The sequence below is a fragment of the Curtobacterium sp. MCLR17_045 genome (assembly GCF_003234405.1).
GTDB classification, from domain to species: domain Bacteria; phylum Actinomycetota; class Actinomycetes; order Actinomycetales; family Microbacteriaceae; genus Curtobacterium; species Curtobacterium flaccumfaciens.
The window spans coordinates 227,469-281,535 of record NZ_QKTB01000002.1; the positions used below are offsets into that span (position 1 = coordinate 227,469).

General features: G+C 71.0%; 56 protein-coding genes and 3 tRNA genes (2 of these 59 only partly in view). 22 read left to right on the forward strand and 37 right to left on the reverse strand.

Annotation, left to right across the window (positions count from 1 at the left end; genetic code table 11):
• Positions 1–120 carry the 5' end (the start) of an ATP-dependent Clp protease ATP-binding subunit ClpX gene (clpX, locus tag DEJ05_RS03225; RefSeq protein WP_017886000.1) on the reverse strand. Its footprint begins 1,161 nt before the window's first position, so 120 of the gene's 1,281 nt are visible here — the first part of the coding sequence; its start codon is at positions 118–120; the stop codon falls past the left edge of the window.
• A gap of 236 nt (positions 121–356) precedes the next feature.
• Between clpX and DEJ05_RS03230 the strand changes: the two genes are divergently transcribed.
• Together DEJ05_RS03230 and DEJ05_RS03235 are read left to right on the forward strand one after the other, a co-directional pair.
• Positions 357–1,085, forward strand: coding sequence for a YcnI family protein (locus DEJ05_RS03230; protein WP_181433090.1), 729 nt, complete (start codon positions 357–359; stop codon positions 1,083–1,085).
• 50 nt (positions 1,086–1,135) lie between these two features.
• The gene (locus tag DEJ05_RS03235) at positions 1,136–1,744 is read left to right on the forward strand and encodes a copper resistance CopC family protein (RefSeq protein WP_181440636.1); all 609 of its coding nucleotides are present in this window, start codon (positions 1,136–1,138) and stop codon (positions 1,742–1,744) included.
• A gap of 63 nt (positions 1,745–1,807) precedes the next feature.
• Here DEJ05_RS03235 and DEJ05_RS03240 read toward each other — a convergent pair whose 3' ends face one another.
• From DEJ05_RS03240 to DEJ05_RS03260, 5 genes are all read right to left on the reverse strand, one after another.
• Positions 1,808–2,467, reverse strand: coding sequence for an ATP-dependent Clp protease proteolytic subunit (locus DEJ05_RS03240; protein WP_027464696.1), 660 nt, complete (start codon positions 2,465–2,467; stop codon positions 1,808–1,810).
• A 26-nt stretch (positions 2,468–2,493) separates the two neighbouring features.
• Positions 2,494–3,123: an ATP-dependent Clp protease proteolytic subunit gene (locus DEJ05_RS03245; RefSeq protein WP_111109721.1), complete on the reverse strand. Its 630-nt coding sequence runs from the start codon at positions 3,121–3,123 to the stop codon at positions 2,494–2,496.
• 167 nt (positions 3,124–3,290) lie between these two features.
• A complete protein-coding gene (gene tig, locus DEJ05_RS03250) occupies positions 3,291–4,598 on the reverse strand; it encodes a trigger factor (RefSeq protein ID WP_111109722.1) in 1,308 nt (435 codons plus the stop codon).
• Between the two features lie 53 nt (positions 4,599–4,651).
• Positions 4,652–4,728: transfer RNA gene (locus DEJ05_RS03255), tRNA-Pro, on the reverse strand.
• Between the two features lie 94 nt (positions 4,729–4,822).
• On the reverse strand, positions 4,823–5,098 hold the full coding sequence (locus DEJ05_RS03260) for a hypothetical protein (RefSeq protein ID WP_111109723.1): 276 nt from the start codon (positions 5,096–5,098) through the stop codon (positions 4,823–4,825).
• A 54-nt stretch (positions 5,099–5,152) separates the two neighbouring features.
• On the opposite strand from DEJ05_RS03260, the gene DEJ05_RS03265 reads away from it, so the two are divergent.
• Positions 5,153–5,226: transfer RNA gene (locus tag DEJ05_RS03265), tRNA-Gly, on the forward strand.
• A 104-nt stretch (positions 5,227–5,330) separates the two neighbouring features.
• Here the strand turns inward: DEJ05_RS03265 and DEJ05_RS03270 are convergent.
• From DEJ05_RS03270 to DEJ05_RS03300, 7 genes are all read right to left on the reverse strand, one after another.
• Positions 5,331–5,621 (reverse strand): DUF1905 domain-containing protein, encoded by a 291-nt coding sequence (locus DEJ05_RS03270; protein ID WP_111109724.1) that lies wholly within the window; start codon positions 5,619–5,621, stop codon positions 5,331–5,333.
• Positions 5,622–5,857: 236 nt separating this feature from the next.
• Complete coding sequence (locus tag DEJ05_RS03275; protein WP_111109725.1) at positions 5,858–6,835, reverse strand: endo-beta-N-acetylglucosaminidase H; 978 nt, start codon at positions 6,833–6,835, stop codon at positions 5,858–5,860.
• 52 nt (positions 6,836–6,887) lie between these two features.
• Positions 6,888–9,914, reverse strand: coding sequence for a glycoside hydrolase family 38 C-terminal domain-containing protein (locus tag DEJ05_RS03280; RefSeq protein WP_111109726.1), 3,027 nt, complete (start codon positions 9,912–9,914; stop codon positions 6,888–6,890).
• Between the two features lie 14 nt (positions 9,915–9,928).
• Entirely contained in the window at positions 9,929–11,326 is a 1,398-nt protein-coding gene (locus DEJ05_RS03285; protein ID WP_111109727.1) for a cellulase family glycosylhydrolase, read from the reverse strand.
• Entirely contained in the window at positions 11,326–12,312 is a 987-nt protein-coding gene (locus DEJ05_RS03290; RefSeq protein WP_204166197.1) for a carbohydrate ABC transporter permease, read from the reverse strand. The genes DEJ05_RS03285 and DEJ05_RS03290 overlap by 1 nt, the downstream gene beginning before the upstream one ends.
• Complete coding sequence (locus DEJ05_RS03295) at positions 12,309–13,187, reverse strand: carbohydrate ABC transporter permease (RefSeq protein WP_027464687.1); 879 nt, start codon at positions 13,185–13,187, stop codon at positions 12,309–12,311. The genes DEJ05_RS03290 and DEJ05_RS03295 overlap by 4 nt, the downstream gene beginning before the upstream one ends.
• Positions 13,187–14,461 carry a sugar ABC transporter substrate-binding protein gene (locus DEJ05_RS03300; protein WP_111109728.1) on the reverse strand — a complete coding sequence of 425 codons (1,275 nt, stop codon included), beginning with the start codon at positions 14,459–14,461 and terminating at the stop codon, positions 13,187–13,189. Before DEJ05_RS03300 ends, DEJ05_RS03295 begins: the two co-directional genes overlap by 1 nt.
• A gap of 118 nt (positions 14,462–14,579) precedes the next feature.
• Here DEJ05_RS03300 and DEJ05_RS03305 point away from each other — a divergent pair, with 118 nt between their 5' ends.
• The gene (locus DEJ05_RS03305) at positions 14,580–15,611 is read left to right on the forward strand and encodes a LacI family DNA-binding transcriptional regulator (protein ID WP_111109729.1); all 1,032 of its coding nucleotides are present in this window, start codon (positions 14,580–14,582) and stop codon (positions 15,609–15,611) included.
• Positions 15,612–15,844: 233 nt separating this feature from the next.
• On the opposite strand, the gene DEJ05_RS03310 is transcribed toward DEJ05_RS03305, so the two are convergent.
• Positions 15,845–16,675: a helix-turn-helix domain-containing protein gene (locus DEJ05_RS03310; protein WP_111109730.1), complete on the reverse strand. Its 831-nt coding sequence runs from the start codon at positions 16,673–16,675 to the stop codon at positions 15,845–15,847.
• Between the two features lie 132 nt (positions 16,676–16,807).
• Between DEJ05_RS03310 and DEJ05_RS03315 the strand changes: the two genes are divergently transcribed.
• The 3 genes from DEJ05_RS03315 to DEJ05_RS03325 are packed head-to-tail and all read left to right on the forward strand — an operon-like array spanning position 16,808 to position 19,966.
• Entirely contained in the window at positions 16,808–18,376 is a 1,569-nt protein-coding gene (locus DEJ05_RS03315) for a sensor histidine kinase (protein WP_111109731.1), read from the forward strand.
• Positions 18,377–18,415: 39 nt separating this feature from the next.
• Positions 18,416–19,078, forward strand: a complete 663-nt coding sequence (locus DEJ05_RS03320; RefSeq protein WP_027464682.1) for a response regulator transcription factor — start codon at positions 18,416–18,418, stop codon at positions 19,076–19,078.
• A 30-nt stretch (positions 19,079–19,108) separates the two neighbouring features.
• Positions 19,109–19,966, forward strand: a complete 858-nt coding sequence (locus tag DEJ05_RS03325) for a DMT family transporter (protein ID WP_111109732.1) — start codon at positions 19,109–19,111, stop codon at positions 19,964–19,966.
• A 67-nt stretch (positions 19,967–20,033) separates the two neighbouring features.
• Here the strand turns inward: DEJ05_RS03325 and DEJ05_RS17965 are convergent, their stop codons facing one another.
• Together DEJ05_RS17965 and DEJ05_RS03330 are read right to left on the reverse strand one after the other, a co-directional pair.
• Positions 20,034–20,186, reverse strand: coding sequence for a hypothetical protein (locus DEJ05_RS17965; protein ID WP_163343414.1), 153 nt, complete (start codon positions 20,184–20,186; stop codon positions 20,034–20,036).
• A 101-nt stretch (positions 20,187–20,287) separates the two neighbouring features.
• Positions 20,288–20,617 (reverse strand): hypothetical protein, encoded by a 330-nt coding sequence (locus tag DEJ05_RS03330; RefSeq protein WP_035807629.1) that lies wholly within the window; start codon positions 20,615–20,617, stop codon positions 20,288–20,290.
• A gap of 257 nt (positions 20,618–20,874) precedes the next feature.
• Between DEJ05_RS03330 and DEJ05_RS03335 the strand changes: the two genes are divergently transcribed.
• Positions 20,875–21,456 (forward strand): hypothetical protein, encoded by a 582-nt coding sequence (locus tag DEJ05_RS03335; protein WP_146245005.1) that lies wholly within the window; start codon positions 20,875–20,877, stop codon positions 21,454–21,456.
• Between the two features lie 18 nt (positions 21,457–21,474).
• Here the strand turns inward: DEJ05_RS03335 and DEJ05_RS03340 are convergent, their stop codons facing one another.
• The 7 genes from DEJ05_RS03340 to DEJ05_RS03370 all read right to left on the reverse strand — a co-directional run bounded on the left by DEJ05_RS03340 (position 21,475) and on the right by DEJ05_RS03370 (position 30,013).
• Positions 21,475–23,136, reverse strand: coding sequence for an ABC transporter ATP-binding protein (locus tag DEJ05_RS03340; protein ID WP_111109734.1), 1,662 nt, complete (start codon positions 23,134–23,136; stop codon positions 21,475–21,477).
• The gene (locus tag DEJ05_RS03345) at positions 23,133–23,699 is read right to left on the reverse strand and encodes a GbsR/MarR family transcriptional regulator (RefSeq protein WP_111109735.1); all 567 of its coding nucleotides are present in this window, start codon (positions 23,697–23,699) and stop codon (positions 23,133–23,135) included. Before DEJ05_RS03345 ends, DEJ05_RS03340 begins: the two co-directional genes overlap by 4 nt.
• Positions 23,696–25,105 carry a serine hydrolase gene (locus DEJ05_RS03350; protein WP_258376075.1) on the reverse strand — a complete coding sequence of 470 codons (1,410 nt, stop codon included), beginning with the start codon at positions 25,103–25,105 and terminating at the stop codon, positions 23,696–23,698. The genes DEJ05_RS03345 and DEJ05_RS03350 overlap by 4 nt, the downstream gene beginning before the upstream one ends.
• 84 nt (positions 25,106–25,189) lie before the next feature.
• Positions 25,190–26,080: an ABC transporter permease gene (locus DEJ05_RS03355; RefSeq protein WP_111109736.1), complete on the reverse strand. Its 891-nt coding sequence runs from the start codon at positions 26,078–26,080 to the stop codon at positions 25,190–25,192.
• A complete protein-coding gene (locus DEJ05_RS03360) occupies positions 26,077–27,018 on the reverse strand; it encodes an ABC transporter permease (protein ID WP_027464675.1) in 942 nt (313 codons plus the stop codon). The genes DEJ05_RS03355 and DEJ05_RS03360 overlap by 4 nt, the downstream gene beginning before the upstream one ends.
• Positions 27,018–28,418 carry a M14 family zinc carboxypeptidase gene (locus tag DEJ05_RS03365; RefSeq protein ID WP_111109737.1) on the reverse strand — a complete coding sequence of 467 codons (1,401 nt, stop codon included), beginning with the start codon at positions 28,416–28,418 and terminating at the stop codon, positions 27,018–27,020. The genes DEJ05_RS03360 and DEJ05_RS03365 overlap by 1 nt, the downstream gene beginning before the upstream one ends.
• A gap of 8 nt (positions 28,419–28,426) precedes the next feature.
• Positions 28,427–30,013 (reverse strand): ABC transporter substrate-binding protein, encoded by a 1,587-nt coding sequence (locus DEJ05_RS03370; RefSeq protein ID WP_258370557.1) that lies wholly within the window; start codon positions 30,011–30,013, stop codon positions 28,427–28,429.
• A 179-nt stretch (positions 30,014–30,192) separates the two neighbouring features.
• Here DEJ05_RS03370 and DEJ05_RS03375 point away from each other — a divergent pair, with 179 nt between their 5' ends.
• Together DEJ05_RS03375 and DEJ05_RS03380 are read left to right on the forward strand one after the other, a co-directional pair.
• Positions 30,193–30,852 (forward strand): FMN-binding negative transcriptional regulator, encoded by a 660-nt coding sequence (locus tag DEJ05_RS03375; RefSeq protein ID WP_111109738.1) that lies wholly within the window; start codon positions 30,193–30,195, stop codon positions 30,850–30,852.
• Positions 30,849–32,321, forward strand: a complete 1,473-nt coding sequence (locus DEJ05_RS03380) for an amidohydrolase (RefSeq protein ID WP_111087604.1) — start codon at positions 30,849–30,851, stop codon at positions 32,319–32,321. The genes DEJ05_RS03375 and DEJ05_RS03380 overlap by 4 nt, the downstream gene beginning before the upstream one ends.
• A gap of 82 nt (positions 32,322–32,403) precedes the next feature.
• Here the strand turns inward: DEJ05_RS03380 and DEJ05_RS03385 are convergent, their stop codons facing one another.
• The 3 genes from DEJ05_RS03385 to DEJ05_RS03395 are packed head-to-tail and all read right to left on the reverse strand — an operon-like array spanning position 32,404 to position 34,546.
• A complete protein-coding gene (locus DEJ05_RS03385) occupies positions 32,404–33,333 on the reverse strand; it encodes an Fpg/Nei family DNA glycosylase (RefSeq protein WP_071246661.1) in 930 nt (309 codons plus the stop codon).
• A 36-nt stretch (positions 33,334–33,369) separates the two neighbouring features.
• On the reverse strand, positions 33,370–33,858 hold the full coding sequence (locus tag DEJ05_RS03390; RefSeq protein ID WP_027464669.1) for a ribose-5-phosphate isomerase: 489 nt from the start codon (positions 33,856–33,858) through the stop codon (positions 33,370–33,372).
• Between the two features lie 46 nt (positions 33,859–33,904).
• Positions 33,905–34,546, reverse strand: a complete 642-nt coding sequence (locus DEJ05_RS03395; RefSeq protein ID WP_111054847.1) for a helix-turn-helix domain-containing protein — start codon at positions 34,544–34,546, stop codon at positions 33,905–33,907.
• Between DEJ05_RS03395 and DEJ05_RS03400 the strand changes: the two genes are divergently transcribed.
• Positions 34,545–35,063 carry a GNAT family N-acetyltransferase gene (locus DEJ05_RS03400; protein ID WP_111030558.1) on the forward strand — a complete coding sequence of 173 codons (519 nt, stop codon included), beginning with the start codon at positions 34,545–34,547 and terminating at the stop codon, positions 35,061–35,063. The genes DEJ05_RS03395 and DEJ05_RS03400 overlap by 2 nt on opposite strands.
• Positions 35,064–35,135: 72 nt before the next feature.
• Here the strand turns inward: DEJ05_RS03400 and DEJ05_RS03405 are convergent, their stop codons facing one another.
• Entirely contained in the window at positions 35,136–35,696 is a 561-nt protein-coding gene (locus DEJ05_RS03405) for a disulfide bond formation protein DsbA (RefSeq protein ID WP_245164596.1), read from the reverse strand.
• A gap of 213 nt (positions 35,697–35,909) precedes the next feature.
• Between DEJ05_RS03405 and pepN the strand changes: the two genes are divergently transcribed.
• The 3 genes from pepN to DEJ05_RS03420 all read left to right on the forward strand — a co-directional run bounded on the left by pepN (position 35,910) and on the right by DEJ05_RS03420 (position 40,150).
• On the forward strand, positions 35,910–38,489 hold the full coding sequence (gene pepN / locus DEJ05_RS03410) for an aminopeptidase N (RefSeq protein WP_111109739.1): 2,580 nt from the start codon (positions 35,910–35,912) through the stop codon (positions 38,487–38,489).
• 75 nt (positions 38,490–38,564) lie between these two features.
• Complete coding sequence (locus tag DEJ05_RS03415) at positions 38,565–39,632, forward strand: mechanosensitive ion channel family protein (RefSeq protein WP_111109740.1); 1,068 nt, start codon at positions 38,565–38,567, stop codon at positions 39,630–39,632.
• Between the two features lie 56 nt (positions 39,633–39,688).
• The gene (locus DEJ05_RS03420; RefSeq protein WP_258370564.1) at positions 39,689–40,150 is read left to right on the forward strand and encodes a globin; all 462 of its coding nucleotides are present in this window, start codon (positions 39,689–39,691) and stop codon (positions 40,148–40,150) included.
• A 298-nt stretch (positions 40,151–40,448) separates the two neighbouring features.
• Here DEJ05_RS03420 and DEJ05_RS03425 read toward each other — a convergent pair whose 3' ends face one another.
• Together DEJ05_RS03425 and DEJ05_RS03430 are read right to left on the reverse strand one after the other, a co-directional pair.
• Positions 40,449–41,291, reverse strand: coding sequence for an NAD-dependent epimerase/dehydratase family protein (locus tag DEJ05_RS03425; protein ID WP_111109741.1), 843 nt, complete (start codon positions 41,289–41,291; stop codon positions 40,449–40,451).
• A 55-nt stretch (positions 41,292–41,346) separates the two neighbouring features.
• The gene (locus tag DEJ05_RS03430; protein WP_111057864.1) at positions 41,347–42,048 is read right to left on the reverse strand and encodes a hypothetical protein; all 702 of its coding nucleotides are present in this window, start codon (positions 42,046–42,048) and stop codon (positions 41,347–41,349) included.
• A gap of 91 nt (positions 42,049–42,139) precedes the next feature.
• Here DEJ05_RS03430 and DEJ05_RS03435 point away from each other — a divergent pair, with 91 nt between their 5' ends.
• On the forward strand, positions 42,140–43,003 hold the full coding sequence (locus DEJ05_RS03435) for an acyl-CoA thioesterase II (RefSeq protein WP_111030580.1): 864 nt from the start codon (positions 42,140–42,142) through the stop codon (positions 43,001–43,003).
• Here DEJ05_RS03435 and DEJ05_RS03440 read toward each other — a convergent pair.
• Both DEJ05_RS03440 and ettA read right to left on the reverse strand, forming a co-directional pair.
• Positions 42,990–43,442 (reverse strand): thioesterase family protein, encoded by a 453-nt coding sequence (locus DEJ05_RS03440; protein ID WP_071405517.1) that lies wholly within the window; start codon positions 43,440–43,442, stop codon positions 42,990–42,992. The two genes, DEJ05_RS03435 and DEJ05_RS03440, sit on opposite strands and share 14 nt — an antisense overlap.
• A gap of 32 nt (positions 43,443–43,474) precedes the next feature.
• Complete coding sequence (ettA, locus tag DEJ05_RS03445) at positions 43,475–45,160, reverse strand: energy-dependent translational throttle protein EttA (protein WP_111030561.1); 1,686 nt, start codon at positions 45,158–45,160, stop codon at positions 43,475–43,477.
• 189 nt (positions 45,161–45,349) lie between these two features.
• On the opposite strand from ettA, the gene DEJ05_RS03450 reads away from it, so the two are divergent.
• Positions 45,350–46,087, forward strand: a complete 738-nt coding sequence (locus DEJ05_RS03450) for a hypothetical protein (RefSeq protein ID WP_111109742.1) — start codon at positions 45,350–45,352, stop codon at positions 46,085–46,087.
• Between the two features lie 72 nt (positions 46,088–46,159).
• Here the strand turns inward: DEJ05_RS03450 and DEJ05_RS03455 are convergent, their stop codons facing one another.
• The 3 genes from DEJ05_RS03455 to msrA all read right to left on the reverse strand — a co-directional run bounded on the left by DEJ05_RS03455 (position 46,160) and on the right by msrA (position 47,731).
• Positions 46,160–46,843, reverse strand: a complete 684-nt coding sequence (locus tag DEJ05_RS03455) for a single-stranded DNA-binding protein (protein ID WP_111030563.1) — start codon at positions 46,841–46,843, stop codon at positions 46,160–46,162.
• A 119-nt stretch (positions 46,844–46,962) separates the two neighbouring features.
• Positions 46,963–47,166, reverse strand: coding sequence for a hypothetical protein (locus DEJ05_RS03460; RefSeq protein ID WP_027464651.1), 204 nt, complete (start codon positions 47,164–47,166; stop codon positions 46,963–46,965).
• A 37-nt stretch (positions 47,167–47,203) separates the two neighbouring features.
• Positions 47,204–47,731, reverse strand: coding sequence for a peptide-methionine (S)-S-oxide reductase MsrA (gene msrA, locus DEJ05_RS03465; RefSeq protein ID WP_111030581.1), 528 nt, complete (start codon positions 47,729–47,731; stop codon positions 47,204–47,206).
• A 150-nt stretch (positions 47,732–47,881) separates the two neighbouring features.
• Here msrA and DEJ05_RS03470 point away from each other — a divergent pair, with 150 nt between their 5' ends.
• Positions 47,882–48,148, forward strand: a complete 267-nt coding sequence (locus DEJ05_RS03470) for a hypothetical protein (RefSeq protein WP_017886047.1) — start codon at positions 47,882–47,884, stop codon at positions 48,146–48,148.
• 89 nt (positions 48,149–48,237) lie between these two features.
• On the forward strand, positions 48,238–49,572 hold the full coding sequence (locus DEJ05_RS03475) for a hypothetical protein (RefSeq protein WP_111109743.1): 1,335 nt from the start codon (positions 48,238–48,240) through the stop codon (positions 49,570–49,572).
• Between the two features lie 62 nt (positions 49,573–49,634).
• Here the strand turns inward: DEJ05_RS03475 and DEJ05_RS03480 are convergent.
• A tRNA-Arg gene (locus DEJ05_RS03480) sits at positions 49,635–49,707 on the reverse strand.
• Positions 49,708–49,859: 152 nt separating this feature from the next.
• Here DEJ05_RS03480 and DEJ05_RS03485 point away from each other — a divergent pair.
• The 3 genes from DEJ05_RS03485 to DEJ05_RS03495 all read left to right on the forward strand — a co-directional run bounded on the left by DEJ05_RS03485 (position 49,860) and on the right by DEJ05_RS03495 (position 53,141).
• Positions 49,860–50,651, forward strand: coding sequence for a cytidylyltransferase domain-containing protein (locus DEJ05_RS03485; protein ID WP_111109744.1), 792 nt, complete (start codon positions 49,860–49,862; stop codon positions 50,649–50,651).
• The gene (locus DEJ05_RS03490) at positions 50,648–51,520 is read left to right on the forward strand and encodes an N-acetylneuraminate synthase family protein (protein WP_071405510.1); all 873 of its coding nucleotides are present in this window, start codon (positions 50,648–50,650) and stop codon (positions 51,518–51,520) included. Before DEJ05_RS03485 ends, DEJ05_RS03490 begins: the two co-directional genes overlap by 4 nt.
• A 67-nt stretch (positions 51,521–51,587) precedes the next feature.
• Complete coding sequence (locus DEJ05_RS03495) at positions 51,588–53,141, forward strand: DUF6716 putative glycosyltransferase (RefSeq protein WP_111109745.1); 1,554 nt, start codon at positions 51,588–51,590, stop codon at positions 53,139–53,141.
• On the opposite strand, the gene DEJ05_RS03500 is transcribed toward DEJ05_RS03495, so the two are convergent.
• Both DEJ05_RS03500 and DEJ05_RS03505 read right to left on the reverse strand, forming a co-directional pair.
• On the reverse strand, positions 53,085–53,345 hold the full coding sequence (locus tag DEJ05_RS03500; protein WP_027464648.1) for a thioredoxin family protein: 261 nt from the start codon (positions 53,343–53,345) through the stop codon (positions 53,085–53,087). The genes DEJ05_RS03495 and DEJ05_RS03500 overlap by 57 nt on opposite strands.
• A 29-nt stretch (positions 53,346–53,374) precedes the next feature.
• The gene (locus tag DEJ05_RS03505; RefSeq protein WP_071405508.1) at positions 53,375–53,665 is read right to left on the reverse strand and encodes a hypothetical protein; all 291 of its coding nucleotides are present in this window, start codon (positions 53,663–53,665) and stop codon (positions 53,375–53,377) included.
• An 83-nt stretch (positions 53,666–53,748) separates the two neighbouring features.
• Here DEJ05_RS03505 and DEJ05_RS03510 point away from each other — a divergent pair, with 83 nt between their 5' ends.
• A protein-coding gene (locus tag DEJ05_RS03510; RefSeq protein ID WP_111024208.1) for a MarR family winged helix-turn-helix transcriptional regulator crosses the window boundary here: on the forward strand, positions 53,749–54,067 show its 5' portion. Its footprint extends 131 nt past the window's final position; 319 of the gene's 450 nt are visible here — the first part of the coding sequence; its start codon is at positions 53,749–53,751; its stop codon lies off the right edge, out of view.

Consider the following 54,067-nt stretch of genomic DNA (forward strand, 5'->3'; position numbering starts at 1 on the left):
TTCGACGCACTCGTCGCAGATGTAGACGCCCGGTCCGGCGATGAGCTGCTGGACCTGCTTCTGGCTCTTGCCGCAGAACGAGCACTTGAGGAGATCGCCGCTCTCTCCGATGCGTGCCATTCCCGTGCCTCCCTGATTGGACATGCCGGCCGCGCTGTCGCACCACCGCTGGTGCACCGCTGCTGGTGGGCACCTCGTCGTGGACACGAGCCTAACCGCAACCGGTGACACCGACCGCGATGCCCCTCCGGAATCCGCCCGCGCGTTCGCCCAGGGCGTGCGAGCCTGCTACGGTGATCCGGACTTCTCTACATCTTGTAGAACAGCAGGTGCAGAACCACCCCGGAAGGAACCCCATGCAGAAGCGTCTCGCCGCCGGCGGCGCCGTCACCCTCGGTGTCGCAGCCGTCATCGTCCTCGGCAGCGCCACGGCGGCCAGCGCGCACGTGTCCGCCACGGCCACGTCGACCGCAGCGAACTCGTACACCACGGCGACCTTCTCGGTCCCGCACGGCTGCGACGGCTCCCCCACGACGAAGATCCAGTTCCAGGTGCCGGAGTCCGTCATCGAGGTCACGCCCACCGTGAACCCGAACTGGACGATCACGAAGGCGACCGAGCCCTACACCGACCCGTCGGCCTCGGCATCCGACGAGGACCACGCCGAGACGGCCGCCGAGCGCGTCACCAGCGTCACGTACACCGCGAAGACCCCCCTGCCCGCCGACGAGCGCGACACCTTCGCGCTCTCGTTCTCGCTGCCGGACGGCAAGGCCGGCGACCTGGTCGAGTTCCCCGCGATCCAGACCTGCGAGAAGGGCAGCGTCGAGTGGAACCAGGAGCAGAAGGCCGGCGAAGCCGAGCCCGAGCACCCGGCACCCTCGATCACGCTGACCGCCGCCGAGGCGACGGACGACGACGGTGACCCGATCGCCGCGACCCCGACGGCCGAGGCCGCCGGCTCGACCGCCTCGAGCGACCCCGACCTGGTCGGCCGCTTCCTCGGCCTCGGCGGCCTGGTGCTCGGCGCCGTCGCCCTTGTCGTCGCCGTCGCCGGCACGCGTCGTCGGAGCTCCGCCAAGTGACGCAGCGCGGCTCGCGTCGGTCCCGGCCTCGGTCCTCTGCCTGGAGGCTCGTGGCCGGGACCGCCGCGGCCGTCGCGATCGCCGGTGGTGCGATCCTCGGGCTCGCGGGTCCGGCCAGCGCGCACAACTACCTGATCTCGTCCGACCCGGAGGTCGGCGGCACCCTGACCGAGCTGCCGAAGACGTTCGACATCACGACGAACGACAAGCTGCTCGACATCGGCGACTCGGGGTCCGGGTTCGCGTTCCGCATCGTCGGCCCGGACGGCAAGTACTACGAGGACGGCTGCGTCGACGTCGAGGGGCCGTCGATGACCACGGCCGCCGCACTCGGCGGCTCCGGCAAGTACACCGTCGAGTGGCAGATCGTCTCCGCCGACGGGCACACCGTGTCCGACGAGTACCCCTTCACGTGGAAGGCGCCGTCGGGCTTCACCCCGGCCTCGGGTGCGGCGAAGCCCCCGACCTGCGCCACCGCCGGTGACGACGACGCCGGCTCGGACACCACCACCGGCACCGCCTCGGGATCGAGCGACTCGGCGGCGTCCGACGCGATCTGGATCGGCGCCGGTGGCGTCGTACTGGTCGGGGTGGTCGTCGCGGTGCTGCTGCTCCTGCGCCGCAGGCCGGCCCCGGAGTCCGACGACACCGAGGACTGACCACCGCGCAACGACGAAGGCCCCGCACCGATCGGTGCGGGGCCTTCGTCGTTCCTGCTGGTGCTACTTGACGAGCGCCGGCAGGTTCTTGCGGCTGGTGAGGACCTGGTCGATCAGGCCGTACTCCACGGCTTCCTGCGCGGACATGATCTTGTCGCGCTCGATGTCGTGGTTGATCTCCTCCGGCGTCTTGTTGGAGTGCTTCGACAGCGTCTCCTCGAGCCAGGTGCGCATGCGGAGGATCTCCGCCGCCTGGATCTCGATGTCGGACGCCTGACCGCCACCCTGCTGGGTCGCGGGCTGGTGGATCAGCACACGGGCGTTCGGCAGCGCGAGACGCTTGCCGGGGGTGCCACCGGCGAGGAGCACCGACGCGGCCGAGGCAGCCTGACCGAGGCAGACCGTCTGGATCTGCGGACGGATGTACTGCATCGTGTCGTAGATCGCCGTCATCGCGGTGAACGAGCCACCGGGCGAGTTGATGTACATCACGATGTCGCGGTCGGGGTCCATCGACTCGAGCACGAGCAGCTGGGCCATGACGTCGTCAGCCGACGCGTCGTCGACCTGCACGCCGAGGAACACGATGCGGTCCTCGAACAGCTTGGCGTACGGGTCCTGGCGCTTGTAGCCGTAGGCCGTGCGCTCTTCGAAGCTCGGCAGGATGTACCGATTGGACGGAGCCGGGACGTTCTGCGCGCCACCGAGCATGGGGAGATGCATTCTCGTTTCCTTTTCTTCGGTGGTGATCAGGACTGGGCGTCGGGCTCGGCTGCGCTGGTGGGCGCCTCGCCGTCGCCGACGGTGCCACCACCGCCGATGACCTCGGCACTCGAGGCGCGGAGGTGGTCGACGAAGCCGTACTCGAGCGCTTCCTGCGCCGTGAACCAGTTGTCGCGGTCGTTGTCCTTGAGGACCTGCTCGACCGACTTGCCGGTCTGCTCGGCCGTGAGCTCCGCCATGCGCTGCTTCATGTCGAGGATGACCTTGGCCTGCGTCTGGATGTCGGCAGCGGTGCCGCCGAAGCCACCGGACGGCTGGTGGAGCAGCACGCGCGCGTTCGGCGTGATGTAGCGCTTGCCGGGCGTGCCGGAGGACAGCAGGAACTGTCCCATCGACGCGGCGAGGCCGATGCCCACGGTGACGATGTCGTTCGGGACGAACTGCATCGTGTCGTAGATCGCCATGCCGGCGGTGATCGAACCACCGGGCGAGTTGATGTAGAGGTAGATGTCCTTCTCAGGGTCCTCGGCGGCGAGCAGCAGCAGCTTGGCTGCGATCTCGTTCGAGTTGTCGTCGCGGACCTCGGAGCCGAGCCACACGATCCGGTCTCTCAGAAGGCGGTCAAAAACACTGGGGTTCAGTGTTGCTTCGGCCATGGAAAAGCTCCCGTTCAGTTGTCGCTTGTTGTCGAACTTATCGGGTGCAACGCACCAGTTCTCGTCTGTTCGCCGACAGCAATGCGGTGGTGCGGAAATACGGACGGGAGGCGCGGTGCCAGCTGGCACCGCGCCTCCCGTCTGTCGTACTGGTGGCGTCGAGATCGTTACTCGGCGTCCCCTGCCGGCTCCTGCGCGACGCCCGCCGTGAAGGCGGACAGGTCGACGGCGTCGCCGTTGGTGTCCTTGACGGTCACCTTGGACAGGACGGTCGCGACCGCCTTCGAACGAGCGACCTCGCCGACCATGCCGGGGATCTGGCCGTTCTGGTCGATGACCTTGATGAACTCGGCCGGCTCCATGCCGTACTGCGCGGCGGCCTGGATGAGGTACTGGGTCAGTTCCTCCTGCGAGACCTGGATCTCTTCCTTCTCGGCGATCGCGTCGAGGAGGATCTGCGAGCGGAAGGCGGTCTCGCTGGACCCGGAGACCTCCTTGCGGTGCTCCTCGTCCTCGAGGCGGTTCTCCTGCTCGAGGTGACGGTGCACCTCGTCGGCGATGAGCTGCTCCGAGATCGGGATGTTGACGTCCTCGGTGAGCTTCTCGACGAGCTTGTCGCGAGCCGCGGCGCCCTGACCGAAGGTCTTGGACTTCGCGATCTGCTCCTTCAGGTCGGCCTTGAGCTCGTCGATGGTGTCGAACTGGCTGGCGATCTGGGCGAACTCGTCGTCGGCCTCGGGGAGCTCGCGCTCCTTGACGGCGGTGACGGTGACGGCGATCTGAGCGGTCTCGCCCTCGCGGTCGCCACCGACGAGCTTCGACTCGAAGGTCGTCGACTCACCGGCGGTCAGGGACTCGAGCGCCTCGTCGATGCCCTCGAGCAGGTCGCCGGAGCCGATCTCGTAGGAGACGCCGGTGGCCGAGTCGACCTCGTCGTCGCCGATGCTGGCGGTGAGGTCGATCTGCGCGAAGTCGCCGGTCTTCGCCGGACGGTCGACCGTCACGAGCGTGCCGAAGCGGGTGCGGAGGTTCTGCAGCTCCTCTTCGATCTCGTCGTCCGACACCTCGACGGCGTCGACGGTGAGCTCGTACGAGGAGTAGTCCGGCAGGTCGAACTCGGGGCGGACGTCGACCTCGAAGGTGAGGACGAGGTCGCCGGTGAAGTCCGCGACGTTCGGCAGCTCGGCGACGTCGGCCTCGGCACGGCCGAGGATGCGCAGCTCCTGCTCTTCGACCGCCTGGCGGTAGAAGTTGTCGATGGCGTCACCGACGGCGTGGTTCAGGACCTCGCCGCGGCCGACGCGCTGGTCGACGATCGCCGGCGGGACCTTGCCCTTGCGGAAGCCGGGGATGTTGATCTGCTCGGCGATGTGCTTGTAGGCGTGGTCGATGCTCGGCTTGAGATCGTCCGGCGTCACGTTCACGGTGAGCTTGACGCGGGTGTCGCTCACCTTGTCGACGGTGCTGGTGGCCAAGGGATGTTCTCCTGTTGGTTGACGTTCGTGTGGTCGGTGGTGCTCGGAGGACCTGGTCGGGGCGACAGGATTTGAACCTGCGACCTCCCGCTCCCAAAGCGGGCGCTCTACCAAGCTGAGCTACGCCCCGTTGCTTCGTGCCAGGGATCAGCCGCGCACGCCGAGGGGCGCATGCGACCCCGGTGAGTCTAGCGGTCCGACGGCGCGCTGTTCCCGGGGGTTGCTCAGTCGTCCTCCGCGGCGCGTCGCAGACCCCGCCGCCACCGGATCCCGACGGCCACCTGGACCCCGAGGGCAGCCACCGCGAGCAACAGTCCGACGACGATCCGCCAGACGTGCAGCAGTGCGTGCGCGGGTTGCGACTGCGGGTCACCGAACAGGTCGGGACGCAGGGACAGCACCGCGGCGGCGAGGACCACCAGCACGTACGAGACCACCCGCGACCAGCGGATCGTGCGCTCGGCACCGCCGTCCGGCTTCGGGATGACGCGCGTCGGCATGTCGGTGCTCGTTCGTCCGCTACGATGGTCGGGCTGCGCCGGGTGCGCAGGCGCGGGGATGTAGCTCAATGGTAGAGCCCCAGTCTTCCAAACTGGCCACGCGGGTTCGATTCCCGTCATCCCCTCCACAACACGGGCGCTCCGCCGACAGCGATTCCCGTCATCCCCTCCACAACACGGGCGCTCCGCCGACAGCGATTCCCGACATCCCTCCACAACCTCACCTCTCGTGTCAGGGGTCGGCGAACTCGAGGGTGATCTCCGGGGAGTCGCCGAGTTCCACCCGGGCACGCTTCCGCTCCGCCGCCCGCAACGGCACGAGGTAGCCGCCGTCCTTCGGGAACAGCGACGTCGTCCACGTCACCGAGCCGATCGTCACGCGGGCCGGGATCACACCCCACCCGTAGGTGAGCACCGGCGCGAGGTCGGCGATGACCTCGGCGACGTCCGGTGGCACGACGGCGAAGAAGAACGGTGACGGGCCGCGCCACTCGATCACCTCGCCGCGGAACTCGAGCTCCATGCGGCGATCGTACGGCCGCGGCGTCGAGCGCGCCGGGTCGGTATTTCTTCTCGGTGGATGACGGTTCCGGTTCACGATCGCCGGGTTCTGCGAACCGGAACCGTCATTCGCGAGGAGGAACTGGTGCCTCCCCTTCCTCTCCCCCCGCCCAGCGGGACCCGGACGACGGACGCGCCCCGTGCCTCCAGGCCGGAGCCGGGCAGCACGGGGCGCGAGCCGCCGTCAGGACGCGAGCGTCAGCGGTACGACGCGGCCTGTCCGTAGAGCACCTTGGTGAAGGAGGAGACGTAAGCGGATTCGTCGCCTCCCGGCAGGTTGTACGTCATGAAGACGCCGTAGCCGTCGGCCTTCGTGCGCTGCGCGAGCGACACTGCCGTGGCCTGCGGGGTGTTCTGGATGTCGACCGCGGCGGCGGAGATCTTCGACTTCGGCAGGCCCGGGATCGTCGGCGCCGTGTAGGTGCCGTAGTACGGGTTCCAGGCGTAGTCGAGCTTCCCGCCGATCGACGGGTTCGCGGTCTTCAGGGCATCGGAGGACGGGCCGATGTCGTAGAACGAGATGATCTTGCGCGGCATGTCCGCACGCAGGGCACTGATGAGCCAGCCGATGGACTGCTGGTTCGGCTGCGGGGTGCCGTTCACGCCGTAGTCCGAGTACTCGTCGTCCAGGTCGACGCCGTCGAGTCCGTACTTCTTGACCGTCGCCGAGACCTGCGCCGCGAAGTCCCGCGCCGCGGCCTTCGTCGGGAAGTTAGCCAGTCCGGCGCCCTGGTGGTTGCCGAGCACCGAGAGCGTCACCTTGATGCCCTTGGCCTGCAGCGGGCGGATCTGCGTGGCCGCCTGGTCGAGGGTCCGCTGCACGTTCTCGTTGTTGTACAGGACCGCCTTGCCGTCCTCGTAGCTGATGTTCGCGGCGAAGATGATCGCCACGTCGAACGCGTTCGCGCCGTTCTCCAGCGTGTACCGCCCGACGTTGGCGAGCTCGTCGTTGTTCACCTCGACGTAGGCGATGCTCGTCGGCCCCGACTTGGTGGGCGCAGCGTGGTGCCCGTGTCCATGACCGTGCCCGTGCCCGCTGCCGTGGGACGCACCGTGTCCGTGCCCGTGACTGGACCCGGACGAGGAGGGCGCCGCGGACGCTGCGGCGGGCACCAGTGGTGCCGCGAGCATGGCGACCAGTGCGGTCGCGATGCTGAACTTCGTGGACTGCTTCATGTGGTTCCTCCTTGAGTGGGACGGGCGGTCGGTCAGTCGGTCAGTCGGTCGGTCAGTTGCGCGGGAACCGGAAGGTGCGGACCTCGTAGGCGTCGACGGCGAACGAGGACGCGGCCGCGTCGGACGACGGCACGGCGTCACCGAGCGGTTCTTCGAGGAGGGTCACCTCGACGGCAGCGCCGAAGGTCGCCGCGTCGGCCGAGACCGCGATGCCCCCGGTCCCCCGCTGCCCGGACGGCTCGTAGACGCGCACGACCAGGTCACCCGACCGGTCGTCGGCGAGCTTGACGCTCGACAGCACGACGTCGCCGGACACCTGCACCAGCGGCTCGAAGCCGTGCGCGCCCGTGATGGTCCGCGCGCCCGCGTTCATCCGCACGCCGGCCGACGTGGCTCCGAGCTGGTCGGTGCCGATGACGATGCCGTACCGGTGCGTCTGCACGCCCTGGTCGGTCTCGGGGTCCGGGAACCGCGGTGCCCGCAGCAGCGACAGCCGCACGGTCGTGGTGACGTGCCCGTCGACGGCGTCGCGCGTGGTGTCGAAGCCGTGGATCGAGTCGTTCACGAGGGCGACGCCGAAGCCCGGCTCGGACACCAGCACGTAGCGGTGCATCGAGGTCTCGAACTTCGCGGCCTCCCACGAGGTGTTCGTGTGCGTCACCCGCTTCTGCGCGCCGAACTGCGTCTCGGCGACGGTGTGCTCGGCACGGACGTCGAGCGGGAAGGCCACCTTGAGGAACTTCTCGGTCTCGTGCCAGTCGGTCACCTGGTCGAACTCCAGGGTGCGGGACCCCGGCGCCAGGACGATCTCCTGCGTCACCGTCGAGTCACCGAACGCCCGGGACACGACGACCCGTGCGGCCCCGGTGTCGTCGACCGACGCGGTCAGCCCGGTGGTCGACACGAGGTCCTCGACGCGGTTGCGGTAGTACCGGTCGACGTCCCACGCGTCCCACATGTTCGGGAAGTCCTGGTGCAGCTGCAGCAGGTTCGCCGCCTGCCCGGCCGCGATCGCCTCGCGCCCGCTCGCCAGGTCGACGGCGCTCGTCACGAGCCCCTGCGCGTCGACGACGACCCGCACCAGGTCGTTCGCCAGCACGTACCCGCCGTCCTGTTCGGTCAGGACCACGGCGGTCGCCGCCGCCACGTCGGTCGCCACGACAGCGCCCTGCGCGGGTGCGCCGGCCTGGAGGAACGGGGCCGGGTTCACGACGACGGCCGCGTTGCCGGTGCCGGCGAGCGCCGAGAGCGCCTGGTCGATGATCGCGGTCAGCGCCGCGGCCGTCTCGGTGTACCGCTCGACCGCTTCGCGGTGCACCCACGCGATCGAGGTGCCCGGCAGGATGTCGTGGAACTGCTGGAGCAGGACCTGCTGCCACAGGGCGTCGAGCTCGTCGTACGGGTAGGCGAAGTCGGTGCGGGCGGCGGCGGTCGCGGCCCAGAGCTCGGCCTCGACGAGCAGCTGCTCGCACCGGCGGTTGCCCTGCTTCGTGCCGTGCTGCGACGTGAGTGTGGCCCGGTGGAGCTCGAGGTACAGCTCCCCCACCCACACCGGCGGGTCGGTCAGTTCGGACTTCGCCCGGTCGAAGAACATGTCCGGGTGCTCCCAGCGGACCTTCGCGCTGCCCTCGAGGTCGGCCAACCGTGCGGCGGTGCCGGTCATCTCACGGGTGGTGCCACCGCCGCCGTCGCCCCAGCCGACCGGGGCGATCGAGCCGGTGGCGAGTCGGTTCTCGCGGAACTGGCGGGAGGCCTTCGCGACCTCGCTGCCGGACAACCGCGAGTTGTAGGTGTCCATCGACGGGAAGTGCGAGAACACCCGCGACCCGTCGATGCCCTCCCACAGGAACGTGTGGTGCGGGAACTTGTTGACCTGGTTCCACGAGATCTTCTGCGTGAAGAACCACTCGAAGCCCGCGCGGCGCATCAGCTGCGGCAGCGCCGGCGAGTACCCGAAGCTGTCCGGCAGCCAGACGCCCTTGGGCCGGATTCCGAACTCGCGCTCGAAGAACCGCTGGCCCTGCGAGAACTGCCGGACGATGCTCTCGCCGGTCGGCATCACGGTGTCGGACTCGACCCACATGCCGCCGATCGGCAGGAACCTGCCAGCCTCGACCGCGGCCTTGACGCGGGCGTAGACCTCGGGGCGGTGCTCCTTGATCCACGCGTACTGCTGCGCGCTCGACATGCCGTACAGGAAGTCGTCGGTCTGGTCGATGAGCTCGGTCATGGTCGACGTGGTGCGGGCGACCTTGCGGATGGTCTCGCGCACGGGCCAGAGCCAGGCGGAGTCGATGTGGGCGTGCCCGACGGCCGAGATCGTGTGCGCGGAGGCTTCGGCGGGAGCGGCCAGCACCTCGGCGAGCGCCGCACGGGCGTCCCCGGCGGTCTCCGGGATGTGCTGCAGGTCGAGGGCGTCGAGGGCGTCGTCGAGGGCCTGCAGGATCCGCATGCGCCGGGGTCCGGCGGGCAGCTCGGCCTGCAGTTCGAGCAGGACGTCGATGTCGAGGGCGAGTTCGTGCACCTCGGACTCGAAGACGGCGAGCTCCATCCGGCGGGTGGCGTAGAGGCGCTTCGAGGACGCGGTCTGCACGTCACCCTCCTGCGTCGGCAGGAAGGGGTGGTAGTCGAGCAGGACGGGGTTCGACGCGGCCTCGACGAACAGTTCGACGGTCTCGCCGCCCTCGGCCCGTTCGGTGACCAGGACCCACTGGTTGCGCGGGTTGATCGACTTCACGGGGGTGCCGTCGGCCAGGTAGACGAGTCCCTCGCACTGGAACCCGGGCATGTTCTTGTCGAAGCCGAGGTCGATCACGGCCTCCACCCGGCGTCCGGCCCACCCGGTCGGCACGGTCCCGGTCAACCGGAACCACGTCGTGCCCCAGGCCGCGCCCCACGGGGTGCCGACCTCGTAGGGCTCGAACGTGAGCGCGAGCCCCTCGGTCGGCGGGACCGGCTCCCCCGGCAGCTCGTGCCACGCGGCCTCGAGGGCCGTCGTGGTCGCGTGCACCGCGGGGGTGATCCGCTCGTCGAGCACCCGTCGGGCGCGTCCGGTGGTGAGGGGGATGTCGTCGTGCATGGGGCCTTCCGGGGTCAGGGCGTGGTCGCCGGGTGGGCGACGCGGACGGTGGTGGTGTCGAGGTCGGACGGCACGTCGACGCAGCGGTCGATGCCGCGGGCGGCCAGCAGCGCGGTGTCCGACAGCCGGGAGCGCAGGACGACCTGGGGGCCGCGGCCGTCCGGTGCGGCCTCGGCCAGGGCGAGCCAGGCGGCGGCGAACCGACCGCCGGGGGCACAGTCGGCGCGGGTGCCGTGCCGGTCGGTGCCGTCGGACAGCACGTCGTCGAGGACGAGCGCGGTGGTCGGCGGTGCGGCACGGGCGTCGCGGGTGTGCTCGGCGCGGGCGAGGGCGGCGAAGGCCTCGCCGGCGGGCTTCAGCCGTCCGTCGTTCGTGAGCAGTCCGAGGTCGTACTCGAGCTCCGGGAAGTCAGCGAGCGACCGGGCGACGTCGTGGGAGCACCACCACGTCACCCCGAGCACCTGCTGCGCGTCGAGGACGTGCCGGATGGTCTGCTCGGTGAACGCGGCGGCGTCGGCGGGGTCGACGACGTTGGTGGGGGCGCCGACCTCCTGCAGCCAGTTCGGGCGGGCGGCGTCGCGGTTCCAGGCCGCGGCGAGCTGGAGCAGGTACTCCCCGTGCCGCACCGACCCGGCTCCGAGGGCGCCGTGCAGGGCCGCCGAGCCGTTGAACACCCACGAGTGCGTGACCGTGGCGTCACCGTGGTCCGCCGCGTGCTCGGGGCCGAAGGGCTGGGCGTCGTCGTACCAGGCCGCGTCGTACTGCGCGACGGTGACCAGTGGCCCGGGGCGCGACCCGGTGGCGGGCGGGACCGTGGAGGCGGGGTCGAGCCGCGCCTCCCGGCCGACCGCCACGGACGACGCGACCGACGCCGACGACCCGTCCGACAGCCCCGCCCGCGCCGCCGCGACCATCGCCGCCGCCCACGCGTGCCCCTGCTCCGCCGTGATCGTGTGCGGTGCGGGGTGCGGCGCGTGTGCGAACTGGTTGACCTCGTTGCCGATGGTGATGCCGAGCAGGTTGGGCTTGTCGGCGACCGCTCCGGCGAGCGCCCGGACGTATGCGGCGGTCGACGCGACCACGTCCGGGTCGGTGAACATGTTGCGGCGGTGCCAGCTGTCCAGCCAGGACGGCACGAAGTCGAAGCTCGACAGGTGCCCCTGCAGCGCGTCCACGTTGACGTCGAGTCCGAACGAGCCGGCGAGGTCGACGACCGTCGCGACGTCGTCGAGGGCCTGCTGCCGGATGAGCGTCCGGTTCGGCTGGACGACCGGCCAGAGCGGGAAGATCCGCACGTGGTCGGCGCCGATCGACGCGATGGCCTCGAGGTCCCTGGCGGTGTCCGACCGCGAGAAGTCGAGCCACGAGTGGAACCAGCCGACCGAGGGCGTGTAGTTGACCCCGAACCGCATCAGCCCTTCACACCGCCCTCTTCGACGCCCTTGAAGAAGAAGCGCTGCAGGACGGCGAAGATCACGGCGATCGGGATGAAGGCGATCATGGTGCCGGCCGCGATCATCCGCTGGTCGGTGGCGAACGTGCCCTGCAGGTACTGCAACCCGACGGTCAGGGTGAGGTTCTCGGGCGACTGCAGCACGATGAGCGGCCAGAGGAAGTCGTCCCACGCGCCGATGAACGAGAAGATCGCGATGACCGCGATGGTCCCCTGCACGGCGGGCAGCGAGATGTAGCGCAGGCGTTGCATCGCGTTCGCGCCGTCCATCACCGCGGCCTGGTCGATCTCCTCGGGGATCTGCCGGAACGCGTTGAACATGAGCAGGACGTTGAGCGCCGCGATCATGCCGGGCAGGGCGACGCCGACCAGGTTGTCGGCGAGGCCGAGGTCCTTCACGGTGACGAACTGCGAGATGATCGTCGCCTCGCCGGGCAGCACGAGGGTGCCGAGGAACAGGCCGAGCACGAGCTTCCGGTGCCGCCACTGCAGACGGGCGAGGGCGAAGCCGGCCAGGGTCGCGAACACGATGTTGCCGAGCACGTCGATCGCGGCGACGAGCAGCGAGTTGCCGATGTACCGCCACACCGGGATCGCGGCGGCGACCTTCAGGTAGTTCTCGATGGTCGGTTCGGACGGGATGAACGACGGGTTCGCCGTGTAGATGTCCTCACCGGCGCCCTTGAGTGACGTGGACAGCTGCCACAGGAACGGGCCGATCGTGATGAAGAGCACCACGATGAGCAGGACGTAGCGGACGACCTTCTCGCGGGTGGACATGACGCCCCAGACCGCGCGGCGCCGCTTGCGTCCGTCGCGTCCGCCCCGTCCGTTCTGCCTGGAGGCCCGTCCGGCGCCCGTCGCACCGGTCACGTCCGGCGTCGGGCTGGCTGCGCCCTGCGCGCCGCCGATGACGGGTTCGGTCGTGCTGGTCGTGTTCGTCACTTGTCCGCCTTGCTGTTCATCCGGGCGAGGGCGAGCATCGGCACGAGCGTCACGACGAAGAGCAGGAGGCTCAGGGCGGACGCGTAGCCGAGGTTGCCGGTGAAGCCGCGGGCGTACTGCTGGATGAGCATGACGAGCGAGTTGTCCTGCCCGCCGGGCCCCCCGGTGCCGTTGGTGAGGATGTAGAGCTCGCTGAACACCCGGAGCGCGGAGACGCACACCAGGATCCCGACGAGCGTCATGGTGCCGCGGACCCCGGGCATCGTGACCGACCAGAAGCGTCGAACCGCGCCGGCGCCGTCGAGCGCGGCGGCCTCGTGCAGGTCCTTGCCGACGTTCCCGAGGGCGGCCAGGAAGATGATCATGTAGTAGCCGAGCCCCTTCCACACCGTCAGGCTGATGGCGCTGAGGAGCAGCAGCCACCGGTCGGTCAGGAACGGGACGCTGCCCTGCACGACACCGAGGGCCTGCGCCATCTCGTTGATGACGCCGCGGTCGTCGAGGATCCACGTCCAGATGAGCCCGACGACCACCGCGGACGCGATGACCGGCGTGTAGAACGCGGTGCGGAAGAACGCGATCCCGGGCAGCTTCTGCTGCACGAGCACCGCGATGAGGAGCGGGAGGACCGTCAGCAGCGGCAGGCACACCGCCATGTAGATGACGCTGTTGAGCAGCGCCTCCCACACCTGCGGATCAGCGAGCAGTGTCTCGAAGTTCTGCACCCCGACCCACTGGCTCACGCCGCCGAGCGGGCTGGCGTTCGTGAACGACAACCGGACCGTGTTGATCGAGGGCCACAGGCTGAACGCGACGAGCCAGATCAGTGCCGGCAGGACGAGCAACCAGGGCGTGTACCAGCGGTTCGCACGCATCAGCCGTTGGCCAGCAGGCTGTTCATCTTGGTCTGGGCGGTCTCGAGCGCCTGCTTCGGCGCCACCTGGCCCTTCATCGCGAGGGCGATCTGCTGGTCGAGGAAGTCCGTCATCGCGGAGTTCGCCTCGACCGGGTTGATGACCTTCGCCGTCTTCAGGGCCTCGTTCGCCAGGACCCGGGCCTCGCCGTTCACGGTGCCGTCGTCCTTCGAGAAGTACGGGTCCGACTGTGACGACGTGGTGGACGGGAAGATGTTGACCTTGTGGGCGAACGCCTCCTGGTTCTCCGCGTTCGTCATGAACTTCGCGAAGGCCTCGGCGGTGGCGAGGTGCTTCGACTTGCTCGAGACCGACAGGCCCTGCACGTAGAGCGGCGGGGTGTCGAGTGCGGGGCTGACGGTGACCTTGCCCTTGAGCGACGGGTTGTTCTTCTCGAAGTCGGCGAGCGAGGTGGCACCACCGGTGGTCCAGGCGACCTTGGCCTGCGTGAACAGGGTGGAGTTGCCGAGGTAGTCGCTGTTCAGCACGTTGGAGGGCATGTAGCCGTCCTGGTACGCGTCCTTGTAGCGGTCGATCAGGTCGGCGGCCTTCGACGAGTCGGCGAAGGTGAACTTCGTGCCGTCGGCGTTGAGCACCTTGACGCCGGCGAGCGTGAAGTCGCCGAGGCCGGGCTTCCGGCTCATCAGGTAGTCGGTCGGGCAGTTGTCGTGCATGGTCTTCGCCTGCGTGAACAGCTCGTCGGTGGTCTTCGGCGGGTTCTTCGCGTCGAGGCCGCACTTGGCGAACATCGTCGAGTTCCAGTAGTTCACGTCGGTGTTGAGGTACCAGGGGTACCCGAACGTGCCGTCGACGCCCTTGTACTCGTACGAGTCCAACGCGCCGGCGACGTACGTGCTGGCGAGCTTCGAGTCGTCCTTCGCGACGTCCTGCAGGAACCCGCGCTTCGCGAGCGGCAGGGCGATGTCCGGCGGCAGGTTGATCACGTCGGGCAGGCTGTTCGACGAGGCCTGGCTGAGCACCTTGTCGGCGTACCCGTCGCCGGGCTGGTCCTGCAGCTTGACCTTCGCGTCCGGGTGGGCCTGCTCGAAGTCCTTGATGACCCCGTTGAGGTACCCCGTGTAGGTCGGCGTGAGCGCCCAGGTCTGCAGGGTGATGGTGCCGCTGATCTCGCCGCCGCCGTTGTCGGCCGCGTTCCCGCCGCTCGAGCAGCCGGTCAGGACGAGCGCCGTGGCGGCGGCCGTCGCGAGCAGCGCGGTGGCGCGGCCCCTCGTCATGCGTGTGGTGGTCCTCATGGCGTCTGACTCCCTCGTCATAGCTGAACCGGTTCAGCAGCAGTCACCGAACCCGTGTGTGGCAGCCACTGTGAATGACTAAAGCGCTATAGTCAACCCCGTGGCCACCAAGCGTCGAACGACGATCGCCGACATCGCCGCGCGGGCCGGCGTGTCCATCAGCGCGGTGTCGTTCGCGTTGAACGACCGCCCCGGCGTCTCCGACGAGACCCGTCGCCGCGTGCGCGAGATCGCCCGCGAGCTCGACTGGCAGCCGCACACCGCGGCCCGGGCACTCGGCGGCGCGAAGGCCGGTTCCATCGGCTTCGTGCTGAACCGCCCGGCCCGGACCCTGGGCACGGAGTCGTTCTTCGGCGACCTGATCTCCGGCATCCAGCTCGGGCTCGCCGGCACCCACGTCGGCATGAACCTGCTCGTCGCGCGCGATGCCGAGGAAGAACTCGAGACCTACCGGGACTGGTGGCGCGGACACCGTGTCGACGGCGTGATCGTGATCGACCCTCGTCGCGACGACGCCCGGCTCGCCCTGCTCGCCGACCTCGGCCTGCCGACCGTCGTCGTCGGATCGCACCCCTCCCCCGACGGCGCCGCCCCCACGGTCTGGATCGACGACTCGGACGCCACCGACACCGTTCTGCGGTACCTGCACGCCCTCGGGCACCGACGCATCGCGCACGTCGCCGGGCGGCCCGAGTTCGAGCACACCGCCATGCGCATGGACCGGCTCCGGGCGTTCGCCGCCGACGAGGGGCTCGACGACACGGTCTCGGTGCCGACGGACTACTCGGCCGAGGCCGGCGCCAGCGCCACCCGCACCCTGCTGTCCCGGAGCGTCCGACCGACCGCGATCGTCTACGACAACGACGTGCTCGCCGTCGCCGGGCTGGGCGTGGCGAGCGAGATGGGCGTCGCGGTACCCGGCGACGTCTCGATCGTGTCCTTCGACGACTCGGCGATGATCCGGCTCGTCCGCCCGGCGATCACCTCCCTCACCCGTGACACCGTCGAGCTCGGACAGCGTGCGGCGACCCTGCTGCGCGCGCAGATCGACGCCACCGCCCCGCTCCCCTCACGCCCGGGCCCCTCGCTCACCCTGAGCGTCCGCGAGTCCACCGGCCGCGCCCCCGCCTGACCCGCTCCGGACGTCGGCGCCGACGACCCGCTCCCGCTCCCGCCGCCGCTGCCGCCGCTCCCCCTCCCGCAGCGCGGCGCGGCTGCCTGCAACTGGCGCACGCACCGCACTGCACCGACGCGGGACGACGTGGTCTTCTCCGCGCCGTGACGGTTCTGGTTCACGAAGCCCGAGGATCGTGAACCAGAACCGTCATCGACGCGGAGCGGAACCTCCTACCCCGCGGGCAACGGTCACCGGCGGTTCGTCGGGGGTCGGACCCGCTCGAGGGCTCGACGCATGGACGACGTCGTGCTGAAGCCGAAGCGGGTCGCGACGTCGGACGGGCGGTCGCCTCGGGTGAGTGCGCTTCGGACGGCGAGACTGCGGTACCAGCGGCCGAGCTGCGCGGGCGAGCATCCGGTCGCTGCGGCGCACCGGCGCTCGAGGGTGCGCTCCGACATCCGGACACCGACGAGGAGGGCCTGCAGAGACGACGGACCGGCCGGATCGAACAGGCGGTCGAGGATCCGCGCGAGACCGTTGTCGCCGAGCATCGGGGGCGGGTTGTCGCGGAGCACCGTCGTGACGACGAGTCGGGCGAGGGCCTGCTGCTGCGCGCCGTGCCACCTCCCGCCGTCGAGGTGCCCGACGTGGCGGAGCGCGAGGCCGACGTCGGGCGAGGGAGCCCCGGGCGGACCGGTGGTCGCGACGGGTGGGAGTGCGAGGACCTCGTCGGCGAGCGGGCCGAGCGTTGCGGCTCCGACGAGGACACCGGTCAGCGCGAAGAGTGCCTCGTGCGGGAACGCGTACGTCTCCGCGACGCGGGGCGGGCCGGAGCGCTCGGGGCTCGTGCTGATCGTGATCGTCGCGTGCCCTTCGACGAGGGCGGCGGTGCCGGCGTCGACGATCGCGATGTCCTCTCCGTGCCGGACCCACACGGAGCGGGACCGCGTCGCCACCCAGACGTGGGTGCCCGTCGGTTCGACGTCGAGCGTCCACGCCTCGTCGTCGGACCGGACCTCGGTGCCCGGCCCGACTTGGAGCCCCACCGCGTCGATCAGTGCTCGGAGCGCATCAGCCATCCGACGAGCGTGATCCACGGGCAGGACGCGCGGGCGTGGATCGGGCGACCTGTGGAAGAGGGGGGATAACCCCACCCGGGGTGGGGAGAGGGCAGGATGGGGGAACGGCTCCGCGATCGCGAGGCTGGATGCATGACCGACACCGACCGCCTCGACCAGGCGCGAACCGTCCCGCTGGACGACGTCACGCCTTCGCCCGACCAGGCCCAGACCGTCCCGCTGGGCGACTCCGTGCCCCCTGGAGCCACCAAGCCGATGCCCCAGTACCCGCGCCAGCACCACCAGGACCTCCAGGACGCCCCGCAGTCCCCGCCGGCGTCGTGGAGCGCCACCCCGCGGGTCGGGTCCGGCCCGGTCGGTGGTTCCGGTCGCGGGTCCGGTATGACCGCCGGGCAGTTCTACCGCGACGCGTGGAAGCGCCTGCCGCGGGACTTCGGCTACATGGCGCTCACCGCCGTGCTGCTCTGCACGCTGTACTTCGCGTTCCCGACGGCGATCTTCGGTGGCGGGTTCCGCGACCTCTTCAACCCCTTCGTCCTGCTCATGTTCTTCATCGCGCTGTTCGTGGCGCGGTGGCTCGGACAGTTCGAGAAGCTCCGCATGAGCTGGGCCGACCGACGCCCGATCCGCCCGGTGGACTGGACGCCCCGCTGGCAGCAGAACTGGTGGACCCGCACGGGGTCAGCCGTCGCCAACCCGCACTACTGGCTCTACCTGCTGCACGCCGCGGTCGTGTACCCGCTCGTCGCGGTCGTGACCGTCGGGGCCGGTGCACTGCTGCTCGTCGGCTTCGCCTGGCCGATCGTCGTGGGCGGACTGTACTTCGCGAACAACGTCCGGGTCGGCTACTTCACGGACAGCGTCGGGTTCGTGACCGGCGTCGGCGCCCTCGGGCTGCTGTCGATGGCCGCCTCGGTCGTGCTCTTCCCGCTCTGGGCCCGCGGGTCCGTCCTGGCACACTACTGGGTCGACTTCGGCCTGCTGGGCGGCTTCCGGGCCGAGCAGCTCGAGCAGCGCGTCGCCGGCCTGCAGGCCTCCCGCGCCGGTGCCGTCACCGCCGAGGGGCAGGCACTCCGCCAGATCGAGCGCGACCTGCACGACGGCCCGCAGCAGCGGCTGGTGCGACTCCGCATGGACCTGTCGGCCGCTGAGCGCGCCTTCGAGAAGGACCCCGAGAAGGCCAAGCAGCTCATCGGTGAGGCATCCGAGCACGCCCAGGACGCCCTCGACGAACTGCGCGCCCTGTCACGCGGCTTCGCCCCGCCGATCCTGCTCGACCGCGGACTCGTCGCGGCGCTCGAGGCACTGGTCGCCCGCACCCCGATCCCGGTGGGCCTGGACGTCCGGCTGCCCGAGGGCCTGGAGCTCGCCACGGAGATCCAGCGCAACGTGTACTTCACGGTGAGCGAGCTGCTGACGAACACCATGAAGCACGCCGGCGCCACCACCGCCGGGGTGTACCTCGGGTTGGTCGTCGACGCCTCAGGCCTCTGGTACCTGACGGTCAGCGTCACCGACGACGGCCGGGGCGGTGCCCGACCGCAGCAGGGCCACGGGATCGAGGGCCTGATCGGCCGCATGCGGGCCCTCGACGGCGACCTGGTCGTCTCGAGCCCCGAGGGCGGCCCGACCGAGGCGACCGCCCGGATCCCCCTCGGCGCCCTGAACGGCGTCCCGACGGCGGCGAACCAGCGGTCGTGACCCCACGGGGGCGCCCGCGCTCCCACTAGGCTGGTCGGCATGACAGACGGCCCGGATGCAGCACGCATCCGGGCCGTCGTCGTCGACGACGCCGTCCTGCTGCGCGAGGGCCTGGCCCGCGTGCTCGACGAGGCCGGCATCGACGTCATCGGGCAGTACTCCGACGCCCGGGCCTTCCTGGCGACGCTGCCCGAGGGTGCACCCGACGTCGTGGTGATGGACGTGCGGATGCCGCCGACCTTCACCGACGAGGGCGTCCGCGCCGCCGTCGAGACCCGCCGGATCGCTCCACGGACGGGTGTGCTCCTGCTCTCCCAGTACGTCGAGGCCACCTACGCCGAGGACGTCCTCGCGGCCGGCGCGACCGGCATCGGCTACCTGCTCAAGGACCGCGTCACCCGGCTCGAGGAGATCGACGACGCCGTCCGCCGCATCGCCGCCGGGGGCACCGTGCTCGACCCCGAGGTCGTCACGCAGCTGATGAGCCGCCGCCGCGACCCGCTCGCAGCCCTGACCCCGCGCGAGCGTGACGTGCTCGGGCTGATGGCCGAGGGCCGCACGAACGCCGCGATCGCCCGCGCCCTGGTGATCGGCACCGGAGCCGTCGAGAAGCACGTGTCGAGCATCTTCGGCAAGCTCGCGCTCGAGGACACCGGAGAGGACCACCGCCGCGTCCTCGCCGTCCTCGCCTACCTCGGATGAGCCGAGCCCGAGGATGAACCGAGCCCGAGGATGAACCGGGTCCCCGCACCCCTGCTGTCCCTCACCGCGATGGTGTCCGTCCAGCTCGGCGCCGCGATCGCGAAGACCCACTTCGACGACGTCGGCGCGGTCGGTGCCGCCACGCTCCGGCTCGTCATCGGTGCCGTCGTGCTCGCCCTGGTGGTCCGTCCCCGCGTCCGGCACTGGACGCGGGCGCAGTGGCTCGGTGCGGTCGGCCTCGGCCTGGCGCTCGGCGGCATGAACGTCTTCATCTACCTGTCGTTCGCGAGCATCCCGATCGGTGTCGCCGTGACGATCGAGTTCCTCGGGCCGCTCGCCCTGTCGCTCGTGCACACCCGGCGCTGGCGCGATGCCCTGTGGGCCGTGCTGGCGCTCGCGGGGGTCGTGCTGCTCGGCGTCGGCCCGACCGCGGTGACCGAGGTGGGCGGGGTCGTCTGGGCGGTCCTCGCCGCCGCGTGCTGGGCGGGCTACATCGTGATGAACCGGCACGTCGGAGCCGCGATCCCCGGCGTCGACGGGCTCGTCGTGTCGATGGTGGTCGCGATGCTCGTGTCGTTGCCGTTCGGGCTCCGGTCCGCGGTGGACGGCGTCCTGCGCGAACCGACGCTCCTGATCGTCTTCGGCGCCGTCGCCGTGCTGTCCAGCGTGCTGCCGTACGCCCTCGAGATGCTCGCGCTCCGCCGGATGCCGACACGGGTGTTCGGCGTGCTGCAGAGCCTCGGCCCGGCGATCGCCGCTCTGGCCGGCCTCGTCGTGCTGGCCGAGGGACTGTCGGTGCTCGAGACGGTCGCCCTGGCGTGCGTCACCGCCGCGAGCGTCGGCGTGACGCTCTCGGCCCGTCGCCGACGCCGCGGACCGGTGGGGTGAACGAAGAGGAGGCCCGGATCACGTCCGCCGACGGCGGTGCGTGATCCGGGCCTCCTGAGAAGACCGTCTACTCGTCGCGCAGGAAGTCTGCGTACGTGGGTTCCGACTGCTCACCCGACAGGAGGGACGGATCGTTGATCCGCCGCTCGACGTAGGCGCTGATGACCTCGGGCGGGGTGAGCACGTGGGCGACCCAGGACGGCACCGCTGCGTTCTTCATGGTGCCTCCTTCGTGGGCACGGGTCCGGATCGAATGCCTCGATCAGTGAGTTACTTGCTGAACCCGCGTTCGCTAAACCATCCTCGGGGTGCGGGTGGAAGTCAACGCAGTGCGTTCTGCGGACTCCGGTTCGCGCTGTCGCGGTCGGCACGGAGCGTGCGGTGCTTCACCGCTGAGCGCCACACCCACGCCTCGGCCTGCTGCCCGAACTGCGCCCACTCCACCAGCACGGCATCCCGGGTCCAGCTCTTCGCGAAGGCCTTCACCCGGACGTGGAAGGTCGGGAACTGGATCCACGCCCAGACCGGCTTCGGGGTGACGGCGTGGCAGACGTCGCCGCCGCGGGCGTCCTCGGACAGGGAGTACGCGCGCGGACGCTCGACCTCCGGGTGTTCCGGGGGCTGCCACCGGTTCTCGCGACGCCGTCCCACGACGGTATTCGAACGTGTGTTCGAACGACAGTCAAGTCGACCGCGCCGTCTGGACGACGACCTGGCATCGGACGGGCGTGTCGTCGTGGGGCGGCGGGGCGGGGCGGACGGGCACGCGTTCCCGTGTCGTTGACGGTTCTGGTTCACGATCCCCGGGCGGCGCGAACCGGAACCGTCATCGCGCGGACACGAACGTCCGTCCCTCGCCGGGCGGAGAGGTGTTCCGCTGGCGGGGTCCCGGGGCATAGTGTGCGGGCATGCAGAGCAGCACGGGGGTACGGGTGGTGTCGGCGGCCGCGGTGGTGGCGGCGCTGGTGTTCGGAGCGGCCGGACTGGTCGGGACGGTCTGGTTGGCGCCCTGGGACCTACCCCGCGGGCTGCTCCTCGGAGCCACGGTCCTCGGGGGCATCGCCGCCGTCGTCGTGCTCGTCGCCGCGGTGCGTGCTCGAGACCGCCGGGCGCTCACGTTCGCGGTGTCCGTGCTCGCGTTCGCGCTCGTGTCGCTGGTTCCCGGACTGTTGATCGATGTGTTCCTCGTCGTCGCGCAGGCGGCGCTCGTGGCCTTCGGCGTCGTCACCGTCCGGAGTGAACCGGGCGTGCAGCGGGCCTTCGGCTGGATCGTCACGGTGGCGGCTGCGGCGTGGTTCGTCACCGCGCTGCTGTCGGGGACCGTGCTCCTCACGGCGCTCCCGCAGGAGTCGCTCGGTGTCGCCTTCGCGGTCCCGGGCCTGCTGCAGACCGTCGCCTACCTGGCCGCGGCCGTGCTCGTCGCCGTGCCGCTGCTGCGCCCGGTGGGCCGCGGGGTCGGCGTGCTGTGGGCCTCGGCCGAGGTGCGCTGACCCGGACTCTCGCCCGCCTCAGCCCGCGCGAGCGGCCAGGCGCTCGGAGCGTCGGCGTGCCTGCTCCCCGGGGTCCGGTACGGGGGCGGCCTGGATGAGCCGTCGTGTGTACGGGTCCTGTGGCGAGCGCAGGATGGCGTCGCGGGTGCCGTGTTCGGCGACCCGGCCGCCGTGCAGCACGACGACCCGGTCGCACAGGGTGTCGACGACTGCGAGGTCGTGCGTGACGAAGAGGCACGCGAACCCGAGGCGCTCCTGCAGCTCGCGGAACACGTCGAGCACGCGGGCCTGCACCGACACGTCGAGCGCGCTCGTCGGCTCGTCGGCGATCAGGAGCGCGGGGTCGAGCGCCACCGCGCGGGCGATCGCGACGCGTTGCCGTTGGCCGCCGGAGAGTTCGTGCGGGTAGCGCTCGGCGTACCCGCCGTCGAGACCGACGTCGGCGAGGAGTCGCTCGACACGCTCCTCGACCTGCGCCGCCGGCAGCCGGAGGATCTGACGGAGCGGCTCGGCGACGGTCTGCCCGACGGTGTACCGGGGGTTGAGCGACCGGAGCGGGTTCTGGAACACCACGCCGACGTGCTGGCGCATCTGCCGGCGGGCGGCTCGTCGTGCGCCGGCGACGTCGGTGCCGTCGACGACCACCGAGCCCGTGGTGATCGGCGCGAGGCCGACCGCGGCCCGGCCGATGGTGGTCTTGCCACTGCCGGACTCCCCCACCAGGCCGACGATCTCGCCACGGCCGACGGTGAACGACACGTCGTCGACGGCACGGAAGCGCCCGCGCAGGGCGCCGCCGTACTCGACCACGAGGTGCCGGACGTCCAGGACGGCGGCCGGGGGCGTCGTGGCGGAGCCGAGCCGGGCCTCCAGGCCGGACCCGGTGCCCATGCGCGGGACCGCAGCGAGGAGTTCGCGCGTGTAGTCGGCGGACGGTGCGGCGAAGACCGCCTCGGCGGTGCCGGTCTCGACGACGCGTCCGCGGCGCATCACGACCACGCGGTCGGCGAGGTCCGCGACGACGCCCATGTCGTGGGTGATGAGCAGGATCGCGGTGCCGGTGCGCTCGCGCAGCGCGCGGAGGACGTCGAGCACCTCGGCCTGCACGGTGACGTCGAGGGCGGTCGTCGGCTCGTCCGCGATGAGCAGGTCCGGGTCGGCGGCGAGCGCCATCGCGATCATCACGCGCTGGGCCTGCCCGCCGGAGAGTTCGTGCGGGTACTGGCCCAGGCGGCGTTCCGGTTCGGGGACCTCCACGGCGCGGAGCAGCTCGAGCGAGCGTTCCCGGACGGCGGCGCGGTCGTGCGTGCCGTCGGTGCGTCGGACGGCCTCGGCGAGCTGGAACCCGATGGTGAACACCGGGTTCAGCGCCGCGGACGGGTCCTGGAAGATCATCGACACGCTGCGACCCCGGACCGTCCGGAGGGTGCGCTCGTCGGTGCCGATGACCTCGAGGTCGCCGAGAAGGATGCTCCCCGAGGCGTGCGCACCGTCGGGGGCGATGCCCATCGCGGTCATCGCGGTCATGCTCTTGCCGGAGCCGGACTCCCCCACGACCGCGACGACCTCGCCCCGGGCGACGGTGAACGAGGCGTCGTCGACGGCGCGGACCACCTCGCCGTCGACGTCGAAGGTGACGGTGAGGTGCTCGACGGTCAGGACGTCGGTGGTGCCGCTCATGGGGTCTCCGGGGGGTCGGTGTCGTCGCGGGCGGCCTTGAAGGCCTCCCACTCCTCGAGCATCTTGCGGTGGTAGCCCTGCAGCCACTGCATGTAGTCGCGGCCGTTGAGCAGACGCTCGCGGACCTCGGCGTCCACGTCGCCCGTGCCGGTGCGGCCGGCACCCTCGACGACGGCGAGCCCGCGGCCGATGATGTCGCGCTGCCGGTCGAGGTACTTCCGTTCGCTGGCGAGCCAGGAGCCCCAGACGTCGGCCTCGGCGCGGAAGTAGTGACTGCGCTCGCCGGGGACGATGTGGCGCTTCACGAACCCGGAGTCGACGAGCCGTCGGGTGGCCATCGACACCGACCCCGAGCTGGCGCCGAGCGCTGCCTGCAGGTCGGACGACGACGAGTGCGGTGCGCGGGTCATCATCAGGTAGCCGAGCACCCGGGCGTCGGTGAGGGGCATGCCCGCGCCGTCGTTGAGCATCAGGGCGAACTCCTCGACGAAGGCCTGGCGCTCCGGTTCGAGCAGCCGGTCGTCGTCGGGGGCCCCTTCGGCGGTGCCCCTGTCGTCCGTCACGAGGCCAGCCCGGCGGCCACCTCGGGTCGCTCGTCCGGGATCGACCACGGCTCCTGCGACATGCCGCCACCGCCACGGATCGCCCGCACGGTACCGTCCTCGTCGCGGGTGTAGGTGATGTCCTCGTCGACCGAGCCGAAGCGGTTGCCGTGGGTCATCCGCAGCGTGTCGGCGTCGACGACCTCGAGCCGGGTGGGGGTGTCCATCGGCTCGGGGCCGGACGGGTCGACCTCGACGAGCCGGTCACCGATCCGGGCGACGTCGGTGACGCCCCACGGGTTGGCGAAGCGTCCGGTGAACGTGGCGGTGTCGACGTCGTCGGGTACCGGGGTCCCCGGGGCGTCGGCGTCGGCCGCGGCGTCGAGCATGGCGATGACCGCGGTGGCGATGAGCGTGGCGGGTCCGGCGGCGGCACTCGTGAGCACGGACACGACGAGCCCGGATGCCGGGTCGAACATCGACTGGGTGATGTGCCCCGGGAACCCGCCCGAGTGGCCGCGGATCTCGCGCCCGCCGATCCGGTCGACGATGAACCCGGCACCGTAGCCGCGGGCCGCGGGGTCGTCGGTGGCGCTCCAGGCCTTCCGCTGCGCGAGGCGCTTGGAGTGGTCGTCGAGCAGGGTGCCCTGCCCGATCACGTGCTGCGAGAAGTAGCGGACCAGGTCGGACGCGGTGCCGTGGAAGCCGGTGGCGGCGGCCATCGCGCGGGTGTCGACGTGGTCGATGCGCTGCCTGTGCCGGGCGGTGTGGAAGCCGGTGTACCCGACCACGAAGTCGTCGGCGCGTGCGGGGTCCCAGTCGGGGCCGGTGTTCCGGAGGCCCAGGGGTTCGGTGATCGACTCGCGCACGAAGTCGTTGTACGACTGGCCGGACACCGCGGCGATGACCATGCCGAGCAGCGAGTAGCCGAGGTTCGAGTAGTTGAACGACGAGCCGGTCGGCGCCTTCTGGCCGCGGTCGAGCACGAGCGCCAGGAGTTCCTGCTCGTCGGGGAACGGGCGGAGCAGGGACCAGTAGTCGCCGTCGTGTCCGTCGCGGATGACGCCGGCACCCATCTCCATGAGCTCGCGCAGGGTGGCGTCGGCGAGCGGGGAACCGCCGTCGACCAGTGCCGGGACGTACGTGCCGACGGTGTCGTCGAGCCGGAGCGACCCGCGCTCGGCGAGCTGCAGCAGGGCCGTCGCGGTGAAGGTCTTCGAGTGCGAGGCGATGCGGAACAGGTCGGTGGTGGTCAGGCGGCGCCCGGCCTCGACGTCCGCGTAGCCCCAGGCCTCGTCGAACAGGACCTCGCCGCCGTACCCGACGGCGACCTGCACGCCGGGCACCCGCAGCTGCCACACCTTGTACGACACCCACTCACGGATGTAGGGCAGGGTCTTCCGGTACGCGGAGAGGGTGTCGGTCACGGTGGTCCTTTCGAAGGGCGGTGGTTCGAGTCTGGCGCGTCGGTCGCGACGGTGCCCGCCGCGACGCGGCGTGTGCCGTGCCGGTCAGCGCCGACGTGGGTCGAGCGCGGCGCGCAGCGTGTCGCCGAGCGCGATGACGGCGAGCACGGTCACGGCGAGGAACGCCGCCGGCGCGATGAGCATGTGCGGGGCCCGGAGGAACTGCGACGTCGCCGCGGACAGCTGCAGCCCCCACGAGATCGCCGGACGCTCCAGCCCGATGCCGAGGTAGGTCAGCGACGACTCGGACACGATGACCCCGCCGACGGTGATGGTGGCGAGCACGAGCAGCGGCGAGATCGACGACGGCAGCACGTACCGCGTGGTGATCCGCCACGTCGACAGCCCCATCGTCCGGGCGGCGAGCACGAACTCGGCGCCCCGGACGCTGCGGACGCTCGACCGCACGAGCCGGGCCATCGTCGGCCACCCGAACAGGGCGAGCACGAGCGACACGGTGAGCACCGACCGCTCCCCCACGCTGTTCAGCACGACGACGGCGCCGAGCAGGAACGGGAACCCGAGGAACACGTCGGTGAGCCGGGCGAGGACGGCGTCGACCCACCCGCCGACCATGCCCGCGACGGTGCCGATGACGACCGCGACCATGCCGGCGAGCAGGGTCGTGAGCACCGCGACGGCGATCGACGACCGGGTGCCCCAGATGACGTTCGCGTACACGTCGCAGCCCTGCAGGTCGAAGCCGAACGGGTGCCCGGCGGTCGCTGACGCCCCGCTCCGGCCGAGGTCGCACACCCGGGGGTCGCCGTGGCCGAACAGCCCGGCGAACAGCTGCGGGAACGCCGCGATGAGCAGGACCACCACGAGCACCGACGCGGGCACCCAGAACCCCGGCGTCCGTGCGGCGGCGAGCAGTGGCCGGCGCCGTACCCCGACGACGGGGTCGACGGTGGCGCCGAGGGCTTCGGTGGTCATCGGGAGGCTCCTGTCCGGACGCGCGGGTCGAGGGCGGCGTGCAGCAGGTCGACGAGCACGCTCGTGACGAGGAACACCAGGATGAGGGCGGTCGAGATGCCGACGACGACGGCACCCTCGTGCGAGCGGATGCCCTGGAACAGCAGGTTCCCGACGCCCGGCAGGTTGAAGATGCCCTCGATGATGACGGTGCCGCCCATCAGGTACCCGAGGTCGGTCGCCAGGTAGGTGGCGGTGGGGATGAGCGAGTTCCGCAGGACGTGCACACCGACGATCCGGCCCGGCGCGAGCCCCTTGGCGCGGGCCGTCCGGACGTAGTCGGCGTCGAGCGTCTCGATCATCGACGTCCGGGTGAGCCGGGACACCGCGGCCAGGCCGAACAGGGCGATCACGAACGCCGGCAGGACGTACGCGGTCGGCCACCCGGCGGTGACCCCCGCGACCGGGAACCAGTGCAGCCGCACCGAGAACACCAGCTGCAGGGCCACGCCGAGCACGAACACGGGGACCGCCCCGACGACGATCGTGCCGACGAGCACCGTCTTGTCGAGCACGGTGCCGCGCCTGAGCGCCGAGACCACGCCGAGTCCGATGCCGAGGACGATCTCGAGCGCCCACGCGCTGAGCGCCAGCGTGATCGTCACCGGCCACCGTGAGGCCATCTGTTCGCCGACGGACTGCCCGTTGAAGTCGGTGCCGAAGTCACCCCGGAACAGTCCGCCCAGGTACTGCACGTACTGCAGCCACAGCGGCTGGTCCAGGTGGTACTCGGCCCGCAGCGCCCGCACGACCGAGTCGGTGAGGGGGCGCTCGCCGCCGAGCGCCTTGATCGGGTCGCCGGGCAGCGCGAACGTCATCGCGTAGATGAGGAAGGTCACCCCGAGGAACACGATGACCAGGCCGCCGAGTCGGCGACCGACGGCGAGCGTCGGACGCATCACGCGCCTCCCGGCTCTCCCGTGGTGACCAGTGACGGTCGGGAGGCGCGGGTCGGGTCCGCCACGTGCGCCGCGCAGGCGAGGATCGCCCCGTACTGCACGCCCACGAGCTTCCCCACCGGGATCGGCTGCGCACCCGTCGACGCGTCCGCCTGCCAGCGCGCGTAGCGCTCGGCCAGGCGGTCGCGGAGCCGCCGGAGCGGCGCGGACGCCGTACCGGCGGTCGTCTCCGCCTCGACGGCGCGCAGGAGCATGCCGCCGTAGCGCAGGCGGAAGCAGCGGACGAGGTCCTCGCAGCCGAAGCGCTCCGCGACGGTGGCCGTCCGGTCCGACGGTTCCCGTTCGCCACGGCGGCGGTCGGTGTCCGCCATCCCGATGAGCATCGGCACGAACGCCCGGGAGGCCTCGACGAACGGGGACGGGATCGTGAGCATCGGCGATGCCTCGTCGAGGAACGCCTGCAGTTCCGTACCCGAGGCACCCAGCTCGTCCGCGCACCGGCGCAGCAGGTCGGCGTACGGCTCGTCGGTCGAGGTCGGGTCGTCGGCGTCGGGGTGGCTCCAGTACGGCAGCTCGGCCACCATGCAGAGGGCCCCGTGCCGCATCGCCCACGCCGCGCTCGATCCGCCGTGGATGTGCTCGCCGGGGTCGACGCCGAGCTCCTCGAGGTAGGCGTACGCCGTCTCGATGCCGTCCATCGCGAACACCGCCGGGGCGAGCTCCCGCAGGTACGGGGACTCCGGCTCGCCGGTGTCGAGCGGCAGCCCGAGTGCGGCCGGCACCGCGTGCAGGGTGTCGACGACGGCGGGCAGGTCCTCGGACAGGTAGTAGTAGACGCCGCCCATCTCGCCGTTGTGCAGGCTCACGAGCAGGTCCGGCTCGGTGTCGTCGATGAGCCGCATGAACGCGAGCGTCTCGGGCAGCACCTGGTCGAAGTACACCGACTTGTAGCTGTTCGGGAACGTCCACTCGACCTGGCTGTCCGGGGCGGGCCGGTAGAAGTGCCGCGAGTAGAAGACCCGGTCGTGCGGGTCGTGGAACCACGCCTCGTTGAGCCGCATGCCGTCCGGGTCGATCGTCGGGACGATGTGCCAGGTGACGTCGAGCGCCTGCACCCGCTCGTCACCGAGGGCCGTCTCGGCGAGGTGCAGTGCCGTCCACGAACCGATCGGCTCGTTCGGGTGCACCCCGCCGACCACGACGGCCGCGTGCGACCCGGTACCGATGCGGTAGCTGTGCAGGGGTTCGCCGAGGCGGCTCGTGCCGATCCGGGTGACCGTGACCCGGTCGGGGTGCGCCGCGGCGAGCGCGGCGAACCGGGCGTGCAGGTCGTCGACGAGCGGGAAGCCGTCGCGGTCGGGGACGTCGCGGACCAGGTCGAGGACGGTGTGCTGCTCCATGCCCCGCCCTACTTCACGGCGATCTGCGCGATCACGGGGCTGCCCGCCACCGCCGGCAGCTTCGCGATCTTGTCGCTCGTGACGTACGAGTACTTGTCGAAGAAGGTCGGGACGATCGGGAAGTCCTCGAGCACGGCCTGCTGCGTCTTCGTGTAGTACCCGTTCGCCTCGTCCTGCGACCCGGCGGAGTCGGCCTTCGCGAGCAGCGAGTCGACGTCGTCGGACTGGTAGTAGCCGGTGCACGGGGAGCAGCCGCCGGCCGTGGTGAACAGCGCACGGAGCGTGTTCTGCTGGCTGATGTACAGCGCGCCCCAGTGGCCGAAGTGGGGGCCGGCGACGGTCTTGTCCGTGAGCTCCGAGTAGTAGGACGCCCAGTCGGTGGTGGCCTTCGCCTCGGCGTCGACGCCCAGGTTCTGCCGGATCTGGTTGGCGTACGCCTCGTACAGGGAGTCGAGGCCGGTGCCGCCCGGGTAGACGAGCGTCATGGTGCCGTCGAACCCGCCGGCGCTGGCGAGGAGCTTCTTCGCCGCTGCCGGGTCGAACTCGCAGGCGTCGCCGCAGATGCCCTCCTCGGTGCCGGACATCGACGGCGGGGTCAGCGCGGTGGCCGGGTCGTACAGCCCGCCGTAGATCGCGTCGTTGACCTCGTCACGGTCGATCGACATCGAGATCGCGCGGCGCACGTCGGGGTCGGAGTACCGGTCGTCCCACAGCGGGAATCCGAGGTAGTCGATGCCGGGGGCGTCGAAGGAGTGCAGGCGGTCGCCGAAGTCGGCCTTCGCGCTCGTCATCTTGTCGGTCGGCAGGAACAGCACGTCGGCGTTGCCGGCCAGGACGTCGGTGTACGCGGTGTTCATGTCGGAGTAGCTGCGGAAGGTCACCTCGTCGGTGGCGGGCTTCGTGCCCTCGTAGTCCTTCCAGGCCGTGACGGTGAACTCCTGGTCCGCCTTCCACGCCTTCGTCATCTCGTACGGGCCGTTGCCGATCGGCTTCTTGTCGTACGCCTTCAGGTCGTCGTAGGCGGCCTCGGGCATCGGGTAGAACGCCGTCTGGGCCTGGCTGAGCTGCAGGGGGAACTGGCTGTCCGCGTGGGTGAGCGTGACCGTGAAGGTGTCCTTGCCGGTGACCTTGAGTCCCGACATCTCCTTGGTCTTCGGGGTGCCCTTCGCCGGGTTGAGGTCCGTGTACCCGACGATCCCGGCGAGCTGACCGCTGTTCTCCCACGCGTTCGGGCCGTAGGCGACGTGGTTCCAGGCCTTCACGTAGCTCTCCGGCGTGACGGCCTCGCCGTTCTGGAACGTCCAGCCGTCCCGCAGCGTGATCGTCCACGTGGTGGCGTCGTCGCTCTCGACGCTCTTCGCCGCCACGTACCGCAGGTCACCGTCGGCGTCGGTCTGGGTGAGCGGCGCGAAGACGCTCATCACCTGGTCGAAGGCCACGGTCTGCCGGCCCGGGGTCAGGTGGTCGGGTTCGCCGGTCGCGTAGACCAGGCTCGAGGGAGCGTCGTCGTCGGCCGCGCCGCCCGCCGAACAGCCGGTCGCCACCAGTGCCAAGGTTGCCGCCGCGGCCAGCGCGGCGATCGTCCTGCGTCGCATGATCTCTCCTCGATCGGGTGCGGCCGGATCCCTGCCCGGTCGTCGTGGTGGGAAAGCTAGGACGGTTCGAATCCCGACCACAAGACTTCTTTCAATGCGCTCTGAGAGTTTTACCGCGCAGAAACACTGACGAAACGACACCCGTCGCGCGACCGGGCCCGTTGTGCCACGCTCGGAACATGCGCCACACACCGCACTTCCTGATGACCGACGTCGACGAGGTCCGACGCCTCATCACCGGGAACCCGTGGGCGACGATCGTGTCGCACACCGCGGCCGGGCTGGTGGCGTCGCACTACCCGGTGCTGCTCGAGGCCCCCGGCCCCGACGACGACCCGGACGCCCTCGTCCTGGTGTCCCACGTCGGCCGCCCCGACGAGGTCGCGCACGAACTCGGACGGCACGAGGTCCTCGTCGTCTTCCAGGGCCCGCACGGCTACGTCTCCCCCGCCTGGTACCCGCCGGAGCAGTTCGTGCCGACCTGGAACCACGTCACCGCCCACGTCTGGGGCACCCCCGAGATCCTGTCCGACGACGAGAACTTCCGGGTGCTCGGCGAACTCGTCGACCACTTCGAGCAGGTCATGCCCTCGCCCGTGTCGTTGCAGATCGACGAGGAGACCGCCCGCCGGATCGCCAAGGGCACCGTGGGCATCCGGATCCGCGTCACCCGGTTCGACGCCCGCGCGAAGCTCTCGCAGAACAAGGCCCCCGAGGTGATCGACCGCATCGTCGCCGGGCTGCGGGCTGACGGCCCCTACGCGTCGCCGGCGCTCGCCGACGAGGTCGAGCGGGTCCGGCCCGTCCCGTCCCCGGCGAACGGCCTGGAGGCGTCGTGACGGACATCCTGCTCCGCACCGTCCGGCGTGTGGGCACCTCCGGGGCCCCTGCCGACGTCCGCATCGTCGACGGTCGCGTCACCGAGATCGCACCGACCGGCACCCTCGACCCCACGAGCGTCGACACCGACGTGGTCGAGGCCGCCGGCGCCTGGCTCGGCCCGGGGCTCCGCGACCACCACACGCACTTCGACCAGTGGGCGCTCGTCCGCCGCCGTGTCGACGTGACCGGCTGCGACTCTGCCGAGGCGACCGCCGACCTGCTCGCCGCCGTCGCGCGGGCGGGCGTGGCGGACCGCGTCCTGGTCGGACACGGCTACCGCGACGGGATGTGGCCGCGCCCTGCGCGACGCGAGCTGCTCGACCGTGCCGCACCGGGCCTCCCGGTCGTCGTGATCAGCGCGGACCTGCACGCGGTGTGGTGCAACGCGCTCGCGCTCGCGCACTTCTCGGCTGCTGTCGGCCGGCCGCTCGAGGCGGGCGAGGACGGGGTCCTGCGCGAGCAGGACGCGTTCGACGTGACCGGTGCGCTGTCGCAGGTGCCGGACGACCTGCTCGACGCCTACGTGGCGGACGCTGCCGAAGCCGCGGCGGCACGTGGGGTGACGGGCGTGGTCGACCTCGAGATGCGCTTCGGACTCGACCGCTGGCGCCGCCGGATCCACGCCGGCACCGACGCGATCCGGGTCGCGTCCGGCGTGTACCCGGCCGAGCTCGACGAGGCCATCGCCCGGGGACTGCGCACCGGCGACGTGGTCGACGGCACGCGGGGCCTGCTCACGATGGGGCCGTTCAAGGTGGTCACGGACGGGTCCCTCGGCACCCGGACCGCCGCCATGACCGACGGCTCCGGTGTGCTCGCCTGGCCGTTCGAGGAGCTCGTCGCGATCACCCGCCGTGCCGTCGACGCCGGACTCGTCCCCGCGATCCACGCGATCGGCGACCGGGCGAACACGCTGGCCCTCGACGTCTTCGAGACCGTCGGGACCCGCGGCACGATCGAGCACGCGCAGTTGCTCGTCGACACCGACGTCGACCGGTTCGCCCGGCTCGGGGTCGCCGCGTCCGTGCAGCCCGAACACGCCATGGACGACCGGGACATCGCCGACCGGCACTGGGCCGGGCACACCGACCGGGCGTTCGCCTTCGCATCGCTCGCACGGGCCGGCGCGCGCCTGCTGCTCGGGTCGGACGCGCCGGTGGCGCCGCTCGACCCGTGGGTGTCGATGGCGGCGGCCGTCGGGCGGGACCGCGACGGGCGGGATCCGTGGCACCCGGCCGAGCGGCTCTCGGCACTCGTCGCGTGGCAGGGGTCGACCGACGGGCGCGTCGGCGTGTCCGTCGGCGACGTGGCGGACCTGGTGCTCGTCGAGACCGACCCGCTGGCCGCGTCCTCGTCCGCCGCACTGCGTGGCATGCGGGTGCTGGGGACGGCCGTCGCCGGACGGTTCACGTACCGGGAGCTGTGACCGGGCGGGTGTGCCCGGGCGGGTGTGCCCGGGCGGGTGTGCCCGGGCGGGTGTGCCCGGGCGGGTGTGCCCGGCCCGTGGGCTACTTCTGGTCCTTCGGGCACCAGTAGAGCTTCCGGCCGGCCATGTCGGCCATCCGGATCTCGGTGCCGCAGACCCGGCAGGGCTCGCCCTGCCGGTGGTACACCCAGTGGCGGTCCTTGCGGGAGCGCAGGGCCTTCTTGTGGTCGGCCTCGGACAGGTCGTCCATCGTCATCATCAGGCCGTCGCGGACGCCGTCGTGCAGCAGCTTCGACCAGTCGGCCCAGAGTGCCTTGGCCTGCTTGACGGTGATCTTCTTGCCCGGCTTGTACGGGTCGATGCGCTGCCGGAACAGCAGCTCGGCGCGGTAGATGTTGCCGATGCCGGCCACGACGGACTGGTCCATGAGCAGCTGCCCGATCGCGACGTTCCGACGGCGGACGTTGTCGACGAAGGTCTTCTCGGCTTCGGGCCCGTCGTCGTTCATCGGGTCGGGGCCGAGCTTGTCGAGCGCACGCTGCACCTCGGCCGGGGTCTCCACGACACACGCGGTCGGGCCGCGCAGGTCGGCGACGGTGTCCTCGGTGAGGATCCGCACCCGGACCTGGCCGACGGGGTCCGGCGGGAAGGACTCGATCGGGTCCTCCGCCTTCTCCTGCTCGGCCATCCGGTAGCGGGCGAGCCGCGGTGCGCCGATCGAGCTGAGCGACTCTTCGCGGTCGTCGTCGTCGGACAGCGCCTCGGCGGTGGAGATCACGCCCGCGAAGTCCCACGCCCCGTACAGCCCGAGGTGGACGCGGAGGAACAGGTCGCCCTCGAACTCCAGGAACATCTGCTTCGCCACCGCACGCGCGGCGATCATGCGCTTGCCGTCGAGCTGCGCGGCCCCGGCGGCGAAGCGCCCCTGGGGGCTCGACACCTCGCAGCGCTTGCCGACGAAGTGCCGGGTGAACTGGTTGGCGATGCGGTGGACGGAGTGACCCTCGGGCATGACTACCGTTCTACCCGGTACCCCTGACGAGCCGGACTACGCGTCGATCTGGCGGCCGGCGATCAGCCCGGTGGTCTCGTACTCGGCGAGCTGGGCGATGCGGCGGGCGTGGCGCTCTTCGCCCGAGAACGGCTCGGCGATGAACAGGTCGACGAACCGGATCGCCTCGTCCTCGGTGTGCTGGCGCGCACCGATGGAGATGACGTTGGCGTCGTTGTGCTGCCGGGCGAGCAGCGCGGTCGACTCGTTCCAGACGAGCGCGGCGCGGATGCCCTCGACCTTGTTGGCGGCGATCTGCTCACCGTTGCCGGAACCGCCGAAGACGACGCCGAGCGCCTGGACACCGGCACGCTGGTCCTGCACCACGGCGTGCGCGGCGTTGATGCAGAACGAGGGGTAGTCGTCGAGCGCGTCGTACTCGGTCGGACCGTGGTCCACCACCTCGTGCCCGGCTTCGGTCAGGTGGGTTGCGAGGGTCTTGTTGAACTCGAGGCCGGCGTGGTCCGTTCCGAGGTGGATGCGCATGGAACCGATCCTATTCCTGCGGCTCCGGGGCCCGGACCACCACGGACTACGGTGCGCGGACCACCACCACGAGGTACCGGGTGGGGTCCTCGCCCGGGTTGCGGTAGACGACGTCGGCGGGGTCGCCGAGCTCGATCCGGTCCCCCGCCGCCAGACGCGTCGGCTCGCCGCCGACGACGACCTCGAGCACGCCCTCGACGACCCAGATGCAGTGCCGCAGGAACGCGTAGGCGGACGCCGGGTAGGCCACCTCGCGGCCGGCCGGGAGGCGCACCTCGGTGACGTCAGCGGGGAACGCCGCGCTCGAGACCGGACGGCGGCGGTACCCGGTGTCGGGATCGGTCCAGGAATCGGCGGTCGCGCCCCGTTGCACCCCGCGCGCCTCGTCGGGGTCCGTCACCCTGGGCACCTCGTGCTCCAGGGCATCGTCGAGGAGCTGCGAGATCGTCAGGCCGAAGGCACCGGACAGGCGACCGAGGATCGTCGCGGTGGGGCTGGAAACTCCGCGTTCGACCCGGTTGATCATCGCGCGGGAGACGCCGGACTCCTCGGCGAGCTCGGTGAGGCTCCACTTCCGCTCGGTGCGGAGGCGCTGGAGGCGTTCACCGAGCGCCCGCTGCTCGGCGACCGAGGTGTCGTCGGCGCCGGTTGCGGGATCGGCGTGCGCGTCGTCTACGATGTGAGACATGACGACAGCATATGCGACGAACGGGGTCGTGATCCGCGACTGCACCCCGACCGACCTCGACGTCGTGCACGCCCTGCACGTCGATGCCGTCCTGCACTCCACCGCCATCTGGCAGGACACCCCGCACCCGCGTGCGTACTTCGACGGGTGGCTCGCCGAGCGGCAGGGCGGCGGGTACCCGGTGGTCGTGGCCGAGGTCGACGGCACCGTGGCCGGCTACGCCACGTACTCGCAGTGGCGGCCGCACCAGGGGTACCGGCTGACCGTCGAGCACAGCGTCTACGTGGTCGAGGCGTTCCGCGGCCGGGGCATCGCGACGACCCTGATGGCCGAGCTGGTCGCGCGGGCCACCGCCGAGGGCCGGCACGTCATGATGGCCGGGATCTGCAGCACCAACACGGGGTCGATCGCCCTGCACGAACGCCTCGGGTTCACCACGGTCGCGGTCGTGCCCGAGGTCGGACGCAAGTTCGACCGCTGGCTCGACCTGACGCTCATGCGCCTGCCGCTCGTCTGACGCGACGGGCGGGGCGGGCGCACCACGGGCCTCCCGGCCGCCCGTCGACGAACCGAACCTGGTTCCGGAGCGTCAGTCGGTGGTGTCGAAGATCGGGCCGACGGTGCGCGAGCGCTTGAGCTCGAAGAAGCCGGGGTACTTCGCGACGGCGACGACGCCGTCCCACAGGTCGAGCGCCTCCTGGCCCTTGGGCGCCGGGGAGATGACCGGTCCGAAGAACGCGGTGCCCTCGACGGCGATGACCGGCGTGCCGACGTCCTGTCCGACGCGGTCGATGCCGTCCTGGTGGCTGGCGCGCACGGCGGCGTCGACCTCGTCCGTCCAGGCGTACTCGAGCAGGTCGGCGTCGAGGCCGAGCTCGGCGAGCACGGCGGGGACGACCTGCTCGGGGTCGGACTCCTGGCGGTGGTGGATGTGCTCACCGAGGGCGTCGTAGAGCGGCTTCACGATGTCCTGCCCGAGCCGGAGCCGCGCCGCCGTGACGATGCGCGGGTAGACCTGGCCGGCGTGCAGACGCTCCTTGTAGCTCTCCGGCACGTCCTGGTCCTCGTTGAGGACGAACAGGCTCATCACGTTCCAGGTCACGTCGAGGTCGCGGTGCTCGGCGACCTCACCCACCCAGCGGCTCGTCATCCAGGCCCAGGGGCAGTTCGGGTCGAACCAGAACTCCACGGCGGTGCGCGCGGTGGTGGAGTCGGTCGGGTTGTCCACAGTCGTCTCGGTCACGATCCGAGCGTACGCGGCGTCGCTAGGCTGGAACCCATCGTCCCGCCGGCGCACGACGCCGTCCGGGGCCCCGTACGCGGACACCGATCGTCCGCGTCCCCAGCGAAGATGGAGCGTTGCGTGCCCGGAGAGAACCTCACCCGAATCGAAGCCCAGGAGCGCGCGGCCGTCGTCGCCGTGCAGACGTACGACGTCGAGCTCGACCTGACCCGCGGCGCCGACAGCTTCGGTAGCACCACGCGGGTGCGCTTCACCGCCACCGCCGGCGCATCGACCTTCATCGACGCCATCACGAAGACCGTGCACTCGATCACGCTGAACGGCTCGGCGCTCGACGTCGCCGCGGTGAACGACGGCGTGCGCATCCAGCTCGACGACCTGCAGGAGCAGAACGAGCTCGTGGTCGTCAGCGACGCGCTGTACACGAACACCGGTGAAGGCCTGCACCGCTTCGTCGACCCGGTGGACGACGAGGTGTACCTGTACTCCCAGTTCGAGGTCCCGGACTCCCGCCGCATGTTCGCGGTGTTCGAGCAGCCCGACCTGAAGGCCGAGTTCTCCTTCACCGTGACGGCGCCGTCGCGGTGGCAGGTCGTCTCGAACTCCCCCACGCCGGAGCCGCACGTCGACGGCGACGTCGCGACCTGGGCCTTCCCGCCCACCGCGCGCATCTCGAGCTACATCACCGCGCTCGTCGCCGGCCCGTACGAGGTCGTGCGCGACGAGCTGACCAGCCGCGACGGCCGGACGATCCCGATCGGCGTGTTCGCGCGCAAGTCGCTCGCCTCGTACCTCGACCCCGAGTACGTGTTCGACATCACGAAGAAGGGCTTCGCGTACTTCGAGGAGAAGTTCGACGTCGCCTACCCCTTCGACAAGTACGACCAGCTGTTCGTGCCGGAGTTCAACGCCGGTGCGATGGAGAACGCCGGCGCGGTCACCTTCACCGAGACCTACGTGTTCCGGTCGAAGGTCACCGACGCCATCAAGGAGCGCCGGGTCGTCACGATCCTGCACGAGCTCGCCCACATGTGGTTCGGCGACCTGGTCACCATGAAGTGGTGGAACGACCTGTGGCTCAACGAGTCCTTCGCCGAGTGGGCCTCCACGATCGCCACGGCCGAGGCCACCGAGTGGACCGAGGCCTGGACCACGTTCCAGGCGATGGAGAAGTCCTGGGCCTACCGCCAGGACCAGCTCCCCTCGACGCACCCAATCGTCGCGACGATCAACGACCTCGAGGACGTCCAGGTCAACTTCGACGGCATCACCTACGCGAAGGGCGGCTCGGTCCTCAAGCAGCTCGTCGCGTGGGTCGGCATCGACGCGTTCTTCGCCGGTGTCTCCGCCTACTTCAAGAAGCACCACCACTCGAACACCGAGCTCCGCGACCTGCTCGTCGAACTCGAGGCGACGAGCGGCCGTGAGCTGACCGAGTGGTCGAAGCTCTGGCTCGAGACCGCGGGCGTGAACACCCTGCGCCCCGAGATCGAGACCGACGAGTCCGGTGTCATCACGTCGTTCACCGTCCTGCAGGAAGCCCCCGCCGACTACCCGACGCTGCGCCCGCACCGTCTGGCGATCGGCGTGTACGCCTTCCGGAACGACGAGTCCGCGCCGTTCGGTGCCGACACGGCCTCCGCCGGCGGCAAGCTCGAGCGGGTCCACCGCGTCGAGATCGACGTCGACGGTGCCCGCACCGAGGTGCCCGAGCTCGTCGGCGTCCAGCGCGGCGACCTCGTGCTGCTGAACGACGACGACCTGGCCTACGCCAAGATCCGTCTCGACGAGCACTCCCGGCGCACCGCGATCGAGCACCTCGCGTCGATCGCGAACCCGCTCGCCCGCTCGATCGTCTGGGGTTCCGTGTGGGACGCCACGCGCGACGCCGAGTCCCCGGCCAGCGACTACGTCCGCCTGGTGCTGGGCAACATCGCGACCGAGACCGAGTCGACGACCATCCGCACGACGCTCTCGCAGCTGCTGCTCACCGCACGCAACTACGTGGCACCGGGCTCGGTCGAGGCCACGGTCCGCACCGTCGGCGACACGCTCTGGCAGCTCGCGTCCTCGGCTGAGGCCGGCTCGGACGCGCAGTTCCAGTTCGTGAAGTTCTTCGCGCAGGTCCCGTCCACGCCCGAGCACGTCGCGACCCTGCAGGGCCTCCGCGACGGATCGGTCACGCTGCAGGGCCTCGAGATCGACACCGACCTGCGCTGGGAGCTGCTCGAGGGCCTCGTGCTCGCGGGTGCTGCGGACAACGCCGAGATCGACGCCGAGCTCGCCGCGGACAAGACCGCGTCGGGTGAGCAGGCCGCGGCACGTGCCCGGGCGACGATCCCCACGGCCGAGGGCAAGCTGGCGGCGTTCTCGTCACTGGTCGACTCGTCCGAGCTGCCGAACGCCATCGTGCGCCAGACCACGGTCGGGTTCCAGCACGTGAACAGCCCGGTGCTGCTCGAGGGGCTCGTGCCAAAGTACTTCGAGGTGCTCACGCGCATCTGGGCCGAGCGCAGCTACCACATGGCGGACACCATCGTCTCGGGCCTCTACCCGGCGCCACTCGCGTCGGCTGAGCTCCGTGACGCCGCCGCCGCGTGGCTCGAGGAGCACCAGGAGACGCCGGCGCTGCGCCGCATCGTGTCCGAGAGCCTCGCGGGCACCGAGCGCGCGCTCCGGGTCCAGGCCGCCGACGCCTGACCCCTGCTCTGATCCGGCGGGGTCTTGGTGTTCCTCCAGGGATGCCGAGGCCCCGCCGCTTAGCATCGACCGGATATGAACTCGGCTGCAGCAGACACCACCGACGTCCCGAAGTGGGCGTCCAACGCGTTCCTCCAGTTCGTCGATGCCTGGCAAGCACCGATCACGATCGTCATCACGATCCTCGCGGCGATCATCCTCCGGCTGATCCTCCGTCGCATGATCAAGCAGGTCGTCGACCGCATCGTGAACGGCGTCAAGAAGCGTCAGGGAGCGGCCGACACCCGGGCCCTCATCGCCTCACCCGTGCAGACCGCGCGGGTCGTGCAACGGACCCGGACGCTCGGCAGCGTGCTCGAGAACCTCGCCACCGTGGTCGTCGTCGTGATCGCGCTCGTGATCATCGCGACGGCGCTGTGGAAGGGCGCCGCGGTCGGCATCGTCGGCGGTGCATCGCTCGTCGCAGCCGGCCTCGCCGTCGGCGCCCAGTCCATCGTGAAGGACCTGCTGTCCGGCATCTTCATGATCCTCGAGGATCAGGCCGGCGTCGGTGACGTCGTCGACACCGGGCAGGCCACCGGCGTCGTCGAGAACGTCGGGCTGCGCGTCATGCAGATCCGCGACGTGAACGGCATCCTGTGGTTCGTGCCGAACGGCCAGATCCTGCGCGTCGGCAACCTGTCGCAGGGCTGGTCGCGCGTGCTCGTCGACATCACCGTGCCCTACGACACCGACATCGACGCCGTGCAGGACGCCCTGCTCAAGGCCGCCGTCACGATGTCGCAGGAGTCCCGCTGGCGGCAGCGGATCGTCGAGAAGCCCGAGATCTGGGGGCTGCAGTCGATCACCGACGCCGGCATGGTCTTCCGCCTCGTCGTGAAGACCCGCGCGTCCGAGCTCGACGTCGTCGGCCGGGAGCTCCGCACCCGCCTGAAGCACGCCGTCGACGAACTCGGCATCACCCTGCCCGCGATGGCGATGATCATGCCCGAGGGCTGGGAGAACGCCACCTCGATCAACGGCCTGCGCACCGTCCGGACCCAGCCGACGCCGGCCCCCACGAAGCCCCGGCGTCCCAAGCGCAACATCCTCGGGCAGCCGATCCGCACCGACGACCCCGACAGCGGGAAGGACCCCCGATGACCGACCCCACACCCCCGAGCGGCACGGGCGGGCCCGGAGCGCGCGGCTCGCTCGGCATGCCCGGCGGCCCCGGCATGCCCGGCTCGGTCGGCGTCCCGGCGCAGCCGATCACCCTGCGCGTCGGGGAGCGCGGCGCCTCGGCCACCGGGTCGCTGTACGAGCGGATCGGCGGCGCTCCGACCTTCGACCGGCTCGTCCGGCGCTTCTACGAGGGCGTGCAGCAGGACGAGGTCATCTGGCCGATGTACCCGGCCGACGACCTCGAGGGTGCGATCTGGCGCCTGTCCGCCTTCCTGCAGCAGTACTGGGGCGGCCCGGGCACCTACAGCGAGCAGCGCGGCCACCCCCGCCTGCGGATGCGGCACAACCCGTTCCGCATCACGTCCGAGGCCCGGGAACGCTGGCTCCACCACATGCACGAGGCGGTCGAGTCACTCGAGCTCGCGCCCCTCGACGAAGCCGAGCTCTGGGGTTACCTGGACCGCGCTGCCCACGCGATGACGAACACCTTCGACTGACGCGCGCCCGGCGCGACGCCGGCGTGTCCTCGAGACGCCGACGAATCCGGCGGCGTCTCGACGCTCCCGCGGCGTCTTCCGCTGACGCCGGCGTGCAGTGATCGTCGCGAGCGGCGGGGGGAGGCCCGTGGCGGCGCCGCCACGGGCCTCCCGTCCGCCGGTTCCCACGTTCTCGTTCCCGCGAGACGCCGGCGTGTCCGTCCGACGCCGCCATGTGCGTTCCACGCCTCCGAATTCGGCGGCGTCTCGCGGGGCCGGCGGGGTGTTCGCGGGACGCCGGCGTCGTCGGGCAGCGCGGTCAGCGCACGGACGAGCCGGAGGCGAGGTCCTCGACCAGGGACGGCCGCGACGGCCGCCAGCCGAAGGCCGACCGGGCGTGTGCGCCGGACGCCTCCTGGTGCAGCAGCAGGGCGTCGGCGAAGTCCCGCCCGAGCCGTTCGCGGCTCGCGTCCACGCTCTCGGCGACGACCGGTGCACCGTGGGCCCCGGCCTCGCCGATCTGGCGGACGGTCGGGTTGTCGCCGGTCGCGGCGACGATGTACCCGTCGGGCTCGCCGCGGTGCAGCGCGAGGACGTAGAGCTCGCCGAGGTCGTCGACGTGCACCGTCGTCCACCGCTGCGAGCCGTCGCCCACCAGCCGCACCGGCTGCTCGCCGTCGCTGACGAACATCGCCGGGATGCCGGCGCCGCGCCCGTAGACGATGCCAGGGGCGACGATGGTGCTCCGCACGTCGCTCGCCCGCAGCAGGGCCTCGTTCGGTCCGCGCCAGGCGGTCAAGGCCGGCGGGTCGATCGGCGACTGCTCGGAGATGTCCGTCGAGTCACCGAAGGTGAAGATGCCGCCGGTGTGCACGAACGGCTTCGGCGTGCCGGCCAGGGCACCGATCGCGGTGCGGATGAAGTCCGGGTCGACGCCGGGCGCCGATGCCGTGTGGACGACGCCGTCGCTCTCGTGCAGCAGGCGCTCGACGACGTCGGTGTCGGTGACGTCACCGACCAGGGCCCGGCCACCGGCGTCACGGACGTGCTGGGCCTTCTCGTCGGAGCGGACGAGCGCGGTGACCTCGTCGCCGTGGGCCACGAGGGAGCGGAGGACGGAGGAGCCGATGTAGCCGGACGCACCGGTGAGGAAGACGTGCATGCGGCCAGCCAACCACGGCGGCCGGGCGGTGTGGTCGTCGTCGCCGTCGTCTTTGCTAGGAGCTCAGGGTCCAGGCGCGGCGCTTGACGAGCACGTGGCCGCGCGAGGTCGTGAGTCGACTCCACGGGCCCGTCTCGAACAGCCGGACCGGGTCGTGCCCGAGGAACCCGAGGCTCTCGCCCGCGAAGCCCGCACCGGCGGGCAGGTGCTCGACGCCGGGGACCGGTCGGCCCCAGACCTCGGCGCGAATCCGCCGGACGATGGCCTCGCCGGAGTTGGACGGCACGGCGTCGGCGACCTCGGCGATGCCGTCGCGGGTGGCGCGGCGGAGGAGTTCCGGTGAGACGTCCGGCAGCGGGACCCAGCCACCGCGGGGCGGGGAGATGGCCGCCCACGTCACGGTGTGCACTTCGTGCGGCAGCTCGACCTCGATCGGGGTGGCCCGTGTGGGGTCGGCACCCTCGGCGTGTTCGGCGTCCTGCGCCTCGGCCAGCAGGCGGAGGCGCTCGAGGAGCGACTGCAGCGGGACCACGGTGTCGATCGACGCGGGCTCGGTGAGCGAGAACGTGCGGAGGCCGAGCACCGTCGGCAGTTCGTCGAGCAGCCCGAGCGGGTAGAGGATCGCCGTGTAGACGGCCAGGACGCCGGAGTCGGCGATGAGCCGGACCGAGCCGTCCTCGATCCGGGCGGCACGTCCGAGGTACGTGCGGAGGTCACCGAGTGAGGCGGCGTCGGGAAGCGTGAACGAGTTGCCCATGTCGTCCCCGATCCTACCGGCCGTCGATGCCGCAGCACCTGGGCGTGGCGACCTGCGACGGGGTCGGGCGGCCGTTCGTAGACTGCACAGCGTGAACGGCGAACCCGACTTCCTGCGGACCCTGCGACTCGAGGACACCGGCGCGAGCACGGGCGAGACGATCCTGACCGGTGCCAGCCACTGGTCCCCCGGCGGACGGGTGTTCGGCGGGCAGGTGCTGGCGCAGTGCATCGTCGCCGCGCAGCGCACGATCGAGGGACGCGACGTCCACTCGATGCACGGCTATTTCCTGCGGCCCGGCGACATCGACGTGCCGATCACCTTCGGGGTCGAGCGCATCCACGACGGTCGTTCGTTCGCGGCCCGACGCGTGCAGGCGTACCAGCGCGGTGTCCCGATCTTCTCGATGATCGCGTCGTTCCAGGTGCCGGACACCGGCATCGAGCACCAGGACCCGTACCCGGTGGACACCCCGGACCCGGAGTCCCTGCCGTCGGCCGCGTCGATCCTGTCCGCGATCGACCACCCGGTCGCACGTGCCTGGGCCGCGCGCTCCATCGACCTGCGCCACGTCGAGGGCCCGGTGTTCGTCGACGTGCAGGGCGAGCACGTGCCGCACCAGGCGGTCTGGTTCCGCGTGCAGGGCGACCTGCCGGACGACCCGGCGCTCCACCGTGCGGTGCTCGGGTACGCGAGCGACCTGTCGATCCTCGAGCCGATCATGCGCCGGCACGGTGTCGCCTGGGGCACCCCGGGGGTCAAGAGCGCGAGCCTCGACCACGCCATGTGGTGGCACCGCGACGGTCGCGCCGACGAGTGGATCCTGTACACGCAGGAGTCCCCGAGCGCACAGGGCGGACGGGGGCTCGCGTTCGGCCGGATGTTCTCCCGCGACGGTCAGCTGCTGGCCACCGTCGCCCAGGAGGGCATGATGCGGGTGCCTACGGCCGGCTGAACTGCACCGGTTCCTCGAGGTAGCGCTCGCACGCGGCACGCTCGGTGTCGGTCAGTCGGCGCGGACGGTTCGTCGCCGCGTCGACCATCACGAGTGCCGTCGTCGCCCGGGTGTACAGGACGGCGGGGTGCTGCCCCACCGGTGACCAGACCTCGTACGAGACGTCGATGCTCGCGCCCCCGAGCCGCCCGATCCACATCTGGATGTCGAGCGGTTGGCGGAGGTACGGGATCGACGCCAGGTACTCCAGGCGCTGGCCGGCGATCACCGTCATGGTGCCGGAACCCGGCCGGCCGTCGATGATCGGCTCGGGCAGATCGCCGTCGGGGTCCTCACCGGGGTCGGCACCCCAGAACCCCACGATGCGCGCCTCTTCGAGGAGGCGCAGCATCGCGGAGTTGTTGACGTGACCGTAGGCGTCGATGTCGCTCCACCGCATGCGGATGGGAGCGTGCAGTCTCGCCACGAGGATCAGTCGCGGGTGAGCTTGCGGTACGTCGCGCGACCGGGCTTCGCGGCATCGGCACCGAGGCGCTCGATCTTGTTCTCCTCGTAGGCCTCGAAGTTGCCCTCGAACCAGTACCAGTTCGGCGTGCCGTCCTCGTTGAGGCCCTCCCACGCCAGGATGTGCGTGGCGATGCGGTCGAGGAACCACCGGTCGTGGGTGATGACCACGGCGCAACCGGGGTACTCGAGCAGGGCGTTCTCGAGGCTGCCGAGCGTCTCGACGTCCAGGTCGTTGGTCGGTTCGTCGAGGAGCAGCAGGTTGCCGCCCTGCTTGAGCGTCAGCGCCAGGTTCAGACGGTTGCGCTCACCACCGGACAGGATGCCGGCGCGCTTCTGCTGGTCCGGGCCCTTGAAGCCGAACTGCGACACGTAGGCGCGGGACGGGATCTCGGTCTTGCCGACCTGGATGTAGTCGAGTCCGTCGGAAACGACCTCCCACAGGTTCTTGTTCGGGTCGATGCCACCACGGCTCTGGTCGACGTACGAGATGTCGACCGTGTCGCCGATCTTCAGCGTGCCGCCGTCGAGGGGCTCGAGGCCGACGATCGTCTTGAAGAGCGTGGTCTTGCCGACACCGTTCGGGCCGATGACGCCGACGATGCCGTTGCGGGGCAGCGTGAACGACAGGTCGCCGATGATGACGCGCTCACCGAACTGCTTGCGCAGGTGCTCGGCGTCGATGACCTGCGAACCCAGACGCGGGCCGACCGGGATCACGATCTCCTCGAAGTCGAGCTTGCGGGTGCGCTCGGCCTCGGTGACCATCTCCTCGTACCGGGCGAGACGGGCCTTCGACTTCGCCTGACGGCCCTTGGTGTTGCTCCGGACCCAGTCGAGCTCGGACGACAGGCGCTTCGCGAGCTTGGCGTCCTTCTTGCCCTGGACCTCGAGGCGAGCACGCTTCTTCTCGAGGTAGGTCGAGTAGTTGCCCTCGTACGGGTACAGGCGGCCGCGGTCGACCTCGGCGATCCACTGGGCGACGTGGTCCAGGAAGTACCGGTCGTGGGTCACGGCGAGGACGGCACCGTGGTACTGCTGCAGGTGCTGCTCGAGCCAGAGCACACTCTCGGCGTCGAGGTGGTTGGTGGGCTCGTCGAGGAGGAGCAGGTCGGGCTTCTGGAGCAGCAGCTTGCAGAGCGCGACGCGGCGCTTCTCACCGCCGGACAGGTGGGTGACGAGTTCGTCCCCCGGGGGGCACTGCAGCGCGGCCATGGCCTGCTCGAGCTGGGAGTCGAGGTCCCACGCGTCGGCGGCGTCGATGTCCTCCTGCAGGGTTCCCATCTCGGCGAGGAGCGCGTCGAAGTCGGCGTCCGGCTCGGCCATGAGCGCCGAGATCTCGTTGAACCGTGCGAGCTTGCCGTGGATCTCGCCCACGCCCTCCTGCACGTTCTCGAGCACGGTCTTGCTCTCGTCGAGCTCCGGCTCCTGCATGAGGATGCCGACGCTGAAGCCCGGCGTGAGCTTCGCCTCGCCGTTGGACGGCTGGTCGAGACCCGCCATGATCTTCAGGATCGTCGACTTGCCCGCACCGTTCGGTCCGACGACGCCGATCTTGGCACCGGGGAGGAACGACATCGTGACGTCGTCGAGGATCAGCTTGTCGCCGACCGCCTTGCGGGCGCGGACCATCTGGTAGATGTACTCAGCCATATCGGCCCCAAGTGTAGTGACACCGCCGGAGCACCGCTCGCCCGACGCCGGATCGCCGCTTCCCGCACCTGTACGAACAAGCCTGTTGTTCGCGACACGGACGACGTAGCTTGGCCTCACCCCGCTACCTCGGGCCCGTCGCCCACCACGACGAGGACCAGGATCAGGACCACGGACAGGACGAGGACCATGACCACGCACACGACCACGACCCCGTCGCGGCTCCGCCGCCTCGCACTCCCCTTCGTCGGAGCGATCGCACTCACCGTCGCGCTCATCGCCCCGGTGTCGCCGGCATCGGCCGCCGGTGCCGTGCCGAAGGGCAGCCCCTACCTGCTGTACACGGCGAGCATCAGCGCCAACGGCACGGGCACCGGCTACTCGTCGTACATCAACGTGCACGACGCACACAACAACGCCTACGCGTTCGGGATCCAGTCGGACAAGGGCTCCCCGCATAGCAAGGGCAAGCCGCGCTACATCTGGGAGCGCGTGCAGAACGGCAAGTTCACCTACGGCTACCTCGGCCCGGCCACCAACAAGCTCACGCCCATCGGCATGCGCTGGTACAAGAACGACGTCGCGACGATGATCGTGAACCACAAGACGATCGGCACCCTCAAGCTCAACCTCGACGGTCGCCTGTTCTTCAACGCCGAGGCCAACGCCCGCCTGAACGGTGACGTCGTGCACTCGACGGTGCAGAACACCCGCATCACGGTCGGTGACCGCAAGTCGAACACCGGCCTGAACGGCAAGTGGGACACGAGCTTCTCGTTCCACGGGCTGAAGGCGAAGCAGACGAACAGCCCGCGGGTGCAGGGCGCCAGCTTCAAGATCGACGGCCGCGTGACCGGGCTGCCCCGAGGCGGCAACTGGGACACCGCCCAGGTCTCCGGCATCGGGATGATCGCCCAGAAGTGGTGACCGACGCGACGCGGTGAACCGCACGCGCACCCGGCGGCCTGACCCGCATCCCGACTCCGGTCGGCGTGCGGGTCAGGCCGCTTCGGCGTCGTGGGCGTGGTCGTCGAGGGGCGGCGCGGGGTCCCAGGGGGCGGCGTCCTGTTCGAGGACGTGCTCGGACGGCCCCGCGGGCTCCTCGCCGTCGCCGAGCGGCGGTGCTCCGTGGACCCCGTCGACGTCGCTGTCACCGTCACCGTCCGGACCGTGCTCGGTCGCCGGTGCGTGGTCGTGCGAGCCGTCCGGCTCCGCCCCGTGGTCGGACCCGTGACCGGCTCCGTGCCCCGCCGGGTCGCGGACCTCGCCGGTGCGGGGGTCCACACCGCGCAGGCCACCCTGCCCCGAGGCGCCGTCGCCGACCTGCCGCGGCACCCGCAGCCAGTTGCTGATCCCCCACGCCAGGTCGTGGCCGATGCCGTCGGCGTCGATCTCGACCGAGGTCCCGCCGCGACCGTCGCGTTCCCACGTGCGGATGCGGACCCGGCCGGCGACGACGATCCGGTCGCCCTTCTTCAGGGACTTGTACACGTTCGACGCGAGCGACCGGAACGCGGTGACGGTGTACCAGTTGGTGGCGCCGTTGACCCAGGCGGCGGTGGCCCGGTCCCAGCGGCGCGAGGGTGAGGCGAGTCGGAGACTCGTGATGGCGATGCCGGTCTCGGTGACGAGGTGCCGGGGCTCGGTGGCGACGATTCCGCAGACGGTGATGATGTCGTTCATGGGTCGATCGTCACGGAGCCCGGGGCCGCGTCAGCGACCCCGGGCTCGATCTGTGGCGTGTGGACCCGATCAGGTGACCTGTGGAGGACGAGTCCCCCGAGCCTCCTGTCCGGACCCGGTCAGTGCGCTCGGAACTCGGGCCGGGCGGCCAACGGTCCGAGCGCGGCATGGACCGCGCCCTTCGCGGACTCGAGGGACGGGTACGGCCCGCCCGCCCGTCGTCGCCCGTAGAGCTCGACCTGGAACCCGTCTGCCGCGCGGTGGATGCTGCCCACCGCTCCGGCCGGACCGATCGCGACCCAGGTTCCCGTGTTGTCCGTCATGTTCGAACCACCTCCTTGTGGCCCTGCCGCCCCGGGGTCAGGACGCCAGGATGTACTGACTGTAGGCCTTCCGCACCTTGTTCACCTTGGGCAGCGCGACTGCGAGGCAGTAGCCCTGTCCGGGGTTCTTCGCGAAGAAGTCCTGGTGGTACTCCTCTGCCGTCCAGAACGTCGAGAGCGGCTCGATGGTGGTGACGATGCCGCCGTCCCAGATGTCCGACGCCCGCTCGATGGCGCGCTCGAACAGCTCGCGCTGCGTGTCGTCGGCCGGGAACATCGCCGAGCGGTACTGCGTGCCGACGTCGGCCCCCTGGCGGTTCAGCTGCCGGGGGTCGTGCAGCGTGAAGAAGACGTCGAGGATCACGTCAGCCGGGATCACCGACTCGTCGAACGTCACCGCGACCGCCTCGGCGTGCCCCGTCGTCCCGGTGCACACCAGTTCGTACGAGGGCTCCTCGACCTGTCCGCCGACGTAGCCCGACACCACGTCCTGCACACCCTGGAGCGTGCGGTACACGGCGTCGAGACACCAGAAACATCCACCTGCGAGCACGAACGTGGTCATGGCCACAACCTCTCTCCGGGCTGCCCGTGCAGCCCCGTCGTTCCTCCACAACAGTGTGCGCGGGGACCCTGTTCCCCAGATCGGACGTTGCCCCTCGGCGTGTCGGTGGTCCCCCGTAGCGTCGGCACCACACCGACCAGGAGGCCAGCGATGCAGACCATCACCGAACCCGCACTGCGGATCCGCACCGTCCCGCTGGCCCGAGCCCGGGGCGACTACCGCATCCTCGACGTCCGCGACGACCTGAGCCGGGTCACCCGGGCCAACGGAGAGATCGTCGGGTACGTCGACCGCATCGACGTCGCCGGCGACACCGCCTACCGTGCCCGCCGGTACGTCGCGACCGAGCGCCGGTTCGTCGAGCTGCCGAGCGTGTGGTCCGCCGACGACGCCGTGGACACCCTGCGCTGGTCATGATGTTCCACATTGGAATCATCTGCACCGGGATGCACGGAACGCCGTCCGGCCTCCCCGACGCCTGACCGTTCCGTGGGTATGGTGCGCGCATGGACTGGTGGAACGACCTGACCGACTGGACTTCGTCCGACACGGGTTGGCGGGTGCTCTCGGGCGCTGTGATCCCCTTCGTCGCCATCGTCGTGGCGGGCGTGATCGCGGCGCTCATCGGGCGCAGCGCGACCAAGCGGGTCGTGGCGCTCCAGGAGCGGGAATCGAAGAACGCGGCCGTCGCCGCGATCCTGACGGCTGCGCGCAAGGCAGCGGCATGGGGATCGCTCGGACACGACGAGCGTGCGTACGCTGACCACCTCGCCGAGGACGCCGACATCCGGCTGCGCCTGCTCCCCGTGCAGGGTGCGCCGCTGGCCGCCAGCTGGGCCCAGCACGAGATCGCCGACATCAAGAAGAACTCGTCGACGTTCAGCTTCCAGGCCGACCAGTCCCTCGCCGAGTTCCGTGACCGCCTGCTCGACTGGCAGGCGCGACCGAGCCGTGCGCGCAAGCTCTTCAAGGCCGACCTCGAGCGCTGGAAGTTCGAGTCCCCGGACCCCGACGCCGACCTGATCAAGCGCCAGCAGGACTGGAACGCCGACCAGGCCGAGCCCCCGCGCACGCAGGCGCAGGCGCAGGCGCAGACACAGGCCCCGGCGCCGGCTGCTCCCGCCGAGCGCCCTACCCCGACGACGACCTCGCTGCGTCCGGCCCAGCGCCCCGCGTCCGCACCGTCGACTCCTCCGGTGCCGGCCGCTGCCGCACCCGGTGCTGCTGCGCCCGCTGCGTCTGCCGGTGCCGCCGGCGGGACGACCCCGTCGTTCTCCGTGAACCGTGGCGCGGGCACGAACCCGAACCGCGGCAGCGCCGACCAGAACGCCACGCGCTCCTTCGGTGACAACACCACCCGCGTCTACGGCGACGACGAGGCTGCACCCCCGGTCCGTCCGGCACTCGGCACCCCGACCTCGCCCGCCCGCTCCGTCCAGGGCCGCGGCACGGACGACACCGAGGTCGTGGACGACGACCGCGCCACGCGGGCCTTCGGCGACGCGAGCGCCACTCGCGCGTCCGGCGACGCCAGCGCCACCCGCGCCTTCGGTGACTCCGACCGCGCTCCGCGGAATGACCGTCCGTCCTCGTCCGACCGCCCCGTCGCGACGCCCACCGCGGCCGACGCCCACGTCAACCGGGCGCCCGCGAACGACGTCCCGCCCGCATCGGCACCCCGGGTCGACTCCCCCGGCGCGACGAACACCACGTCTGTCCCGACGCGTCTGAACCAGGCCCCTGCCGAGCCCGCCGACGCGAACGAGACGTCGGAGGCGCCGTACACGCAGCCGATCAGCGCCGCCGAACTCCGACGCCGCGCCGCGGACGACGACGAGTAACCACCCCCACGACGAGAACAGGGCCGCCATCCGGAGAGGATGGCGGCCCTGTTCGTCTTCGGCGCCCCCGGCAGGAATCGAACCCGCGGCACGGTGGGTAGAAACCACCTGCTCTATCCACTGAGCTACGGAGGCGAGCAGCGTCGATTGTAGCGGCGAGCGGCCACCGGACGCTCGATGCGCGCCCCGCCGCGTCGCCGCGACAGGACCCGGCGGTCGCCCAACGGTCGGCCGCCGTCTGCCGCCCGTTCCCCTCCGCGACACCCGCGCTTCGTAGCGTCCGGAGCATGCGCACCACCGGTTCCGTCCTCGCCGTCGTGCCCGCGCGTGCCGGGTCGAAGGGGATCCCCGGCAAGAACCTCCGCACGGTCGCGGGCCGTTCGCTGGTCCGTCGAGCGGTCGAGTCGGCACGACGTGCCACGCGCATCGACGAGGTCGTCGTCACGACCGACGGTGACGCCATCGCTGCCGAGGCGGTCGCCGCCGGTGCCGCCGTGGTCCGCCGTCCGGCCGAGCTCGCCGGTGACGAGGCGTCCTCGGAGTCCGCCCTGCTGCACGTCCTCGACGCGATCAGCACACCACTGCCCGAGGTCCTCGTCTTCCTGCAGGCGACCTCGCCGTTCATCGACCCGGCCAACCTCGACGCCGCCGTCGCGCGCGTGGTCGACGGGCACGCCGACGCGGTGTTCGCCGCCACGCCGTCGCACGCGTTCCTGTGGCGGACCGCCCCGGACGGCACCGCGGTGGCGGTGAACCACGACGCTGCGACCAGGCCCCGCCGGCAGGACCGGGAGCCCGAGTACCGCGAGACCGGCGCCTTCTACGTGATGCGGACGGCGGGGTTCCTCGAGAACCGGCACCGGTTCCACGGCCGCGTCGAGCTGGCCGTCGTCGACGGCGCCGGCGCGATCGACATCGACGACGAGGCCGACCTGGCCCTCGCCGAAGCCCTCGCCGAAGCGCCGGGCGCGCCCGGCGCGCTGACCGACGCACGCGTCGGCGACCCGGCCCCAGCACCCACCACGACCCGAGACCCATCCCCGACGCGGGCCACCCCCGCACCGAACGGAGCACCATGACCGTCACCATCGGTACGTCCACGATCGGCGCGGGCCACCCCGCGTACCTCATCGGCGAGATCGGCCTCAACCACAACGGCGACGTCGACATCGCGAAGCAGCTCATCGACGTCGCTGCCGACGCGGGCCTGCAGGCCGTGAAGTTCCAGAAGCGCACTCCCGCGATCTCCACGCCGGAGCACATGAAGAACACCCCGCGCAGCACCCCGTGGGGCGACATGACCTACCTGGAGTACCGCTACCGCGTCGAGTTCGACCGCGACCAGTACATCGAGATCGGCGACCACGCGACCCTCCGCGGGCTCGACTGGTTCGCGTCGCCGTGGGACGAGCCGTCGGTCGACTTCCTCGAGGACCTCAACGTCGTCGCCTACAAGATCGCCTCGGCGTCCGTCACCGACCTCGGCATGCTCGCCGCCGTCGCCGCGACCGGCAAGCCCGTCATCCTGTCGACCGGCATGTCCACGCTCGAGCAGATCGACGCCGCCGTCGAGGCCCTCGGCACCGACCGCCTCGTCCTCATGCACGCGACGTCGACCTACCCGCTGCCGGCCGAGGAGGCGAACCTCCGCATGATCGACACCCTCGCCCACCGCTACGCGGGCGTCCCCGTCGGCTACTCCGGCCACGAGCCCGGCCTGCAGATCTCCATCGCCGCGGTCGCCCTCGGCGCCACGGCCGTCGAGCGCCACATCACGCTCGACCGCACGATGTGGGGCTCCGACCACGCCGCGTCGCTCGAGCCGCACGGCCTGAAGACGCTCGCCCGCGACATCCGCATCATCGAGACCGCCCTCGGCGACGGCGTGAAGAGGATCTTCCCCGGCGAGCAGGCACCGCTCGCGAAGCTGCGTCGCGTCGGCGCGTGAGCGGATGCAGTCCCCATCCGACCGCCGGCGAGCAGGCACTGCTCGCGAAGCTGCGTCGCGTCGGCGCGTGAGCGGCCCGGTCGACGGGACCCGTGCCCTGGACGTGCCGGCTGACGGCAGTGGGTCGACGGTCGGACTGGAGGCGCGCCTCCCGTCCGACGCGTCACCACGCGTCCGACGCGTGGTCGGCCTGGTCGACACCGACTCGTTCGCGAAGTGGGGCGCCCACCTGCTGGCGAGCGCCCCGGCGGACTGGGACCTGGAGCTGCGCACCGTGGCGACCCCGCGGTCGGCGAGCACGAAGCAGCTGCGGTCGGCGTTCCGCGGGCTGGACCGGCGCCTCGCCCACCTGCACCGCGAACCGCCCGCGCCGAAGGACGTCGACGCCGTCGTCGAGGAACTCCGCCAGGACCCGCCGGACGCCGTCCTGGTGTCGTTGATCGGACCGGTGGCCGAGCTCGTGATCGACGAGGTGCACCGGCGGATCCCGGACCGGCCGGTGCTGGTGTCGGGGCTGCCGGGGATCTCGTTCCCGTCGAAGTGGAAGGGCATCTTCTTCCGCGCCCGGGCCGACCTGTTCGTGCTGCACAGCCACCGTGAGGTCCGCGCGTACGAGGACATGGCGCGCGAGGGCGGCGTCGAGCCGCACTTCGCGCTCGCCACGCTGCCCTTCGCGCGGGGGGTCTGCGCGACCGGCGGTGCCGGCGCGAGCGATGGTGCGGGCTCGACCGGCCGCGACTCCGTCGTCTTCGCGGCGCAGCCGAGTGTGCCGTTCGAGCGGGCCGACCGGGCCCTCGTCGTGCGGTGGCTCGTGGAGACAGCGCGGGCGCACCCGGAGTGGCGCGTCGTCATCAAGACGCGCGCTGCGGCCGGCGAGCACCAGACGCACCGCGAGGAACACCCCTACCCGGACCTGGTACCCCCGGACGCGCCGACCAACCTCGTGGTGGAGAGCGGCCCGATGGCCGAGCACCTCGACCGTGCGGTGGCGCTCGTGACGATCAGCTCGACCGCGGTGCTCGAGGCGGCGGCGCGAGGCGTGCCCGCGCTCACGCTGACCGACTTCGGGATCGGGCGGCACCTGATCAACGAGGTGTTCGTGGGGAGCGGCCTCGAGGGTGACGCCGTCGACCTGGTCGACGGACGGTTCGGTGTCGTCCGGCCGGAGTGGATGCGGGACAACTACTTCCACCCGGCCTCGGAGGACGACTGGCAGTACCGGCTCGTGGAGCTCATGGCCCGACGGGACGCCGGCACGTTGGTGGATCGGGCACCGGCACGGCGGAGTCGCGGTGGGGTGCTGCGCCGTGCGTGGGAGCGGAAGAACGCCCTCGGTGGGGCCGATCGCAGTCCGCTCGGGCTGGTTGCGCTGGGCATCGGGGCGCCGATCCGGGGCGCGAAGCGGCTGGCGCGACGCGTGCGGGCGCTGGTCGATCCGCCGGAACCCGTGGTGGTGGCGGCGCCGACGTCGCAGCGCGCGGGGGCGCGGGCCGCTCCGCCCGCGCCGGGGACCGCCGCTGGGACGGCTGCGGCGGCGGCTGCCCCGGCCGCGGCGGCGGCTCGTTCAGAGCGCCTTGGCCACCGCGAGCAGGAGTTGGTCACGGGTCGGGACGCCGGGTGAACGGAAGACCTCGGTGCCGTCGTCCTGCCGCACGATGATCGTGGGCGTGGACCGGATACCGAGGTCTTCCGCGTCGTCGGGGTGTGCCGCCACGTCGCGTTCGGTCACGGTGAGCCCGGGGACGAGCGCCGAGGCCTCGGCCGACACCCGGCGGGCGGCGGCGCACGGCGCACAGAAGGCGGACGTCCAGAGGTCGAGCTGCATGTGGTCCTGCAACGCGGCGGGTGGGGGTTCTACTCCCGGTCGAACTCGCCGCTGCGGTCGCCGCGGTCCTGCAGGTCGTCGACAGGGTCGGACTCGCCGGGCTCGTAGGTGAACTCGACCGAGATCTGGTCGAGGACCTGGCGGGACTTGGTGGCGCGGTAGGTGAAGGCCGTCTGCAGGCCCTCGACGTCGGCGAACACCGTGACCTCGTCGTCCAGCGCGTCGCTCGTGGCGGTGCGGGTGTCGGTCGTGCCGTCGAAGGGACCGCCGTGGAAGATCGCGGTGTACTCGTCGCCTTCGTGGATGGTGATGTCGCTCATGCCTCCCTTCTACCAGGCGGCGGCTGGTGCAGTCTGTCCAGCCCGTCGTTGCGCTATGCATAGCATGGCTATATAGTTCAGCTATGGAAACACCGCGTGAGCAGACGATCGAGACCCTCCTCGTCTCCGTCAACCGCCTGATCCGCAGCGCCGTCCAGTCGACGGGCAACACCACGTCCACCGCGGTCTGGCGCACGCTCGGCATCCTCGAGACCGACGAACCCCTGCGACTCGGAGAACTGGCCACCGCCTCCCGCGTGGCGCAGCCCACGATGACCCGACTCGTCGCCGGCATGCTCGCCGACGGCCTGGTCAGCCGCAGCGTCGACCCGGACGACTCCCGCGGGCAGCTCATCGAACTCACCGAGGCCGGACGCGAACGGCTCGCCTCCTGGCGCTCCA

Bases quoted from the DNA above. Each gene is read 5' to 3' on its own strand.
- DEJ05_RS03230 (WP_181433090.1), top strand. From the start codon at position 357: ATGCAGAAGCGTCTCGCCGCCGGCGGCGCCGTCACCCTCGGTGTCGCA.
- DEJ05_RS03240 (WP_027464696.1), bottom strand. From the start codon at position 2,467: ATGCATCTCCCCATGCTCGGTGGCGCGCAGAACGTCCCGGCTCCGTCC.
- DEJ05_RS03245 (WP_111109721.1), bottom strand. From the start codon at position 3,123: ATGGCCGAAGCAACACTGAACCCCAGTGTTTTTGACCGCCTTCTGAGA.
- DEJ05_RS03260 (WP_111109723.1), bottom strand. From the start codon at position 5,098: ATGCCGACGCGCGTCATCCCGAAGCCGGACGGCGGTGCCGAGCGCACG.
- DEJ05_RS03270 (WP_111109724.1), bottom strand. From the start codon at position 5,621: ATGGAGCTCGAGTTCCGCGGCGAGGTGATCGAGTGGCGCGGCCCGTCA.
- DEJ05_RS03275 (WP_111109725.1), bottom strand. From the start codon at position 6,835: ATGAAGCAGTCCACGAAGTTCAGCATCGCGACCGCACTGGTCGCCATG.
- DEJ05_RS03280 (WP_111109726.1), bottom strand. From the start codon at position 9,914: ATGCACGACGACATCCCCCTCACCACCGGACGCGCCCGACGGGTGCTC.
- DEJ05_RS03285 (WP_111109727.1), bottom strand. From the start codon at position 11,326: ATGCGGTTCGGGGTCAACTACACGCCCTCGGTCGGCTGGTTCCACTCG.
- DEJ05_RS03295 (WP_027464687.1), bottom strand. From the start codon at position 13,187: ATGCGTGCGAACCGCTGGTACACGCCCTGGTTGCTCGTCCTGCCGGCA.
- DEJ05_RS03300 (WP_111109728.1), bottom strand. From the start codon at position 14,461: ATGACGAGGGGCCGCGCCACCGCGCTGCTCGCGACGGCCGCCGCCACG.
- DEJ05_RS03310 (WP_111109730.1), bottom strand. From the start codon at position 16,675: ATGGCTGATGCGCTCCGAGCACTGATCGACGCGGTGGGGCTCCAAGTC.
- DEJ05_RS03315 (WP_111109731.1), top strand. From the start codon at position 16,808: ATGACCGACACCGACCGCCTCGACCAGGCGCGAACCGTCCCGCTGGAC.
- DEJ05_RS03320 (WP_027464682.1), top strand. From the start codon at position 18,416: ATGACAGACGGCCCGGATGCAGCACGCATCCGGGCCGTCGTCGTCGAC.
- DEJ05_RS03325 (WP_111109732.1), top strand. From the start codon at position 19,109: ATGAACCGGGTCCCCGCACCCCTGCTGTCCCTCACCGCGATGGTGTCC.
- DEJ05_RS17965 (WP_163343414.1), bottom strand. From the start codon at position 20,186: ATGAAGAACGCAGCGGTGCCGTCCTGGGTCGCCCACGTGCTCACCCCG.
- DEJ05_RS03335 (WP_146245005.1), top strand. From the start codon at position 20,875: ATGCAGAGCAGCACGGGGGTACGGGTGGTGTCGGCGGCCGCGGTGGTG.
- DEJ05_RS03340 (WP_111109734.1), bottom strand. From the start codon at position 23,136: ATGAGCGGCACCACCGACGTCCTGACCGTCGAGCACCTCACCGTCACC.
- DEJ05_RS03355 (WP_111109736.1), bottom strand. From the start codon at position 26,080: ATGACCACCGAAGCCCTCGGCGCCACCGTCGACCCCGTCGTCGGGGTA.
- DEJ05_RS03360 (WP_027464675.1), bottom strand. From the start codon at position 27,018: ATGCGTCCGACGCTCGCCGTCGGTCGCCGACTCGGCGGCCTGGTCATC.
- DEJ05_RS03365 (WP_111109737.1), bottom strand. From the start codon at position 28,418: ATGGAGCAGCACACCGTCCTCGACCTGGTCCGCGACGTCCCCGACCGC.
- DEJ05_RS03370 (WP_258370557.1), bottom strand. From the start codon at position 30,013: ATGCGACGCAGGACGATCGCCGCGCTGGCCGCGGCGGCAACCTTGGCA.
- DEJ05_RS03375 (WP_111109738.1), top strand. From the start codon at position 30,193: ATGCGCCACACACCGCACTTCCTGATGACCGACGTCGACGAGGTCCGA.
- DEJ05_RS03385 (WP_071246661.1), bottom strand. From the start codon at position 33,333: ATGCCCGAGGGTCACTCCGTCCACCGCATCGCCAACCAGTTCACCCGG.
- DEJ05_RS03390 (WP_027464669.1), bottom strand. From the start codon at position 33,858: ATGCGCATCCACCTCGGAACGGACCACGCCGGCCTCGAGTTCAACAAG.
- DEJ05_RS03400 (WP_111030558.1), top strand. From the start codon at position 34,545: ATGACGACAGCATATGCGACGAACGGGGTCGTGATCCGCGACTGCACC.
- DEJ05_RS03395 (WP_111054847.1), bottom strand. From the start codon at position 34,546: ATGTCTCACATCGTAGACGACGCGCACGCCGATCCCGCAACCGGCGCC.
- DEJ05_RS03405 (WP_245164596.1), bottom strand. From the start codon at position 35,696: ATGACGAGCCGCTGGGTGGGTGAGGTCGCCGAGCACCGCGACCTCGAC.
- DEJ05_RS03415 (WP_111109740.1), top strand. From the start codon at position 38,565: ATGAACTCGGCTGCAGCAGACACCACCGACGTCCCGAAGTGGGCGTCC.
- DEJ05_RS03420 (WP_258370564.1), top strand. From the start codon at position 39,689: ATGCCCGGCGGCCCCGGCATGCCCGGCTCGGTCGGCGTCCCGGCGCAG.
- DEJ05_RS03425 (WP_111109741.1), bottom strand. From the start codon at position 41,291: ATGCACGTCTTCCTCACCGGTGCGTCCGGCTACATCGGCTCCTCCGTC.
- DEJ05_RS03430 (WP_111057864.1), bottom strand. From the start codon at position 42,048: ATGGGCAACTCGTTCACGCTTCCCGACGCCGCCTCACTCGGTGACCTC.
- DEJ05_RS03440 (WP_071405517.1), bottom strand. From the start codon at position 43,442: ATGCGGTGGAGCGACATCGACGCCTACGGTCACGTCAACAACTCCGCG.
- ettA (WP_111030561.1), bottom strand. From the start codon at position 45,160: ATGGCTGAGTACATCTACCAGATGGTCCGCGCCCGCAAGGCGGTCGGC.
- DEJ05_RS03450 (WP_111109742.1), top strand. From the start codon at position 45,350: ATGACCACGCACACGACCACGACCCCGTCGCGGCTCCGCCGCCTCGCA.
- DEJ05_RS03455 (WP_111030563.1), bottom strand. From the start codon at position 46,843: ATGAACGACATCATCACCGTCTGCGGAATCGTCGCCACCGAGCCCCGG.
- DEJ05_RS03460 (WP_027464651.1), bottom strand. From the start codon at position 47,166: ATGACGGACAACACGGGAACCTGGGTCGCGATCGGTCCGGCCGGAGCG.
- msrA (WP_111030581.1), bottom strand. From the start codon at position 47,731: ATGACCACGTTCGTGCTCGCAGGTGGATGTTTCTGGTGTCTCGACGCC.
- DEJ05_RS03470 (WP_017886047.1), top strand. From the start codon at position 47,882: ATGCAGACCATCACCGAACCCGCACTGCGGATCCGCACCGTCCCGCTG.
- DEJ05_RS03475 (WP_111109743.1), top strand. From the start codon at position 48,238: ATGGACTGGTGGAACGACCTGACCGACTGGACTTCGTCCGACACGGGT.
- DEJ05_RS03485 (WP_111109744.1), top strand. From the start codon at position 49,860: ATGCGCACCACCGGTTCCGTCCTCGCCGTCGTGCCCGCGCGTGCCGGG.
- DEJ05_RS03490 (WP_071405510.1), top strand. From the start codon at position 50,648: ATGACCGTCACCATCGGTACGTCCACGATCGGCGCGGGCCACCCCGCG.
- DEJ05_RS03500 (WP_027464648.1), bottom strand. From the start codon at position 53,345: ATGCAGCTCGACCTCTGGACGTCCGCCTTCTGTGCGCCGTGCGCCGCC.
- DEJ05_RS03505 (WP_071405508.1), bottom strand. From the start codon at position 53,665: ATGAGCGACATCACCATCCACGAAGGCGACGAGTACACCGCGATCTTC.